We start from the raw sequence: 54,587 nt of genomic DNA on the forward strand, positions 1-54,587 counted from the left end.
GAGGGCGGAGCCGACCGATGCCGGGCGCCAATTCCTTGCGACCGGGGCGTATCCGGCCGGACATTGGTCAGCTAGCCGCGAGTCGCCGGCCCGGTTGATCCCGACTGCGGCGGCTAAGCCCGCGAAGCCGTCAACCCAACCGAAGGTCACCGGTCTACGGCCTGTTGACCAGATGATCGCGGACTTGATCAAGGCGGGCGGCGAAGTAACGGTCGAGGTCGACAACAACCGCCAGGGTTACTGGGAAGGTCTGGCGTCGTCGGCGACGCGGTACAACAAGGTCCCTAGCGGGAAGTTGCTCAAGGTCACGCGCGGCAAGGCCTGGAGCGAGCGGATTATCAGGCTCGAAGATCCACCCGAGTGGATGACCGCCGTGCTCGATCCGATCCACGTCTCGGAACAGCTACGCAACCCGCACCCAGTGGTGAAGGCGATCCGAGGGGATCGCGAACGATTGACGATAAGGCGTGACGTGCGTGTCCGTGCGCTGCGGATCCTGGATGCGCTCGCGAAATCAGCGCAGGCACGCGACTACGAGGTGACCGCACCCAAGGCCGAGTCTGGCTACCGCCATGCGAAGGGCTATCTCAACGTCACAATCAACGGACACCCAAACGTTGTCGACATCGAGGAACTGAAGGATCGCGTCCCCCATGAGCCAACCGCACATGAGTTGCGGGAGAAGGAGCGCTACTCGTGGACCCGCATCCCGGACTACGACCACGTGCCATCAGGTCGGCTGCAGATCCGCCTACTCCGGGAGTCGGCGGTTCGCCAGGATGCCTTTTCGGACACGAAGACGATCAACCTCGAGAACAGATTGCCCGTCGTAATGCAGGAGTTGGAACTGCGAGCGGCTGCTGCCGAAGAGCGGACACAGCGCCTCGAACGCGAACGGCAGGAGCGTCAACGACAGTGGGAACAGGTTCGCGACGAGGCTATCGTCCAAGCACGGCGGCTGCACCGTGCGAGGGTGCTGAGTCGACAGGTCGAACTGTGGAGGCAGGCCGAGGAGGTCGACTCCTACCTCGCCGTCGTGACTGAAAAGGTCGAGCGTCTGCCAGACGGAAGCGAGAAGCGGGCAGCGACCGAGTGGCTGGCCTGGATCCGGGACTACCGCTCCCAGCTTGATCCGACCGACCAGTCCCTGTCTATGCCGACCGATCCAGAGTTCACAGGGGAAGTTCTCAAGCCATTCATGCGCGGACTGTCGCCCTATGGGCCGGGCTGGTAGTCAGCCACTCGGTGGACGACCAGACGTAGATCGTCTCCGATTCGATGAGCCGCGAGCATCGCGCATGGACGGTCGGAGCGCTGTCGAGAGTCCAGCGTGATAGCGCCTTGAGAGCGGTGCCGGGGAGCCCCCGAACTACGTCAGGATCAAGGACGGTCGCCTCGCCTGGCGCGACGCCGAGGGTTACCTGATGCCGCTCCGCGACCCCATCGAGGTAACGGCGCATCCGGTTGGAGAGCAGTTGGACGCACCAGCGGTCGTCGAACTCGGGCGGCATGGTCGTCAGCCGGTAGAAGTCCTTCAACACCTCGCCAAGGTGCTGCGTCCACGCGGCATTGGTCTCGCGCGGCTCGCGCGGGAACTTGAACTCGATCGCTGTCCAGGTCGGCTCCGAAAGCACGAGGTCCACGGCATCCGGGACGCCAGGGCGACGCCACTCGGTCACGATGTGCGCCGGGCTTACGCCCGCGGTGACGAGCTCCTGAACCACTGCGAAGCGCAGCACGTCTTCGGTCAGTAGGTCCTGCAGGCCCACCGCTCGATGTTTGTCGAGGTGGGCAGCCGTGGAGGACCACAGAACGTCCCAATCGACGGCGGGAGACGTGGGCACGGCTGATTGTCGCGTGCCCACGTCCCCGCTGTTCACGAACTCGTCAGAGTGCGCCCGACTCCTGAAGCACCTTCATGGTCGCAAGCACCGCGTCATCTCGATACTGCGTCTCGGAAGCCACGGCCCGAACGATCTGAACGACATCGCGAGCTGCAACAAGGCCGATCGGCTTCCCCGCGACGCGCTGCTCTGAACACCATTCGCGCACGCGTTTCTCATGGCCGTTGGCGAACTTGCCTACGTACAACCGCATTTCGACCTGGCCCTCGTCGTAGCCGAAGCGCTCGGCTGCCTGCCGGACGACGCTGTCGCGGACACGCAGGTTGTTGAGGAGTGTGTAGCGCTTGGCGTACTGCGCCGATTCGCCGTTGAGGTGGTGATAAGCAACGCCGTACGAGCCGAAGTAGGACTTCACGCTCGCGAGCACGAGCCGGTCGACCCTGGCTCCGATCAGGTCGACTTCGAAGCCGTGGGTCTGGAACTCGGCGTGCATGGTCTTGCGCGTCTGCAACCGGACCGGGAACTTGTGTCCGCCGCTGACGATGAGGTTCTCGGTCTCCATGGCGAGCGAGACGAACTGCTCGAATGCTTCCATAGGCTCGCCACCTCGCTTCCCGTCGGCATGGTGAAGGTTCCTGCACGATAGTGAAGATCTCTTCACTGCGCTGAGGACTCGCCGCCGATGGGATGAACGGCGTGCCGAACCCGATCCGAGAGCCCAACTTTCAGGCGCTCCGGATCCAGTTCTCGCGGTTGCGGAACGAACACGGCTGGTCCTACGACGAGTTGGCTGATCGGACCGGCATCACCCGACGAACGCTCATCTCCATCGAGACCGGCCAGACAAACGGGTCGCTCGACACGTGGTTCCGACTGGCACAGGCGTTCGGCATGCCGTTGGGGGACCTGCTCGCGCCACTAGGCAGCGACTGAGAATCAGCGCTGAGCCGCGTACTTCTCGGGCGTTCGCGAGCATGCGTCTGGTGTCCTCGTTAGAGTCGCCGAATGTCGGGGAGGAGGGTCCTCGCTGGCGAGGAGGGTCTACGTGAGCAAGTCCCTGCTGGAGCAGTTGCCCAACATCGTCGCCGCTGGCAAGCGCCAGGCCGCGCAGATTCTTGAGCAACTCGACGGCGACCACCGCGTCTCGCTTCAGACTCGCGAACTTGTGATCCCCGGCCGCGACACCTCCGGTGCAGATCTGTTCGCCGAGGAGTCGAGGGCAGAAGCCGAAGGTGTAGTGGCGGGCGGCTTCGGGGCCATGAACCGGCTGATCTACGGCGACAATCTCCTTGCGATGGCGGCGCTCCTAGCTGGCAACGATGAGACTCCGAGTTTGCGAGGGAAGATCGATCTCATCTACATCGATCCGCCGTTCGACTCAAAGGCCGACTATCGATCGAAGATCGTCCTGCCCGGGGCAACACTCGACCAGAAGCCAAATATCTTGGAGCAGTTTGCCTACTCCGACACCTGGGCGGACGGAAGCGCCTCGTTCCTGGGCATGCTGACGCCGCGGCTCGCACTGATGCGCGAACTGCTCTCAGACAGCGGGAGCATCGTCGTTCACACGGACTGGCACGTTGGTCACTACGTGAAAATCCTCCTCGACGAAATCTTCGGCAAGGACAACTTTCGCAACGAGATTGTTTGGCACTACTACAACAAGCTTCAAGGAAACGTCGGTCGGTTTGCATCGAACCACGACGTCCTATTCGCATATAAGAAGCTGAACAATCCCGTTTACAACGTGATCCGCGAACTGCGCGACAAGCCGAAGCGTCAGCAAAAGCGGGCTTGGGACCCCGCGACGAAGACCCTGAAGCAGGCGCGCGACGAGCAGGGAAACTTGATCTACTACGAAGACACGCATCGCATGCTCGATGATGTCTGGCGCCTGCCCTACATCATGCCAGCCGACAAGATTCAGAAACTGAACTATCCGACCCAGAAGCCGGAGACCCTTCTTGCGCGAGTAATCGAGTCTGCCTCCAACGAGGGAGATCTCATCGCCGACTTCTTCGTCGGGTCTGGTACGACGGCGGCCGTGGCTGAACGCCTTGGGCGGCGGTGGGTCGCCACCGACCTTGGCAAGCCATCGGCGATGATGACACGCAAGCGTCTGGTAGATCTGAACGCGCAGCCGTTCTTGTACCAAGCCATCGGGGACTACCAGGTGGAGCAGGCACGGTCAACGCTCGGACGGTCCTTCCGCATTGGAGATCTGGCACGCGTTGTGCTGGACATCTTCGGAGCGCTGCCGCTCCCACCTGAGGAGAACGTCAACGGCAGCCTCGGACGGCTTCCGCACTCACGAACGCTTGTGTACGCCGATAGCCCATCCAAGCTCACGACGGTCTCGACACTCCGACGAGCACGGGGCTACCGCGACGCCAAGATGGGCGGGTTCGACAAGGTCATCGTCCTCGGCTGGAACTTCTCGGCTGGAATAGGTCACGACATCAGCGCACTATCGGACGACCGCCTGGAGGTGCTTGTCATCCCGCCGGATCTTCTCGACCGATTGAAGAAGAAGGGTGCGGACAAGATTGCGGGTGAGGTGCGCTTCTCAAGCCTGCAGTACCTTCGCGCCACCGTTGAGCAGAGGCTGGCCGCCCCGGACGGCGAAGTGCTCCGGGTTGTGTTGGACAACTACCTTCTGCTCTCGCCTGACGCGATCAATCTCGACGCGAAGAACCGTGAAGCGCTACAGAAGGTGATGAACAGTGAGCCGCTGGCGCTAATCGAATACTGGGCGGTCGATCCCGACTATGACGGTCAGGTGTTCCGCTCGGTTTGGCAGGACTACCGCGGCAACACCGAGAACGACAACGACCCGCTGCGCGTGGTCACTAGGGCGCAGATCGAGCTTCCACCGAAAGACGGGTCCCGTACGGTGTGTGTTCGGGCAGTCGACGTGTTCGGCTTCGAGTCCGAGGTCGTCATTGAGGACGTGGATCTGCCGTGAATGCGTTGTTCCCGCTTGCGGCTGGCCTTTCGGCGCAAGTCGATCCGCAGGTCGAGGACCTGATAGCCGGCCTAGAGCCTGAGCTCCTCGGCCAGGTCACCGCAACAACGGCCGAGTTGCTTCGCTTCTGGTTTCAGCAGGACTACTGCGACGTACGGGACCTCAACTTCCACGAAGGTCAGCGCAGAGCCATCCTGCATGTCATCTACGCCCATGAAGTTGTGGGCGCGAAGACTCTGGGCGAGCTGTACCAGGCAGTGGCGCCCAACGCCATGCTCGATGGCGGGGTCCTCGGCGAGGTGACCCGGGACCGTCACCAACACCCGAAGTACGCGGCGAAGATGGCCACCGGGACCGGCAAGACTTGGGTGCTCAACGCCCTCCTGGTCTGGCAGTACCTCAACAAGAAGGCGACGCCTGACGATGAGCGCTTCACTAGCAACTTCCTGCTCGTCGCGCCTGGTCTCATCGTGTACGACCGGTTGCTCGATTCCTTCCAGGGCAAGACCATCGACGGCATCCGTGACTTCACCACGAGTGACATTCATCGACAGCAGGCTCTATTCATCCCCGACAACTACCGTCAGTCGATATTTGGCTTCCTTCAGTCGTCAGTGGTCACCAAGACTGACATTGGTCGGAAGGTCACGGGCGGGGGCATGGTCGCCATCACCAACTGGCACTTGCTCGCTGGCGTCGAAGATCCAAACTTCCTTGACGAGGATGGCGTCGAGGCTCCGGGTAGCGACATCGACGGCAAGGCTGCCGTGGAGAGCCTCTTTCCGCTTACTCCAGGCACGTCCAAGGGCAACTCGCTCGACGTGCTAGATCGGCGGTTCGCACGTGGTGGGCCGTTGCAGTTCCTAGTCGATCTTCCCGACCTCATGGTCTTGAACGACGAGGCACACCACATACACGAGGTTCGCTCGGCGGGAGAGGTCACGGATGTCGAGTGGCAGAAGAGTCTTCTGGAGATCGCAGCGCCGAAGGGCCACAGGTTCATCCAGGTGGACTTCTCCGCAACCCCGTACAACGAGGTCGGCAGTGGCAAGAAGAAGGGGAGGCAGTACTTCCCTCACATTGTGGTGGACTTCGACCTAACCAGCGCGATGAAGGCTGGCCTGGTGAAGGCGCTCGCCCTCGACAAGCGCAAGGAGGTCGCGGCCCTGCCGCTCGACTTCCGTTCAGAGCGTGACGACGCGGGCAACGTGGTCGGGCTGTCGCAGGGACAGAGAGTGATGCTTCAAGCCGGGCTGACCAAGCTCCGCATCCTCGAAGAGCAGTTCGCTAAGACCGATCCAGACAAGCACCCAAAGCTCCTGGTGATCTGCGAGGACACTAACGTCACCCCGCTCGTTGAGGACTTCCTCGTTGAGACTGGGATGGGGGCCGACGACGTACTGCGGGTGGACTCTGGCAAGAAGGCCGAGCTGGCGGCTAAGGATTGGGAGCCGATTCGCGAGCGGCTGTTTGATGTCGACCGACACTCAACGCCGCGCGCGATCGTCTCGGTGCTCATGCTTCGCGAGGGCTTCGACGTGTCGAACATCTGCGTGATCGTCCCTCTCAGGAGCTCGCAGGCCTCGATCCTGCTGGAGCAGACCGTAGGCCGCGGTCTGCGGCTGATGTGGCGAGGCGACGAGACGATCGATGAGCTAAAGCAGGAGACTCGCGAGCGCATCGCGAACGGCCAGGAACCAAACAACTATTTTGACGTCTTGTTCGTTGTGGAGCATCCGGCGTTCGAGGAGTTCTATAAGGATCTGATCGCCGAGGGCCTGGCGGGAACGGTCGGCGACGACGCAGATGAGACGAACCCGCGCGGTGACCTGGAAAGTGTCGATCTCAAGCCGGGGTATCAGGCCTTCGACTTCGAGATTCCAGTGATCCTGCGGGACGCCGACGAGGAGTTGAAGGCCCCGAGCCTCGACCCGATGGTCTTGCCGCCTAGCAAGTACCCGATCGACTTTCTGATCCGGCAGATCGGCAAGGGCGATCAGTTCGCGTCACACGATCAGCAGAGCGGCACCCAGTACGGCGACTACCGGGTCGAGGGCGGCATCCTGACAGCAACCGGCTACAACGACTATCTGTCCCGCATGACCAACCGCATCACACACGCTCTCGGCGCCAATATCACCAAGAGCGCAGCCAAGTTCAAAGAAGTGAGTCAGTTCCCGATTCTCCAAGCGCACCGGCCCCTGCTGGTGGGCTGGCTGGATGCCTACATCCGCGGGCGCTTGTTCGGCAAGGAGTTCGACCCCCACCAGGACGAGAACTGGCGGGTGCTCATGGTCGACGATGTCGCGCAGCACGTCGCCGGGGTGTTTGCAACAAGGCTTACCGAGCTTCAGGAGAGTGTGAAGGCAAGCGAAGCCAAGGTGCGCCACATCTTGCTGTCCGAGGTCAAGACGATCCCCGTGCGATCGACCTCATTCCTAGAGGTCAGGAAATGCATCTATCCGAAGCTCCCGATCCCGACGTACAAGGGTGGCTTGGAGCGCCGGTTCGTTCAGTGGGTCGAGAAGGACACGAAGGTTGAGGCGTTCTGCAAGATCCATGAACACCGCCACCATGTGATGCGCCGCCCGTACTTGAAGGCGGACGGAATGCCGGCCCAGTACTCGCCGGACTTCATCGTGCGAACTGGGGACGCTATCTATGTGGTAGAGACGAAGGCCCAGTCGGCGCTCTCCGATGAGAATGTCCGGCGCAAGGAGCGCGCTGCGCTCACGTGGGTCGAGCAGATCAACACTTTAGAGCCGCACCACCGCATGGACGTTTCGTGGTCGTACGTGCTGCTGGGCGAGGAGTTCGTCAAGAGCTGGGAGTCGAAGGGCATGCGTGCCTCTGAAGCTTTGGAGATGGCGCGCCTTCGTCGTCCCGACGATCCTGGCCAGACCACAATCTTCTGACTCCGCAGGGGCCGACGCACCGGCCCGGGCGTGACGGATTAGAACAGGCCGCTCGACGGGTCATCCCGGCCCGGCTGGTCCTGGATGGCGTCGATGACTCCGGTGATCTGAGCGTGGTACAGCCACGAGAGGTTGCCCTCTTTCTCGAGGTCGCCAGCCACCTGAACGACGCTCCCCTGGTCGTGGGCATTGAGCGCGCGGTGGTAGTCGTCTTGGCCGAGGTGCACCCGGAGCTTGTTCGCTGGCTGCCCCGACAACGTCGTTATGCCGATGACTCCAGGACCACCAGCGTCGGACCGACTCAGCAGGTGGACCGTTCCGCTCGCGGTGACCCGGCGCGAAGGCTCAGGCCGCACTAGTTCGTTCGCGGCGCGTTCCAGCACCGGTACGACCGATGCCGCGAATGTGAACTCCTGTTCGTACGTCTGGAGTTCAGCTGGGTCTGGCTCCCACGTCACCGTGATGCTGGCGTAGTCGGAGTTCTGAGCAATGCGCTTGATCGCGGTCACTGACTCGTAGGAGAGAGCTAGTTCCGGGGACTTGAACGCTGACAGGCTGTTGCTTGTTCGGTAGTGGTCAATCGCTTCGGTTGCTGACGATAGCGATTCGACGATGGTTCGCGAGACCTCGCGACTTGCCACCGCATCCGTGTCGCCGAAGAGCGCGGCCTCGTCGGCATCTTTGCGTCCGCGCAACGGAATCGCACCGTTCACCGGAACGTAGGCTCGGACCACATAGCTGCCGACCTCTGTCTGACCCATCATCACCTCGTCAAGGAAGCGATTGGCAAAGCGGCCGTACTTGTTGCCGAAGTACGTGAGGCGCTCTCGCGCTCCCTTCGCCCCGGCGACCAGCAAGCCGCGTGCAGACGCGACTAACGTTTCTCCCTCCTCCCACTGGATCCATCCTTTCGGCGCCGCAGTCTCCTTAGCGAAGGCGAACTGATCCGTCGGAGACGTCGTGAGCCGACTGAGCAGTGTGAACGCCGCCGAGTCACTCGGCAGGTTCCGAAGCACATCGACGGCATCGCGCATCAACTCCGGAAAGTCAGGAGCCTCGGTTTCGAGCGGGACCAGCAGCGACCGCATGCGAGGACCGAGTTCGTCGCCGGGTGGACGGAAGCGGATGTACAGATCTCCCCGACTACTGACCTGCTGCCAGCCGGAATCGCGAAGGAGCTGGATGAGACGGCGGGGACTGGGGAGCGCGGACTCAGGCTGTTGGGAGGTCACGGAGCGAGTCCTCCCTCGATGCGATCCAGGATGCCGGTGAGCGCGGCGGCATCGAACACATTGGCAGCAGGTACCGACACCGTGGGCTTGTCCGCCTCGCTGGTCATGCCCTCCATGTTCAGCCAGTAGCAGCAGTGTCGCAGCAGCATCGCGCGGTGGTGTGTGTAGGTCCATCGGCTCTGGTCCTTGTGCACCACCATCAGGATCAAGATGTGCTTCTGAAGCCCTCGTGGCATCACCAGTGAGTCAAATGCCGCGCGGCTTTTGAACTGGTAGCTGAGGTGAGTGGCTCCGGTCGGCATGGAGATGCCTGTTGTGCTCTTGAGTTGAGCCTTGACCGAGATTTCTTCGGACGACGCGACGGGCTGACGGACTAACTCGACGTCGTACTTGTGGTTGTCGCGGCTGGTCCACTGCGCTGACACCCCGCAGGTCGCGGCGACAGCCGACACATATCCTTCCTGGAGTTGCTCCATGGCGTCGGTGAAGGTGCGCTCGACCACCTTGATCAGACCGGACAACTCTTTACCCTCCCGCGACTGCGGCGATGCTAGTTGCCAGAAGGCGCACGCGATGGGGTTTCGGTCATCACAGGGTGCTCCAGCAGGACGGCGCGGCGGCGATGGATGACGTGGAGATGGTCATCCGCAAGGACAACAAGATCAACTTCGGCAAGATCCAGCGTGAGATTCTTCGATTCACAACGGTGGAGTCATGTTTCCGCAGGTCAGCGCGCTAGCGGCCGTCGTTTGGTTGTCCGGCTACACACCTGAGTGCACATCGTATCCACAGACTCAACGCCACTTATCCACTGCTCATCCACGGGTTATCCACAGTGCCTGTGGACGGCGGGCTTCCACTCGTCGGCGACAGTGCGCACCATCGTGTTCAGATCGTGCCGAAGTACATCGGTGTAAGTACCGGTTAGACCTGTTCAAAGGAGTTGGTGGCATTGAGCCCGGAGTGGGTGAGCGCCGTTGGGCTCGTTGCCCTTGGCGGCATCAGATTGGGATGGGACATGTGGCGACACCGCAAGTCGAAGGCCGAAGCGGAGGACAAGCCTGGACATGACGAGGGCGAGCCACCCGCAGCCGCTGCCTGATCTGCTGTCGGTTGGCCCGCCCTATCAGAAAAGGTCAGGAGTCGGGGTCTACGCCCCGAACCAGAGCCTCCTTGGCCGTCTGCTCGGAGTGGCCGAACGAGTAGTTGGCCGAGTTGTTGCCACCCGGCGTCCCAGAAAGCTCGTCCCAGGCTGCGTTGAATTCGGCCTCGCTGACGTGCGGAGCGCGACCGATCCCGACCCCCTCGCGTTCGAGGATGCCGTACAGCCGCTTTTGCGCTTCGGCGGCGTTCCACCCATTCTCCCGCGACGCGACGAGGAACCTCGACGCGAGCGCCTGCTGCCTCCCATCGCCGTCAAGGAGCGGTCGAACCATGTAGATCAAGTCTGAGTCGACCCCCATCTGCAGGTAGTAGTGGTAGTCGATGTCGAAGTTCTCGTCGTCGCCGGTCACCTTGCGACCGTCCGCGGTCACGTACCGGATGTCCTTGCCGTTCTTCGTCATTACTTCTCCTGGTGTCTCGTAAGTGCTGGTGGTCCTGCCGGGGCCGAGCCCCGGGTGGCTGGCCCTGCGGTCGCGGGCGGTGCCCTCCCGCTTCGTCCGCGAGGCGGGGGAGGGCGGGCCATTCCTGGCTCTCTCATGCCGCCGTCTCCACGCGGAAGCGCAGGTCAAATGGGGTGCGACCTGGCGCCGGTGGCAGGGAGCTGGGGCGGTTGTTGCGCAACCTGTCTTCGTATCTCCGCGACGACCTGCGCACCCGGTCGGAGCTCGAGGCGCGTCAGTCGTGGACGATCAACGGGGCGAGGCTCGCGGTCGCTGCGCCGTGGGTGGTCCTGCTGCTGATGGCGTTCCAGACCGAGGTGATCACGCGCTACCGGTCGGCCACCGGCGCCCTCGTCCTCGTCGCCGGGGCCGCCGCGTGCGTGTTCGCCTACCGGCTGATGATGAGGATCGGTCGGCTCCCCACCGAGCGGCGGGTGTTTTCATGACGCCGGCAGCATGGGGTGCAGTGCTGGGCGGCGCCGTCGCGCTGGGCCTGCTGCTGGTCGCGGCGCGGGTGGCCGCCGTACTCCGGCCACAGCTCGAGGCGCGCGTCCTGCCCTACGTCCGCGACCTGACGACGACCTATCCGGTTCATGTGGGTCGCGACGGTGAGCCCCGGTCGGCACTCGTCGCCCTGGCGGCGCCGATGCTGCGGTCCGCGGCCGACCAGGTCGAGCGGGTGCTCGGCGGTGCCCCGTCCGTACGACGCCGGCTCGCCCGTGCCGGACTCGAGCGGACGGTGCACGACTTCCGCGTCGAACAGGTGCTGTGGGGACTCGCCGGCTTCGCCGTGACCGCGGCGTTCTGTGTCCTCAGCGCGCTCTCGCGCCCCGGCAACCCGCTGCCGCTCGTCCTTCTCTGCGCGGTGGGATTCGTCGCCGGCGTGCTCGCCCGTGACCAGCACCTGACCGCCCAGGTGCGCAGGCGGGAGCGGGCGATCGTCGAGGAGTTCCCGACCGTCGCGGAGCTGTTGGCGCTCGCGGTCGCAGCGGGGGAGGGGCCGGTGTCCGCCCTCGACCGGGTCGTCCGCCGGTCGCGGGGTGCATTGTCCGCCGATCTCGCGGCGGTGTTGGCTGCCATCCGCACGGGGGAACCGGTCGCCGATGCGTTCGACGGGCTGGCCGCGACGACGGGAGTGCCGATCGTCGCGCGGTTCGCGCATGGTGTCGCAGTCGCCGTCGAGCGCGGCACGCCGCTGACCGACGTGCTTCACGCGCAGGCCGGCGACGTCCGCGAGGCCGGCCGCCGTGAGCTCATCGAGCAAGCGTCGCGCCGGGAGATCGTGATGATGGTGCCCGTCGTCTTCATCGTGCTGCCCGTCACCGTCGTCTTCGCGTTCTGGCCCGGCCTGGTCGGCCTCTCGTTGACCGCACCCTGACCTCACCCCTTCGGATCCGTCTCGGGAAGGAACATTCATGGAACCAATGCTCACCATCTGGGTGTGGTGCTCAGTGCGCCTCCGGCCGCGTGACGATCGCGGTGACGTCCCGGGCTGGGTGCTCATCACCGTGATGTCGGTCGGGCTGGTGAGCGCTCTGCTCGCGTTCGCCCGCCCGGCCCTGGTCGGCATGCTCCGCACCGCCCTCAACTCCGTGCAATGACCCGACGGCCGCGGCCCGGCCAACGAGGCTCCGCGGTCGTCGACTTCGTTCTCGTGGTCGTCGTCCTGGCTCCGCTCGTGGTCGGGCTGATGCAGGTCGCGCTGGTGCTGCACGTGCGGGCCACCCTCGCTGCCGCAGCGTCGGACGGTGCTCGCTACGCGGCGACCGCTGATCGCGGACCCGCCGACGGCGTCGCCCGCACCCGGTCGCAGATCGACACCGCGATCGCCGGACGGTTCGCGCAGGACGTCGAGGTGCGGCAGGCCGCGGTCGACGGGCTTCCCGGTGTGATCATCACGGTCACCGCCGAGGTGCCGGCGCTCGGGATCGGCGGGCCGGCAGTGCGGTTCTCGGTATCCGGTCGCGCTGTCGAGGAGGCGCTGGCGTGAGGGACCGCAGAGACGAGGGCGGCAGCGCGCTCGTGGAGCTGGTCTGGCTCGGCATCCTGCTGCTCGTGCCGCTGCTGTGGATCGTGCTCTCCGTCTCGGAGGTGCAGCAGGGCGCATTCGGCGTCACCGCCGCCGCTCGCTCCGCTGGTCGCGCCTACGCCCTCGCCCCCGACGACGCGTCCGGCCAGCGGGCGGCCGAGGAAGTCGCCCGTCGCGCGCTCGCCGACCAGGGCCTCGAGGGCGCGCCGTTGACGGTGACCGTCACGTGTACACCGTACCCCGGCGACTGCCACAACGGCACCTCGGTGATCACCGTCCGGGTCCGGTCGAGCGTCGAGCTGCCGCTGCTGCCGGACGCGCTCGGTGGTGGCGCTCCGCGGTTCGCGCTCGACGCCACCCACTCGGTGCCGATCGGCCGCTACCAGGAGGTCGACGGTGGTTAGGCCCACCAGGCGGAGGGACGAGCGCGGACAGACCAGCGTGATCATCATCGGTTTCGCGCTGGTCGTCCTGCTGGTGGTCGTCGTCGTGGTCGACGCCGGCGCCGCCTACCTCAAGCGGCAGAGCCTCGACTCGCTCGCCGACGGCGCCGCGTTGTACGGCGCAGACGCCGCCGCCGAGGGGCGCGACGTCTACTCCGGCGGACTCGGCCACGACGACCTCGACCTCAGTGCCGGCGTCGCCCGCACGGCGGTGCATGACTACCTCCGCTCCACAGGGGCGTACGACGCACACCCCGGCCTCCGGGTCTCCGTCGCGGTTCGCGGCGACCGGGTCGTGGTCGAGATCGACGCGCCCGTCGACCTGCCGCTCAGCCTGCCCGGCGGTCCGGAGCGGCCGACCGTGGGCGCGACCGGCTCGGCCGTCGTACGCCCGGAGGCATGACGAGCAACGACCGGCGACGTCAGTATCGGAGTCGATACCGACGTCGGCTGTTCAGCCGCGGGTCAGCGGGGCGGGTCGTACGTTCGGAGCATGCGCTTCCGTCGCGCCGGCCTGGCAGCGATCGGTGGGGGGTTGCTGGGCCTGGCGGCCGCCACCACTACCACCGCGCCGCTCACCGATGCGTCGCCTCCCGCGGCAGCGGTCGTCACCACGACGACGTCGACGGCGATCGCCGATACCTACGTCGCAGAGTTCAACAAGGGGGCCAACTTCGGCGCTCGCGACATGCTTGCTGTCGATGCATCCGCCGTCCAGCGGACGTTCATCAAGTTCACCCTTTCCGGCATCACCGAACCGATCACCAGCGCCAAGCTGCGCCTGCACGTCAACGACATCTCCGGAGCCGGCAGCAACAGCGGAGGCACCTGGGCGTTGATGTCGGACACGACCTGGACCGAGACCGCGGTCACCTACAACAACCAGCCCGCGATCGACGGCGCCACGCTCGGCACCGTCGGCCCGGTCGCGCGCAACAGCTGGGTCGAGATCGACGTCACCGCCCACATCGCCGGCGACGGCACCTACAGCATCGGCGGTACGTCGAGCAGCGCGGACGGCGCCGAGTACGACTCGCGGGAGACCGGTGCCACCGCACCGCAGTTGGTGATCACGACCGGCACGCCTCCGCCGGCCGACCCCGTCATCGTGGGCGCCGGTGACATCGCTACCGCCGGATCGGGAGACACCAAGACAGCGGCTCTGATCAACGCTCTCCCCGACGCCGCCGTGTACACGACCGGCGACAACAGCCAGGGCAACGGAACGGCGGAGGAGTTCGCGGCGCACTACGAACCGAGCTGGGGTGTGTTCAAGGCCCGGACCCGTCCGGTCCCAGGGAACCACGACTACAAGACACCGGGCGCCACCGGCTACTACGACTACTTCGGCCCGCTGGCCGGCCCGTCGGGACTGGGTTACTACTCCTACGACATCGGTGAGTGGCACCTCGTCGCGCTGAACTCCGAGATCACGATGGCCAAGGGATCGGCCCAGGAGGTCTGGCTGCGCAACGACCTCGCCCTCAGCACGAAGCCGTGCACCCTCGCGTACTGGCACCGCCCGCTGTACACCTCGGGCGCCACGCACAAGCCGGCCATCGCCACCAGACCGCTGTTCCGGGCGCTCTACGACAACAACGCCGAAGTGGTCCTGAACGGACACAACCACCAGTACGAGCGCTTCGCCCCGATGGACCCGTTCGGTGTCCCGGACGCGACCCGCGGCATCCGCCAGTTCGTCGTCGGCACGGGCGGAGCGAGCCATTACGCATTCGGCACCGTCCAGCCGAACAGCGAGGTTCGCGACAACGTGGCGTACGGCGTCCTGAAGCTCACGCTGCGCGCCGCCAGCTATGACTGGGAGTTCATCCCGATCGCCGGCCAGACCTTCACCGACAGCGGCAGCGGCGCATGTCACTGAGTCAGTCGAGCTCGGTGACGGCGGCTCGCGCAGCCGAAATATCGTCATAGTCGGCAGGCTCCGGCGGACAAGATCAGGCGTACCTTCGAGGGAGGAGGGGCTGAGCAACTCGAAGGGAAAGCACGATGACATCAGCGAAGCAGAGCATTGACTCACCCCACGAGACGAGGCCGTTCAAGGCGCACGGTCACATGGACGTCGTCACGCTCGGCGACTTCACCCTGGGGCGGGGTGTCTTCGAACCGGGCTGGCGCTGGTCCGAGGACGTCAAGCCGATCGCCGGTACTGACTCCTGCCAGACCCACCACACCGGCTACTGCCTGTCCGGGCAGATGACGATCCGGTTCGACGACGGCACGGAGGTGACAGTCGGCCCCGGCGACGTGATGGTGGCAGAGCCCGGGCACGACGCCTGGGTCGTCGGCGACGAGCCGTGCATCCTCCTCGACACCGGCATCGCCGCGTACGCGAAGCCGGCGTGAGATCGTCGCCGGTCACTCGAACTCGGTGACCGTGGAGCCGATCTCGTAGACCGGGAAGGAGATCTCCCAGTCGGAGGTGAGCGGGTCGATCGCACCCTGCGGCGCGCCGTTGTAGGACCAGCTGCCGTCCCAGCGGGCGCTGGCCTCGACGGTCGCCGCGTCGGACGGGCTGGGGAAGGTCAGCGTGCAGTCGCTCTCACCAGCGGATCGCGTCCACTCGGTGCCGCCGTCCTCGCACACGACCGAGCCGGCGCCTTCGGAGAAGTACTCGACATTGGTGAGCGACAACTCGACGGTCGCCGACCACGGTCCAGCGCTCGCGGTGACCGAGCCCTCGGTCGGGAGAGCACCGTCGAGCCAGAACCAGGTGGGCCAGTTGACGACCGAGCCGTTGTCGCTCCGCTCCTGCGGGTTCCAGACGAACTCCGGATCGGGGACGGTGATCGCCTCCATCGCCGCCGCGAGCAGCACCTCGCCGGGGACGGGAGGGATCGGGGGCGACCCGCCCGCCTCGACGTAGACCGAGTCGTGGGTGCGGAACCACTCCTCGGCGAACTCGAAGAAGTCGTCGATGTCCTCGAAGGTCGCGCTGGAGCAGGTCGCGCCGTACCAGTGGCCCTCCGTGTCGTCCTTGTAGCGCTGGTAGCCCGGGTGCGGCTCGTAGTTGCCGATGCCGCCGGTGCGGTGCCAGAGCCTCGCGGCTTCGCCGGAGTCGACCCACTCGGCGTACTCCTTGCCGGTGTAGCCCGCGTCGTACCAGCACGGCGTCGGCAGGCTGACCGTGGTCGTGCCAGACGATCCGGCGGAGCCGGCGCCGACGAAGGACCCGCTCACGGTGATCGTGACGGTGCCGCCGCTGGACGACGTGTCGCCGCAGTTGTCGGTGCCGACGCCGCAGGCGCTGGCGGGTTCGACCGCCGCGCCGAGCGCGATGGCACTGCCGGCCATGGCCAGCACGGCCGTCGATCGGAGCACGGACTTCAGCATGTTCCCTCCTGGGTCGCGGCCTCGGTGACGGTCCACGAGCCGTCGATCTGGGTGACGATCACGCGGAACGGCACCCGGGCGGGGCCGTCGGGGGCGGACGCGGAACCGCCCTCGACGAATCGCAGCTCGGTGCCGTCGAGGCAGAGGTCGAGGCCGAGCAGGCCGCCGTTCGTCTCGACGTCGTCGAAGGTGGCGACCGACGTGCCGCGGTAGTAGGCGTCGTGATCCTGCAGGTAGGTCGCCGTGGACTGGAAGGTCGCCACCACCTGCTCGGCGGCGTTCTCGCTCACCAGCGGGTTCATCTTCGCCTCGCGCGCCAGCTGGAGCCGGCCGCGGTCGAACGCGACGAAGACCTCGAGCGCGACGCGGTAGCTGCCCTTCAGGTCCGGCAGGCCGTCGTACTCGAGGCCGACGTCGGGATAGCTGGTAGGAATCGGCTTCGGGCCCTTGGGCGCCGACGTCGTCGGCTCTGTCGACCCGGTCGCCTCCGAGCTCGGCTCGAGGTCGGGCGAGGTCGCGCTCGACGGGTCGCCGTCATCGCCGCCGCACGCGAGGAGCCCGGCTGCGAGCACGGCCAGGGTGGCTGCCGACGCGGCCGCCCGAGATGGCGTCATTGGAGCTCTCCGTGGATCCCGAGTCGCTCCGGTTGACCCGGAGCCGATGCTCAGGACTTTATCCCGCTGCGGACGACGTCAAACAAGCGAGGTACGACGAATGGGCTCAGTCCGTCTCGTCGTCATCCGCGTCGTCCTCGCAGCCGGGCCGGTCGTCGGTCGGCAGCTCGGTGGGGGCGTCGGTCGGGTCGGTCGCGTCGGTCGGGCTGTCGGTGGGGGCAGCCGTCGCAGTGTCCGTCGGCTCCGGCGTCGCCGTGTCCGTCAGCTCGGTGCTGGCCTCGTCCGTCGGCTCATCGGTGTCGGTGGGGCACGACGGGTCGGGGCGGTCCGTCGGGTCCCTCGGCGGGTGCGTCGAGGACGGCGGGTTGGGCGAGGGCGACCATGTGACCGGGTCGGTCGCGGTCGCCGAGGGGGGATCGGACGCGGTCGGGCCGTCGGACGGCACGGGGTTGCGCGCGTTGACCGGCACGTTGGTCGGCAGGTCGGTCGGTACGTCGACGGGCGTGTCGGCCGGGATGACGACCGGGTCCGAGTCGTAGGACTGGCTCATCTGGGTCCGGTACGCGCGGTCGGTCGCGAGCACGGTCTCGATGAAGGTCCGGTCGTCGTTGATCCGTCGTACGGCGTCGATGCGCCCGGCCCGGCGGCGCAGGTCGTCGTCGCCCGAGCAGAGCAGCACCGAGACCGCGAGCGCCGCGTCGTCGATGTCGTGGGGGTTGCGCCGGCCGTCGTCGTCGCTGTCGACGCCGACCACGGCCCAGGTTGCGGGTGAGAGCTGCAGCGGGCCCACAGGCCGGTCGAAGCGGCCGTCGCCGTCGAGGCGCCCGGCGTCGCTGTCGGGGATCCGCTTGCCGTCACGACCCACCAACGGCTTGCCGGCGTACTGGGGCCGCATCCGGCCGCTCTCGTCGAGCTCGCTGCCGGCGGTGGTGCCGTGGCCGCTGACCACGTGGCCGACCGCGGCCACCAGCGTCCACTCGAGGTGGCACCGCTTGTCGGCGCTGCCGAGGACTGCGGCGGCGCGTTGGTAGGCGGCCAGGGCCGTGCTGGGCACGGCGTCGAGCTGGACACCGTCGGCCACGACCACCGCGACGTCGGGGATGCCGACCGGGACGTCCTGGACCTCGACGGGCGGCGCCAGCGGCAGTTCGGCCTCGGTCGTCGCGGTCGTGGTGGCGTCCGCCGAGGACGGAGCTTCAGCGCGCGGAGTGGCGTTCGTGAGCGTCACCGCGGCGGCGGTGATGGTGACAGAGGTGAGGGCGAGCGCGGACAGCACGGACGTCAAGACCGCGCGCCTGACGGCGCTGCCGGACCGCACCGGCGCATTGCGGTGTCGCGCTGCCATCAATTCCACCTCTTGGTCGTATCCAAGGATGCAACGAGATCAACGTCCCGCATACAGCAAACGTCACAAAATCATCCGAATGGTCAGTTCTCGGACAGGTTCAGGCCCCGTCCTCGAGGAGTCCGAGCGCGATCAGGTCGGTCAGGGGGTCCGTGACGCTGCACGACCCGTAGGAGGTGAACCAGCGGCGGGCGCCGGCGACGTCGAGCTCCGTCGCCTGCGCGACGAGTGACGCCGGGTCGCGCTCCTCCAGCGCTGCGACGGCGTCGGCGACGGGGGTGCCGTCGAACAGGAGCCGGGTCGTGACCAGCACGTTGAGGAAGCCGTGGTGCTCGAACCCGGTGTCGCCGGCGGTGTGCCGGACGGCGTGGTGCAGACCGGCGGTGCACTTGAAGGGCGTCTCGCGGTCGAGCGCCGCGTCGATCCAGCGGGCGAGGGCGTGGGCGGGTGGGAACGCGTCGGGGCTGAGGCCGCCGGTCCGGAACTTCAGCCGGAAGCCGCTCCCGGCCACCACGTCGGCCGCAGCGAGCCACGACCCGGTCGCGGCGACGTGCGGCAGCTCGACGTACACGGGGACCTCGGGGTCGAGCACGCCCGCGGCGTGTGCGGCGTCGACGGCGGCCGCGACCCGGTGGGCGTTGCCCGGCAGGTCGTCGAGGTCGGCCAGGGCGACCTCCAGGCCGGCGAGGTCGGTGGGGGACCGGCCGCACAGGGTGGCGGCGCCGCCGACCGAGCCGGCGCCGCCGGTCAGCACCACGGAGACGGCCAGCCGGGCGTCGATCTGCGGGACGTCGACGTCCTTGACGACCAGGGGCCCGACCAGGGCGGCGTACCACTCCTCGCGCCGGGCGACGTGAGCCGCCACGGCTTCCGGGAGCGGGAGGTCGCCGGGCGGGAACATCGCGGCGTCGTCGACGAGCCCGACCCAGGGCTGCGGCACTGTGGACACACGCCCACCTTAGGAGCCCGCCGCCGACCGGCCACGAATGGCCGCGGGGTGTGCCCGGCCCGTAACCTTGACTCTTGTGGCAGGCCCCGAGTACGACACCGACATCAAGCAGCTCACCGCGACGATGCACACGATCGAGCAGGTGCTCGACATCCCCGCGATGAAGCGCGAGATCGACGACCTCGGTGTCCAGGTGGCCGCTCCGGACCTGTGGGACGACCAGGCCAACGCGACCCGGGTGACCGGTCGGCTGTCCATGCTCCAGGGCGAGGTCGACCGCTTCGAGGCGCTCAAGGGCCGGATCGCCGACCTCGAGCTGATGGTGGAGCTCGCCAACGAGGAGGGCGACCAGGAGTCGCTCGCCGAGTCCGAGGCCGAGCTCGCCAAGATCAAGAAGGCCGTCGAGGCCCTGGAGATCCGCACCCTGCTCTCCGGTGAGTACGACGAGCGCGAGGCGATCGTGTCCATCCGCGCCGGCGCCGGCGGGGTCGACGCCGCCGACTTCGCCGAGATGCTGATGCGGATGTACACCCGGTGGGCCGAGCGCAACAACTACACCGTGGAGGTCTACGACGTCTCCTACGCGGAGGAGGCGGGCATCAAGTCCGCCGAGTTCGCGATCCACGCGCCGTACGGCTACGGCACCCTCTCCGTCGAGGCCGGCACCCACCGTCTGGTGCGGATCAGCCCGTTCGACAACCAGGGCCGCCGCCAGACCTCCTTCGCCGCGGTCGAGGTGGTCCCGTTCCTCGAGCAGACCGACGAGATCGAGGTCGACGAGAACGAGATCCGGGTCGACGTCTTCCGTTCGGGCGGTCCCGGCGGCCAGTCCGTCAACACCACCGACTCCGCGGTCCGGCTGACCCACATCCCGACCGGCATCGTCGTCAGCTGCCAGAACGAGAAGTCACAGCTGCAGAACAAGGCCTCGGCCATGGTGGTCCTCAAGGCCAAGCTGCTCGCGGTCAAGAAGGCCGAGGAGGCCGCGCTCAAGAAGGACCTCAAGGGCGACGTGCAGGCCAGCTGGGGCGACCAGATGCGCAACTACGTGCTGAACCCCTACCAGATCGTCAAGGACCTGCGCACCGGCTACGAGAGCGGCAACCCGCAGGCCGTGTTCGACGGCGACCTCGACGACTTCCTCGAGGCCGGCATCCGCTGGCGCCGCGGCGCCGAGAAGGCCGACGCCTGACCTAGGGCAGGTCTCCGCACGCCCTAGCGGTCGGCGGCGTCGTAGACGACCTCCGCGACGGCGAACGCGACCAGGACAGAGATCGCGCCCACCAGGTCGCGGGCCGCAAGCAGGCCGAAGGCGATCAGCGCACCCGTCGCCCGCCACGCGCCACGGGGCGGGAACCGGTCGTGCCAGCGGTGCGCTGCGCGGTGGTGTTGCAGGACACTCATGACTGCCTCCAAGCCTGTTGACTACTAACTGTAGTCAATAAGTAGACAAAAGGCCAGGAAGTGTTCCTCCCAGTCACCGATAGGTGAGCAGCCGCCGGTCGTGCTCGACGTGGCTGTGGTCGTTGTACGACGACAGCGTGAGCCCGCTCCGGCCGTTGATCACCTTCGTGATCGCCGTGTTGACCGCCACCTTGTTGAGCGGCACCCAGAGCGACGCGTCCCCCGCGAGCAGGTGGGAGGCGGCCAGCCCGATCGGGCCGCCGGAGGTGACCACGATCGCCGTACCGCCTTCCGGCGTCCGGGCGGCGGCCGCGAGCAGCGCCGCCTGGATCCGGTCGGTGAACGCCGGGAACGACTCGCGGTAGTCGTCGTCGGACTCGCCCCCGGTCCAGCGCGCTGTCGCGTCCTCGAAGATCTCCTGGAACCTCTGCCGGGGTGTCCGGCTGCGAGCGAGGTCGGCCAGCATCACCGTCCGGGACCGGTAGAGGGGCTTGTGCACCTCGACCACGTGCTGGAAGTCGAACTCGTCCCACCCGGCATCGACCTCGACCGGCACCGACGCGGCCGCGTCGGCGTCGGCGTCGGCGTCGGCGTCGGTGAGGCCGGCGAGGATCCCGTCCGCGGTCTCGCGGTGCCGACGCAGCTCGCCGCGGATCACGACGTCCGGGACGATCTGACGGTCAGCGAGCGCGCGTCCGAGCACCCGCGACTGCTCGTGCCCGAGGTCGGACAGCGCGTCGTAGTCGCGCTTGCCGAACGACGCCTGGGCGTGCCGCACCAGGTAGAGCAGTCTCACTGGTCCACCTTCACTGGCCGACCTGTCGCATCAGCGCGCGCGCCCTGCGGTGCAACACGTGCGAGCCGAGCCAGTAGTTCTTGAACTTCGGGTTGGTCGTCTGCTTGTGGTGGTAGCGGTAGTAGATCTGCTGCAGGATCACCGCCAGTCGGAACAGGCCGAAGACCTCGTAGAACGCCCACTGCTCGTCGGTGAGCTCGAGTCCGGTCCGCGAGCAGTAGTAGTCGACGACCTCCTTGCGCGTGAGCATCCCGGGCGCGTTGGACGGCTGCATCCGGAACCGCTGGTAGAGCGCGGCATCGCCGGCCTCCACCCAGTAGGAGACGACGGAGCCGAGGTCCATCAGCGGGTCGCCGAGGGTGGCCATCTCCCAGTCGAGGAGCGCGACCGGCTTGGTCGGGTCATCGGGGTCGAAGACCACGTTGTCGAGCCGGAAGTCGTTGTGGATCAGGCAGGTGCCCACGTCCGCCGGCTGGGTCTCGTCGAGCCACCGCATCACCCGCCCCCACGACGGCACGTTCCAGGTCTTCACCTTCCCGAACCGGGCGATCCAGCCGCCCACCTGGCGGGCGACGTACCCCTCGCCCTTGCCGAGGGACTCGAGGCCCGCCTCCGCAGGGTCGACGGAGTGCAGGGCGACCAGCAGGTCGAGCACGTTGGTGCAGAGCTCGCGGACCTGCTCGGGCGGCAGGTCCAGCCCCAGCTCACGGCGCGGGATGTGCCCCGCGACCCGGTCCATCACATAGAACTCGGACCCGATCACCGACGGGTCGCCGCAGTAGCCGACCATCGTCGGGACGTACGGGAAGACCGGCGCCAGCGACTCCTGGATCCGGTGCTCACGCCCCATGTCGTGCGCGCCCTTGGCCTTCGTGCCACCCGGCGGGCGCCGCAGGATCAGGTCCCTCTTGGCGCCCTTGGTCCCTGAGCCTGTCGAAGGGGTCGAGACCTCCTGCTCGACCCGCAGCAGGTAGGTCAGGTTCGACGCCCCGCCGCTGAACTGCCGAACCTCCGCGATCCGCCCGGGCACCTTTTCCTGCAGCCACGCCTCGACGGCGGGGACGTCGAACGCATCCTCCTCGCGGACCTCCTGCGCGCCTGCGACGCCGGATCCGCTCACGTGAGCCTCCGGACGACAGGCATCGGGAGGTTCCTGAGGGCGAAGCCGAGCGGGACCCACGGCCAGGCCGGGACGAGCGCCTTCTCCTTGCGCTTCTCGATCGCGTTGACCATCGCCCGCACCCCGGTCTCGGTGTCGACCATGAACTTGGTCCGCTGGGCGACCTTCTCGTTCATCTCCGAGCGGATGTAGCCCGGGTAGATGATCGAGACGTCGATGCCCTTGGCCTTCACGTTCTCGTTGAGCAGTCCCTCGGCGAGGGCGGCGACCCCCGCCTTGGTGGCGGCGTACGTCGTGATCGTCTTGCGCATGCCGCGCATCGCGGAGGCCGAGGAGATCATGACGAGATGGCCCCTCGTCCCGGCGGCGGCCTGGGCGCGGAAGATCTCCATGGCGGCCTCGGTCTGGGCCAGCGCCGCGACGAAGTTCGTCATCGCCGTCGCCTTGTTGGCGTCGTAGCGGCCGGTGCCGAGGGGCGCGCCCTTGCCGAGCCCGGCGTTGATGATGACGCGGTCGATGGTGCCGAGCTCCGAGGCGAACTCCTTGAACACCGCGAACACCGCGTCGTCATCGTTGACGTCGAGCGGCTTGACCGCAACCGTCACGTCGGGGTGCGCGGCGACGATCTCGGCCCGCAGTGCCTCGAGTCGCTCGGTGCGCCGCGCGCAGAGCGCGAGGTCGTAGCCCAGCGCCGCGAACTGCCGCGACATCTCCTCGCCCAGCCCCGAGCTCGCTCCGGTGATCAGGATCGTTCCCTTGCTCATGCTTTCTCCTCTGTCATCGCGAAGATCCGGGCGGCGAAGCTGCGCTGCTGGCGGTCGTAGAGCGGACGCATCGTCCGCTTCGTGAGGACGGCGATCCGGGCGGGGCGGTCGGGCACGATCACCATCTGCTTCTTGTCGATGCCGGCCATCACCGCGGTCGCGATCTGGTCGGCGGTGTAGGGCGACTTCTCGATCAGCCGCGTCGCGATCCTGTTGGCGACCGGGTCGCTGCCGGTGATCGACGACGCGAGGGGCGTGCGCACGAACCCGGGACACACCGCCGAGACGAAGATGCCGAACGGGTCGAGCTCGTAGGAAAGGGTCTCGCTGAGTGCGACGACGCCCGCCTTCACCGCGGTGTACGACGCCATTGCTGGCGGGTGCACCAGCCCGGCGAGCGAGGCGGTGTTGACGATGTGCCCGCTGCCCTGCGCCTTCATCATCGGCACGAAGGTGCGGCAGCCGCGCACCACGCCGAGCAGGTTGATGTCGATCACCCGCTGCCACTCGTCGATCCCGACGACGTCGATCCGGCCGCCGGCCGCGATACCGGCGTTGTTGACGAGGACGTCGAGGCCGCCCCAGTGCTCCTCGACCCAGGCGAGCGCCGCGGCCCAGTCGTCGTCCGAGGTCACGTCGAGCTCGATCAGCTCGGCTCCGTCGACGAGGTCCCGGTCGACCGGAGGCTGGACGTCGGCGATGACGACCTGGTCGCCGCGCCGGAGGAACTCGGCGACGAACGCCGCACCGAGCCCGGACGCGCCGCCCGTCACGAGCACGCGGCGACCGCCTTTGGGGTGCGTCATCGCGAGACGCCGTACTTCATCAGCTCGAGCCGGGCGATGAGTCCGAGGTGCACCTCGTCCGGACCGTCGGCGAAGCGCAGCGAGCGGGCACCGGTCCAGGCCGCCGCCAGCGGGAAGTCGTCGGTGAGGCCGCCGCCACCGTGGATCTGCATGGCGAAGTCGATGATGTCGAGGGCCATCCGCGGCGCGGCCACCTTGATCTGCGAGACCTCGCTGATCGCGTTCATCGAGCCGCCGACATCGAGCTTCCAGGCGGCGTTGAGCACGAGCAGCCGGGTCGACTCGATCGCGATCCGGGCCTGCGCGATCCGCTCCCTGTTGCCTCCGAGGTTGACCAGCGGCTTGCCGAACGCGACCCGGTCGGTGCCGCGCTGGCAGGCGAGCTCGAGGGCCTTCTCCGCCAGGCCGATCAGCCGCATGCAGTGGTGGACGCGGCCCGGACCGAGCCGGCCCTGGGCGATTGCGAACGCCTCGCCGGGACCCGCCACGAAGTTCCCGATCGGCACCCGGACGTCGGTCAGTGACACCTCCCCGTGGCCGTGCGGCTCGTCGAAGAACCCCATCGTCGAGAGCATCCGCTCGACCTTCACCCCGGGGGTGTCGCGCGGCACCAGCACCATCGAGTGGCGGTGGTGGCGGTCGGCCTCGGGATCGGTCAGTCCCATCACGATGAAGATCTCGCAGTCGGGATGGCCGACCCCGGTGGAGAACCACTTGCGGCCGTTGAGCACGATCTCGTCGCCGTCGACGACGGCGCTGAGCTCCATGTTGGTGGCGTCGGAGGACGCGACCCCGGGCTCGGTCATGAGGAACGCGCTGCGGATCCGGCCGTCGAGCAGCGGGTCGAGCCACTCGTCCTTCTGGGCCTGGCTGCCGTACTTGAGCAGCACCTCCATGTTGCCGGTGTCGGGCGCGTTGCAGTTGAAGACGTACGGCGCGATGAACGACCGGCCCATGAGCTCGGCGATCGGTGCGTAGTCGACGTTGCTGAGGCCGGTCCCTCCGAGAGTCCCGTACTTCTCGGCGTAGGGGCCCTCGTGGCCGGCGGGGAGGAAGAGGTTCCACAGGCCCCGCTTCCGGGCCCTTGCCTGGAGCTCGGCCATCACCGGCAGCTCCTGCCACTGCTCGCCCGCGCCAGCGTCCCGCCGGCGCTTGATCTCGTGGTGGTAGTCGGCCTCGACCGGCTCGATCTCGCTCTCGATGAATTCCTTGACGAGGTCGCTGAGCTCGGCCGCCCGAGGGGAGGGTGCGAAGTCCATGGGTTGACCCTCGCACACTATTGAGCAATGCTCAATAACGTGTCCCGCACTCGGCTCAGCCAGGACGAGCGGCGTCGCCAGCTGCTCGGGATCGGCCTGCGGATGCTGGTCGAGAAGCCGATCCAGGACCTCTCCCTGGACGCCGTCGCGGCCGAGGCGGGGATCTCCCGCGGACTGCTCTTCCACTACTTCCCGACCAAGACCGACTACTACGACGCGGTGGTCGGTGCGGCTCTGCGGCGCGTGCTGCGCAACGTCTCCCCGGACCCGGGCGTCGACCCCGCGACCGCGTTGCGGCACTTCGTGGAGCGCTTCTACGCGCAGATCGAGCGCCGCCGTGAGTTCTACCTGGCACTGGTCTTCGGCAGCGGCGCGATCTCGGTCGGGGGAGAGGGCATCGAGTCGCACCGGATGACCGTCGCCCGGCGCGTCGTCGACGCGATGGGTCTGGACCCCACTGCTACTCCGGTCGTGCACGGCTGGACGGCGTACGTCGAGGACCGCGCGCTGCTGTGGTCCGGCGCCCCTGCGGCCGAGCGGGCACCGCTCGAGGACGAGGTCGGGCACTGCTGCCGGGCGCTCGGCACGCTGCTGGTCGCGTAGCGCACACCTCTCGAGACCCGTGACGCTAGTCGGAGACCGACGCTGCCTCGGCGACGGCCACGCACCAGCGGCCGGCGCGGTCGAGCAGCTCGTTGTCGTCGAGATCGGCAGGCGCCGCCAGGCTGCAGGCGAGCCAGGCGTCGCCGAACAGGCCGCGGAAGGACGCCCATCGGCGGTCGCGGGCCGGACAGATCAGCGCCAGGCTCGGCGCGCCGTACGCCGGTGCCGTGGTCGCCCGGCTGCACGAGGGCCGCGTCGCCTCGTCGACCAGCTCGGTCGCGCGCGACCGGGTCACGGGCGGCGCGAACAGCCAGGCTCGGGCCTCGGTGCCGCGCCTCCCCTCGATCCGGCAGCCATACTCGTGCGCGACGTCCTCGAGACCGGGCGCCATCTCCGCGGACTCCCCGTTGGCGTAGGCCGTGGTCGGGCCGGGCCTGCCGTCGAGCGCCTCGGTCAGCGCCTCCTCCGGCAGCCGGTCGCAGAACGGCGCGCGGCTCAGCGCGACCGCCGACGTGTCGTAGTCTGCCAGGGCGGTCGATCTGTACGGCGGCGCCTCCGACGACGTCGCGGGCGGGTCCTCGTCGAGCAGGACCACGCCTGCCGCCACCGGGAGCGCGGTCACCACGGCGGCGAGCAGCATCCATCGCAGGGGCCCCGGCACGCGGCCACTTTAGGGTGCGGCTCCTCGACCCGCGCCTGCTGCGCGACCTTTCCGGCTCGATCTGGCTGCGTTGGCGTCGATCGATGGGCTGCCAAGCACGTCTTCACTCCGCCGCCTTGCCAGATCGGCCGGAAACGCCGCTCGCGACGGCGCCGGTCGAGGAGCCCCCCTCGGTCACGCCCGACGCTCCGAGACGGCCGGCGTTGTGCCTTTGGTTGCCGTCCTGGCGTACCGTCTGGTCAGTGATTCGCTTCGAGAAGGTCACCAAGAACTACCCCGGTCCCGGCAAGCCGGCGCTCGACCAGGTGACGGTCGACATCGACAAGGGCGAGTTCGTCTACCTCGTCGGACAGTCCGGTTCGGGGAAGTCGACCGCCCTCCGGCTCGTGCTCCGTGAGCTCCGCCCGACCACCGGTCGGGTGTACGTCGCCGGCAAGGAGATCAACCGGATGGCCGGGTGGAAGGTGCCCCGGTTGCGCCGCCAGGTCGGCACCGTGTTCCAGGACTTCCGGCTGCTCCCCAACAAGACCGTCGCGGAGAACGTCGCGTTCGCCCTCCAGGTGATCGGCAAGTCGCGCCGCGAGATCAACCGGGTGGTGCCGGAGACGCTCGAGGTCGTCGGTCTCAAGGACAAGGCAGGTCGGATGCCCGACGAGCTGTCCGGCGGCGAGCAGCAGCGGGTCGCGATCGCCCGCGCCTTCGTCAACCGGCCGATGATCATCATCGCCGACGAGCCGACCGGCAACCTCGACCCGCAGACGTCGGTCGGGATCATGGGCCTGCTCGAGGACATCAACGAGCGCGGCACGACCGTGGTGATGGCGACCCACGACCACGGCATCGTCGATCAGTTCCGCAAGCGCGTGGTCGAGCTCGAGCAGGGCAAGGTCGTGCGCGACGAGGCGGCCGGGAGCTACGGCTTCCAGCACTAGCCAGGCCAGCCCGGGTCAGCACCGCCGTACGCGCCGCCATCGACGACCGCACCATCAGGAGACACCACCCACATGCAGCTCCGCTACGTCTTCACCGAGCTTCGCTCCGGCCTCCGTCGGAACCTCTCGATGCACATCGCCGTGATCCTCACCCTGTTCGTCTCACTCACGCTCGCCGGATGCGGGATGCTCCTGCAACGCCAGGCGGACAAGACGGCGGAGACACTCGGCAACGAGCTCCAGATCCTGGTGAACCTCTGCGTCGTCGACGATCCGTCGGACAGCCCGAACTGCAGTGGCGGCGCCGTGACCGACCAGCAGCTCCGGGAGGTCGAGCGGGCGCTCGAGGCGAGTCCCGAGGTCGAGTCGATCGAGTTCCAGAGCCAGGAGGAGGGCTACGAGAGGGCCCAGGACATCCCGGAGCTGCAGGACTTCTTCGAGGGCCAGGACCCCGTCATCACCCTCGAGGACTGGCCGCCCCAGTACTGGGTGACGCTCGCGGACCCGCAAGAGGCGGAGGGCGTGAAGAGCGCGGTCACCGGCCTCGACGGCGTGGCCGGCATCAAGGACCAGCGCGAGCAGCTGGAGCCGGTGTTCGGGATCATCGATGCCCTCAAGTACGGCTCGTGGATCGGCTCCGGGCTGCTGCTGCTCGCCTCGTTGCTCCTCGTCGCCAACACCATCCGGATCGCGGCGATGGCGCGCCGGCGCGAGATCGGCATCATGCGGCTGGTCGGCGCGTCGACCCTCTACATCGCGCTCCCGTTCCTCCTCGAGTCCCTGGTGACAGCGATCATCGGCGTGGCTCTCACGGCCGGCGCGCTGGCGGCGTTCGTGAAGTTCGCGATCATGGACGGGCTCGAGGGAGCGATCCAGTTCGTGCCGTGGATCGGGTGGGACGACTACGTCGAGGCCCTCATCGGCACCGTGCCCGTCCCCGGCATCGTGATCCTGGGCCCGGCCCTGACCCTGATCCCGACACTCCTGCTGACCCGCAAATACATCAAAGTCTGATCCCGCGCGGATACGGTCGAGGCGTTCACTTCCCCGAACAAGATTGGTTGATCCGTGCGCTCCTTCCCCGGCGCCCCGTCCGACTGTCCTGCCCGATCACCTCTCCGTCCGTCCCGTAGTCAGCGCGTCGCCGCGCTGGTCGTGGGCGCCGTCGCGATCGGCAGCTTCGCGGTCCCCCAGGCGTTCGCCGACGACGAGGACGACCTGCGCGAGCAGAGGGAGCAGGTCCAGGACCAGATCCACCAGGCGAACGACGACCTCCAGGAGGCCAGCCGCGCCGTCTCGCGCTCCACGCGCCGCCTCGAGCGGGCGACGACCCGGCTGGGCGATGCCCGGGTCCGGTTGCAGCGCGTCCGGAGGGACCTCTGGGACGCCCGGGCCGAGCGGGAGCGCCTGGCCCGCGCGCTGGTGCGCGCCGAGGCCAGGCTCGACCGGGTCGCCGCCTCGCTGCGCGCGGCCCGCGCCGACGTCGCCGACCAGCGGGACCTGCTGCGCACCACGGTGCTCGGGATGGAGACCCAGGACGACGCCGAGCTGGCCGTCCTCGACGCGATCACGTCGTCGGGCTCGATCGAGGAGCTCCTCACCGCCCGCACCGCCGGCACGATGATCCTGGGCCGCGAGGACCAGGCGCTCACCGCCTACGAGGCGGCCGAGGCGGCGCTCGCGGACTGGAAGGACGAGGTCCGCGACGCCCGCGACTCCGTCGCGGAGCAGAAGGAAGCGGCCCGGCAGAACCTGCTCAGCATCCGCGGCCTCTTCGGCGACGCGCGCGACACCCGCGCCGAGATCGCCCGGCTGGTCGACCGGTCGCGGGAGGCCCGGCGCGCGGCAATCAAGGCCCGGCAGCGGGACCGGGCGGCGATCCAGCGACTGAAGAGCCGTGAGGCGCGGATCAAGCGCGAGATCCTCCGCCTTGCCGCGCAGGCCGCCCAGCAGAACGACGCGCCGACGTACAGCGGCTCCACCGACGGCCTCCTGCAGACACCTGTCAGCGGGCCGGTGACCTCACCGTTCGGTTGGCGGACGCACCCGATCTACGGCTACTGGGGCCTCCACGACGGCACCGACTTCGGCGCCGGGTGCGGCGCCCAGCTGTGGGCGGGGGAGTCCGGCACCGTCATCAACACCTACTACGACGAGGTCTACGGCAACCGGCTCTACCTCTCTGTCGGCACGGTCAACGGTGCCAACCTGACGCTGGTCTACAACCACCTGTCCAGCTACCAGGTCTCCGAGGGCGCACACGTCGGCCGCGGCGACGTCGTCGGGTACGTCGGCTCCACCGGCTGGTCCACCGGCTGCCACCTGCACTTCACGGTGCTGCGCAACGGCGAGCCGGTCGACCCCATGAACTACCTGTAGGTCTCGACGAGCTCGACCAGCAAGGGCCGGCGTCGGGCGCAACGGTTTGGTGGTCGAGCCTGTCGAGACCCCTGTAACCCGGTTGCGGCCTCCTGGGAGAATGGTGGGATGGCCAAGCAGGGGAAGGGCGCTCCGAAGGACGCGGGCGAGTCGCGCAAGATCGTCGCGTCCAACCGGAAGGCGCGCCACGACTACCACGTCGAGGACGTCTTCGAGGCCGGCCTGGTCCTGCAGGGCACCGAGGTGAAGTCGCTGCGGCTCGGCCGGGCCAACCTCACCGACGGGTTCGTCGACATCGACGGCGGCGAGGCCTGGCTGCACGGGGTCCACATCCCCGAGTACTCCCAGGGTTCCTGGACCAACCACGCCGCCCGCCGCAAGCGCAAGCTGCTGCTCCACCGCACCGAGATCGAGAAGATCGAGCGCAAGGTGAGCGAGAAGGGCCACACCGTCATCCCGCTCTCGCTCTACTTCGTCAAGGGCAAGGCGAAGATCGAGATCGGCCTGGCGAAGGGCAAGAAGTCCTGGGACAAGCGGCAGTCGATCGCCTCCCGCGAGTTCGACCGCGAGAAGGAGCAGGAGCTCGGCCGCCGTCTGAAGGGCCTGAGCGACTGACCACCGCCCCGCTGCGGGGAATCCAATGCGCGTTCTGACGGTTGCATCCGTAAGATGGACTCACAACTCAAGAGGGGCTGATCGGTTTCGACTTGGGACGTTAGTTCCAGGGGAAGCGGGTCGAGGAGCCAGCGTCATCTCGTAAACGATCGCTGGAAACTAATAACTGCCGACAACAAGCAGTCCTTCGCTCTCGCCGCCTGAGCGGTGATCGAAGCGTCAGACAGGGCATCCGTCTCCGTCCCTGATCCTGGCGTCGACTAGGAGACTCGCTGGCCAGACCTCCGTCGGGAGGGTCGGCCGGGACTCAATCCCGACTAGGCCTGTCGGCGACGTGTCAGTGCGAGCGCCGGGGCCGATAAGACGTCATCACTGACTGCACCCGGAGAAGACCTGGTTCGACGCTCGAGGACGCGGGTTCGATTCCCGCCAGCTCCACGTTGAATTGCGCGAGCGTGTCGCAGACGGTGCGCCACCGCACGGACCATCGCTTCGCTCGGCCCGCGGGCGGCGCACCGTGCGGGCTTCGCCCGCGGTGCGACACGCTGCCGCGCCGCGGTTGACGCCCCGCGGACTTGCGGCTGCTTGGCGGCTTGCGGTCCGCGGTGCCCGGTGGCGCTCGGGTTCAGGCCCCGGCGGCCACTCAAGTCCGCTGCGCACGCGTGCCAATATTCACCCCATGGAGTCCGACCTCGATCTCGTGCCCAGGCTGAGGGGCAGTCTCGCGATGGGTGCGTCGGCGTACGGCGCGAGCGCCATCGGTGCCGCTGCCGTCGGCGCTCTCGCCATCGGAGCGGTCGCCGTTGGCGCGGTCGCCATCGGTCGGCTGGCCCTCGGCGAGGGGCGGATCAAGAAGCTCGTCATCGACGAGCTCGAGGTCAAGGTGCTCCGGGTCGGCTCGGTCGAGAGCCTCGACTCGCCCTAGGAGCCCGCTGAACAGTCCGCCCTGCTGCGCGACGCCCCGCGGGCGCGCCGCGGCGTTGCCGCCGCTCGGAGATGGGCCGACAGCGCCGTCGCGACCGCGCCTTGCGGAGCACCCCGCGGATGCGACGCTCGCGACGGCCGGATTGTTCAGCGCACTCCTAGCGACTGGCAGCCCGGTTGATCGCCTCGGCGACCGGGGTCTCTCCGGACACGAGGTTCCACTGGTGGCCGATCGTCGCCGAGCGGTCGAGCACGGCGGCCAGGACCGCCGCGACGTCCGCGCGCGGGATGGATGCCCGCGAGACCTCGGGCCCGAGGGCCACCAGGCCGGTCGGCGCCTCGTCGGTGAGCCGGCCCGGCCGGATGATCGTCCAGTCGAGGTCGGATGACCGCAGCGCGGCATCGGCGTCGCGCTTGGCCTCGACGTACGCGCGCCACACGTCACTGGTGTCGTCCGCGACCGGGCGGTCGACGTCGATCGCCGAGACCTGCACGAACCGCCGGATCCCGGCCAGGCCCGCGCCCTCGATGGACTTCAGCGACCCTTCGAGATCGACCGTCCGCTTGCGCTCCTTGTTGCCGTCCGGGCCACCACCAGCGGCGAACACCACCGCCTCGCACCCGTCGAACGCACGGCCGAACGCGTCGGCGTCCTCCCGCTCGATGTCGAGCAGCCGGACTTCGGCGCTCGCGGCCTCGAGCTCGGCGCGGTGGCTCTCGCTGCGCACCAGCGCCACTGGTCGGTCACCCGCCGCCACGAGAAGTGGATGCAGGTGACGGGCTATCTGGCCGTGGCCTCCGACGATCGCGACTCGCATGTCACCAACGTAGTCGCGCTCGCCGATGACCGTTCATCGTCCGCTCAGCGGACCGCCACCTCGGGCTGGTCGGCTGCGCCCATGACATCTCGGTTCCACCCCCTGCCCAAGCGCGCCCTCCTGGTCGCCTCCGCCCTCACCGCTCTCGCGCTCGCTCCGGTCGTGAGCACCGCTGACGCGGCTCCCGTCGACAAGCTCGGGGCGCGGTCCGCTCCCACGGCCCGTACGGTCGCCCAGTACGACGAGCCGCTGGTCTTCGCCCACCGCGGCGCATCCGGGTACCGGCCCGAGCACACCCTCGCTGCCTACCAGTTGGCCGTCGAGCAGGGCGCGGACTACATCGAGCCCGACCTGGTCTCGACCAAGGACGGCGTGCTCGTCGCGCGCCACGAGAACGAGATCAGCGGCACCACCGACGTCGCCGACCACCCCGAGTTCGCCGACCGCAAGACGACCAAGACCATCGACGGCAACCAGGTCACCGGTTGGTTCACAGAGGACTTCACGCTGGCCGAGCTCAAGACCCTCCGCGCCAAGGAGCGGCTGCCGCAGGTCCGGCCGGGCAACACGACGTACGACGGCCTCTACGAGGTCCCGACCCTGAAGCAGGTGCTCCGCCTCGTCGACCGTCTCGAGGACCGCACCGGCCGCACCATCGGCGTCGCGCCCGAGCTCAAGCACTCGACCTACTTCGACTCCATCGGGCTCTCGATGGAGGTGCCGCTGGTCGAGACCCTCGAGGACTTCGGGCTCGACGAGGACGACTCGGCTGTCGCGATCCAGTCCTTCGAGGTCACCAACCTCAAGGAGCTCAACCGCATGACCGACGCGCCCCTGGTGCAGCTGCTGGACGCGGCCGGGGGTCCGTTCGACCTCAAGCCGCAGGGCGTCACCTACGCGAGCATGCTGACGAAGAAGGGCATCAAGCGGATCGCGACGTACGCCGACTGGCTCTCGCCCAACAAGAACTGGGTCCTGCCGCGCGACGCTGCCACCGGCGCGACCGGCGAGCCGAGCAACGTCGTCGCTCTGGCACACAAGGCCGGCCTGCCGGTCGTGATCTGGACGCTCCGCGCGGAGAACCAGTTCATGGCGACGAACTTCCGCATCGGCACGGACCCGAACGCGTACGGCGACCTGGCCGCCGAGATCACGGCGTTCCTCGATGCCGGGGTGGACGCGTTGTTCACCGACCACCCCGACCTCGGGGTCGCAGCGCGCGACGTCTGGGTGGGGTGACCCCTGCTCTAAGGTGCGACGCATGGCCGGGTGTGTCTTCTGCGAGATCGTCGCGGGGGACACCCCGGCCGACGTCGTGATGGACGAGCCGGAGCTGATGGCGTTCCTCGACCGGCGTCCGGTGTTCAAGGGCCACGTGCTGCTCGTGCCTCGGGTGCACGTGGTGACGCTGCCGGATCTGCCGACCGGCCTCCGCGACGGCTTCCTGGCCGCCCTCCAGCGGCTGGCGACGGCCATGGTCGACGGGCTCGGTGCGCAGGGCAGCTTCGTTGCGATGAACAATGTGGTCAGCCAGTCCGTGCCGCACCTGCACTGCCACGTCGTACCCCGGACCAAGGGCGACGGTCTCCGAGGCTTCTTCTGGCCGCGCACCAAGTACGCCGCCGACGAGGCCGCGTCGTACGCCGACCGGCTCCGCCGGACCCTCGCGGCCGGGTGAACCGGCCGGGCCGTAAGGTGTCGAGTCGCCAACGCGAGAAGACGAACAGCGAGGAACAGCCATGGGTCGTTTCGACGGGCGGGTCGCCGTCATCACCGGAGCAGCGCGGGGGATCGGGTTCGGCACTGCCACCCGGTTCGCCGAAGAAGGCGCTTCGGTCGCGATCGTCGACCTGGACGGAGGCGCAGCGAGCGAGGCGGCCGCCAAGCTGTCCGTGGCCGACGGCGCCAAGGCGATCGGCGTCGGCGCCGACGTCTCCGACGCTGCCTCGGTCGACGCCGCGATCGAGCGGGTCGTCTCCGAGCTGGGTGGGATCCACATCCTCGTGAACAACGCCGGCATCACCCGCGACAACCTGCTCTTCAAGATGACAGAGGACGACTGGGACCTGGTCATGGGCGTGCACCTCAAGGGCGCGTTCCTGATGTCCAAGGCCGCTCAGAAGCACTTCGTCGAGCAGAAGTACGGCAAGATCGTGAACATCTCGAGCATCTCCGCGCTCGGCAACCGCGGGCAGGCCAACTACTCGGCCGCCAAGATGGGCGTGCAGGGCCTCACCCGCACGCTCGGCATCGAGCTCGGCCCGTTCGGCATCAACACCAACGCGGTCGCACCGGGCTTCATCGCGACGGAGATGACCGACGCGACCGCCGCCCGGCTCAAGCTCGACGTCGACGAATTCCGCCGGCTCAACGCGGAGGCCAACCCGGTCCGCCGCGTCGGCTTCCCGGAGGACATCGCCGCTGCCGTGTGCTTTCTCGCCAGCGACGAGGCGTCGTACATCACCGGTCAGACGCTGTACGTCGACGGCGGCATCAGCCTCGGCACCTGATCAATGACACGCCGGGCGGCCGGCCACCGCGGCTGGTCAGCAAGGCGCACACTGGGGGACGGTCGCAAAGTCGACCATTTCACTGCAAGTTCAGAAGACAACCACAACGACGATCGGAGTACGTCGTGCGTGACGCGCGCCAGCTCATCCGCATCACCGCCCTCCTGACCGCCCTCAGCCTCGGGCTCGCCGCCTGCGGCGGCGACGACGGCGAGGGGGACAGCGGCGGCGACGAGCCGAAGTCGTCCGCCAGCAAGAAGGCCGACCCCGCCACCTGGCCGCTGACCGGACTCCCGGTCAACGGCGGCGGCTCGGCGGAGCAGGACCACCCCGTCCTCGTCCTCAAGCTGGACAACACCGAGGCGAGCGCGCCCCAGCTGGGGCTCTCGCACGCCGACCTCGTCGTCGAGGAGCTGGTCGAGGGAGGCATCACCCGGCTCGCGGCGATGTACTACTCCGACATCCCCGGCGACGTCGGCCCGGTCCGGTCCATGCGCGCCAGTGACATCGGCATCGTCGCGCCGGTCGACGGCGCGATGGTCACCAGCGGCGGCGCGGCGCAGACGGTCGAGCGGATCGTCGACGCCGGCATCCGGATCTTCAACGAGGGCAGCCCGGGCTTCTACCGCGAGAGCAGCCGGAGCGCGCCGTACAACCTCTTCACCGACATGGGCAAGGTCGCCAAGGCGGCCGAGGACGGCAAGGACGCCACGCCGGCCGACTACCTGCCGTGGGGCACCGAGGGCGACCTCCCCGCCGGCAAGCCTGCCAACACCCTGACGGCCGACTTCGGGTCGCACGCCACCAACTGGACGTTCGAGAACGGCAGCTACGTCAACCAGAACTCGTACGCCGCCGACGGTGACGAGTTCCCCGCGGACAGCGTGCTCGTGCTCCGCGTCGACGTCGGTGACGCCGGCTACACGGATCCAGCGGGCAACCCGGTGCCGGAGACGATCTTCGAGGGCTCGGGCAACGCGTTCCTCTTCCACGCCGGCAAGGTCGTCGAGGGCACCTGGTCGAAGGACGAGCTCAGCTCGGCCCTGTCGCTCGAGACCAAGGACGGCAAGCTGAAGGTGCCCGCCGGCCGGGTGTGGATCGAGCTGGTCCCGATCGATGCCAAGGGCGGCTCACTCACCTACGGGAAGTAGGCCGTGACGGCCTCCTCGACCAGCGGGTCGTGACGTCAGTCCCCGGCGATGGAGCCGGGGGCCGGCGTGAGGGTGGTGGGCATGTCGACGCCTGCCTCGACCATCATCTGCACGCCGGCGAGCAGGAAGGCGATCGCGCCCTCCACGCGCTCGGCGGCCTCCTCGGGGTCGGCGGCGGTGGCGACGGACTCGCCGGCCGACGACATCGCGCCGAAGAAGATCCGGGCGTAGGTCTGCAGCATCGGCTCGTCGAGATCCCACTTCCCGGCCTCGAGCACCGAACGGACGATGTCGAGCACGTTGGCGAAGGTCGAGCGCTCCTCCTGCTCGCGGAACCGCTCGTAGCCGAGCACGGCGGGACCTTCCTGGATGACGATCCGCCGGTAGCCGGGCTCCTGCACCACCTCGAGGAAGGCGCGGAGTCCCTCCAGCGCCTTCACCCACGGGTCCTTCTGACCCTTCAACGCCTTCTGGATCCGCTTCGCGGCGTCGTTCTCGACCCGTTCGAAGACCGCCTCGAAGAGCGCTTGCTTGCCCGAGAAGTGGTGGTAGAGGGCACCCTTCGTCACCCGGGCTCCGGCGACGATGGCGTCGAGCGAGGCGGCGGCATAGCCGTGCTCGGTGAAAAGCACCTCAGCCACGTCGATCAGCGCGCGCTTGGTCGAGGCGGAGTACGCCGCCCTGCGCGTGGCCCCCGGGACGTTCGGCACCTTCGGCACCTTGGGGACCAGTCTCGAGACTGAAGCCTTGGTCACCGCGCCAGCATATGTCGTACGTCACGTCTGACTGTCGCGGCTGTGACGTGCGTCCGTGGCGCCCGCCACACCGCGCGGCGAAACAGCGAAACCGCAGGTCACACCGTGTTTGGGATCACGCGCGCCGGTCTTTGGCGTACCCGGATTCGGACGCATACTGTCAGTACGTACCAACGGTATGTCGTCTGGCTCTCTCATGGGGACTGGCTGCCGTTCACACCAGTAAGGAGCTGACCATGACCTGGAAGGCCTTTCACAACCGCGGCGAGACCCTTCGCGCCGTTATCGCCGAGTCGGCGGTCCGTCGGGACGGAATCCTCCCGATGGACGTCCCCGGCGTCGCCGAGCACTTCAGAGACGAGCTGGACCTCCTCGGTGCCCTGCAGATCAAGTGGCACACCCGCCTGGCAGGCCACATCGAGAGCGAGCTCTCCGTGCAGCCGATGGACCTCCGCGCCGCCGTGGTGGCCGGATGGGCCCGCACTGCGGAGGAGCTGCCCGGTGTCCGCATGATCGTCGACCACTACCGCTCGCACCCGGTCGACGACGCGATGGCGCAGGCCGTCGTCCGGATGACCGCGAAGGAGCACCACTTCCTCGCTGCGATGGCCGGCCGTGCCAGCGTGACGCGCGAGGAGGGCCACGCCGTCGGCGCCGAGATCGAGAAGGTCGCCCGGAACACCCGGGCCCGCGTCCCCGCGGTCGACGTCGTCGACGAGGAGCCGCGCCGCCCGTTCATGGAACGACTGCGCGCCGCCATCGCCGCCTGATCCACCCCAGAGCAACCCGGCTCGGCCGGGACCCCAGCAACAGCCCCGGGACCGACACCTCCCTCCCTCCCTCGTCGTCCCCGGGGCTGTTGCCCATTTCCGGGAGCATCAGGACGCGCGGATCGGGAATGATGGAACACGTGAACAACACGGTCGGCGGCCTCGAAGCCGGGATGCTGCTCCTGGCCAGCCCGGCCCTGCTCGACCCGAACTTCGTCGACGCCGTCGTGCTGCTGCTCGACGTCAACGACGAAGGTGCCCTCGGCGTGGTGCTCAACCGCCCGAGCGCGCTGCCCGTCTCCGAGGTCCTCGCGGACTGGGGTGACGTCGTCGAGGAGCCGGAGGTGCTCTTCCAGGGCGGCCCGGTGTCGACCGACGGCGCCCTGGCCGTCGCGCTGGCCAGCCCCGGCGGGGAGGACGCCGTCGGCTTCCGGTCGGTCACGGAGCGGTTGGGGCTGCTCGACCTGGACACGCCGACCGAGCTCGTCACCGGCACCGTGGAGCGGCTGCGGATCTTCGCGGGCTATGCCGGCTGGGGCGCCGGACAGCTCGAGGAGGAGATCGCGGAGGGCAGCTGGTACGTCGTACCCGGCCGACCCGAGGACGTCTTCCGGCTCGACACCCGGGATCTGTGGCGCGACGTCATGCGCCGTCAGCCGGGCGACCTGGCGTTCCACGCCACCCGCCCGGCCGACCCTGATTTGAACTGACCCCTGAACTAGAGTGGATCCGTGACTCAGATCGGCTTCTCGACAGAAACGGACGTCCGCGAGGACCGCCGTACCGTCCCGACCGACGAGGGTGACCACGAGCGCTTCTCGCACTACGTCGAGAAGGACAAGCTCACCGAGGCGATGGTGATGGGCACGCCGGTGCGTGCCCTCTGCGGCAAGGTCTGGGTGCCGAGCCGGGCCCCGGAGAAGTTCCCGGTCTGCCCGGAGTGCAAGGACATCTGGGAAGGCCTCAAGGACGGCCCGTCCGACCCAGGCTCCGACGAGTGACGGGCGGCGACCCTCAGTCGCCAGTCGCCCCACGCAACGCTCTCCCTCCGGCCTGGCCGGAGCGAGCGGCTTGGGGCACGGCGCCCTCGCTCCGCGCGTGGCAGGAGGCGGCGCTGGGTGACTACCTCGAACGGTCCCCGCGCGACTTCCTGGCCGTCGCGACGCCCGGCGCCGGCAAGACGACCTTCGCGCTCTCCGTCGCCGCCGAGCTGCTCGGGCGGCGCCAGGTCGACCGGCTGATCATCGTCGCGCCCACCGAGCACCTGAAGCTGCAGTGGGCGGAGGCCGCGGCCAAGGCGGGGCTCCCGATCGATCCGACGTACTCGGCCGGCAAGGGCAAGATCAGCAGCGACTACGTCGGCGTCGCCGTCACGTACGCCGGCGTGGGCGTCAACCCGCTCGCGCTGCGGATCCGGACCGAGCGGTTCCGGACCCTGGTGATCCTCGACGAGATCCACCACGCCGGCGACGCGCTGAGCTGGGGCGAGGGCGTGCGGGAGGCGTTCGAGCCCGCGACCCGTCGGCTGGCACTCACCGGCACGCCGTTCCGCTCCGACGTCAACCCGATCCCGTTCGTCACCTACGCGCCCGCCGCTGACAAGGGAGCCGGCGTCCTCGTATCTGTCCCCGACTACACCTACGGCTATGCGCAGGCGCTGGCCGACCACGTGGTTCGGCCGGTGCTGTTCCTGGCCTACTCGGGCGAGATGCAGTGGCGCACCCGCGCCGGCGACGAGGTCGCGGCCACCCTGGGCGAACCGCTGACCAAAGACATGACGGCCCACGCGCTGCGGACCGCGCTGGACCCCGAAGGCTCATGGATGCCGGCGGTCCTCCAGGCCGCCGACAAACGGCTCTCCGAGGTACGCCGGCACGTGCCCGACGCCGGCGGCCTCGTGATCGCCACCGACCAGGACTCGGCCCGGGCCTACGCGAAGCTGCTGAAGGCGATCACGGGCGCATCCGCCACCATCGTGCTGTCGGACGAGAAGGCTGCGTCCAAGCGGATCGCGGAGTTCGGCGCGAACGACAGTCGCTGGATGGTCGCCGTACGCATGGTGTCGGAGGGGGTCGACGTGCCCCGGCTGGCGGTGGGCGTCTACGCGACGACCACGTCGACGCCGCTGTTCTTCGCCCAGGCCGTCGGCCGCTTCGTCCGGGCTCGCAACCGCGGCGAGATCGCCTCGGTGTTCCTGCCCTCGGTGCCCCGGCTGCTCGAGTTCGCCTCCGAGCTCGAGGTCGAGCGCGACCACGTGCTCGGCCGGAAGGTCGCCAGCGACGACGACATCTTCGCCGCCGAGGACGACCTGCTCGCCAGGGCTCAGGCGGGGGAGTCGGCGTCCGCCGAGGAGCAGGCGCTGCCGTTCGAGGCGCTCGGGTCGCACGCCCGCTTCGACCACGCGTTGTACGACGGAGCGGCGTTCGGCCACGAGGGCGAGGTGCACGTCGGCTCGGACGAGGAGATGGACTTCCTCGGCATCCCGGGTCTCCTCGAGCCCGACCAGATGAAGGACCTGCTGCGGCAGCGCCAGTCCGACCGGGCGAAGACCCGGAAACCGGCGGTGGCCCCTGACAGCGTCGAGCGGGTGGCGACCCATGAGCAGCTCGCCCTCATGCGCAGGGAGCTCAACGGGCTGGTCTCCGCCTGGAACCACCGCACCGGCCAGCCGCACGCGATCACCCATGCCGCCCTCCGCAAGGAGTGCGGAGGGCCGGCCGCCGCGATCGCCAACGCCGAGCAGCTGCGCGCCCGGATCGACCGGATCAGGGAGTGGGCGATGCGGCGGACCTCCTAGGGCCGAGCGCGTCTACGGCGCCGCCGGTTTTGGCCAGCCGTCGTCGGCTCACTGGCGGCGACGGCCGGCACCGCCTCCCGCCGCGCTGCCGGCCGCGTCCTGAGTGGGCGAGTGAGTGATCCACCCCACAGGCAAGGCTTACCTAACTTAGGTTAGGCTCACTCGCTGTGACGACTGCGACGACGGACATCGGTGCCCTGGCGGGGCACGAGCTCGTGCTGGGCTACCAGCGCACCACGGTCGTGCACGGCGTCTCGGTCCGGCTCCAGGCCGGCGCGGTGACGGCGCTGATCGGTCCGAACGGCAGCGGCAAGTCGACCGTGCTCCGGTCGCTGGCCCGGCTGCAGCCGGTCGCGGGCGGCCGGGTGACGGTCGGCGAGGTCGACGCCTCGCCGCTGAGCGCGAAGGAGTTCGCGCGCCGGGTCACCCTGCTCTCGCAGTCGCGGCCGCATCCGTCCGGCCTGTCCGTGCGCGACGTCGTCGCCTTCGGCCGGCACCCGCACCGGCGTCGGTTCGCCGGACTTTCCGACGACGACCGGCAGGCGATCGACCACGCGATGAGCGTGACCGGCGTGACGTCGATGGCGGGCCGTTCGGTCGACCAGCTCTCCGGCGGCGAGCTGCAGCGCGTCTGGCTGGCGACCTGCCTCGCCCAGGACACCGACGTGCTCCTGCTCGACGAGCCGACCAACCATCTCGACCTCCGCTACCAGGTGGAGACCCTCGATCTGGTCCGCGACCTCGCGGACCACCACGGGACGGCGCTCGGCGTCGTCCTCCATGACCTGAACCATGCTGCCGCCGTGGCGGACCAGGTCGTGCTGCTGGACCGGGGCAAGGTCCGCGCCGCCGGCACGCCCGTCGAGGTACTGACGCCTGCGCACCTCTCCGAGGTCTACGGCCTGCCCATCCGCTGCCTGGTCGACCCCGAGACGGGCGCCGTGCGGGTCGAGGCCCAGAGCAGCCACCACCAGCGGCGCCGCTGACCGACAGGTCAGGGCGCCCGCACCCAACAGTGAGGAACCGATGAAGACACGATCGATCGCGGCCGCCCTGACGGCGCCGCTCGCGCTGCTGATGGTCGCCTGTGGCACCACCGACTCCGAGGGCGGCAACGCCGAGGCGCCGGAGGCGAACGACTCGGCGGACTGCGCGGACGACACCACCGAGACCGCGGACGGTCCGGTGAGCATCACCGACTCCTACGGCCGCACGGTCGAGCTCGACAAGCCCGCCGAGCGGGTCGCTGTGCTCGAGTGGCAGCAGACCGAGGACCTGCTGACGCTGTGCCTCACCCCGGTCGCGGTGGCCGATGCCGAGGGCTATGCGACCTGGGACACCGCCGAGGAGCTGCCCGCGGGCGTCACCGATGTGGGCACCCGCGGCGAGCCCAACCTCGAGACCCTCTTCGGGACGAACCCCGACCTGGTGATCGTCGAGGCCTACACGGCCGAGGACGAGATCATCAAGCAGCTGGAGCAGTACGACGTCCCGGTGCTCGCCACCAAGGGCGCGGACGCGGCGGACCCGGTCCAGAACATGCTCGACACCTTCGAGCTGATTGCCGCGGCGACCGGCCGTGAGGAGCGCGCCGACGTCGTGGTCGACGACTTCAACGCCTCGCTCGAGGAGGCGAAGGAGGAGCTGGCCGACGCGGACGTGCCCACCGACTCGTTCGTCTACTTCGACGGCTGGATCCAGGGCGGCAACGTCGCGATCCGTCCCTTCGGCCAGGGGTCGCTGATGGGTGAGCTCGGCGAGGAGCTCGGGCTGACCAACGCCTGGGAGGGCGAGGTCGACCCGGCGTACGGGCTCGGCCAGACCGACATCGAGGGCATGAGCGAGGTCGGCGACGCCACCTTCTTCTACACCGGCACGACCGACCCGGCGGGTGACATCAACGCCGAGCTGGCCAAGAACCGGGTCTGGAACCAGATCCCGGCGGTCGAGGACGGCCGGTCCTACGCGTTCCCCGAGGGCATCTGGACCTTCGGCGGCCCGCACTCCGCCCAGCAGGTGATCGACGCGTACGTCGACCTGCTGACGCAGTAACGGGCCCTGCGGTAGACGGGACGAGGAATGGTGGTCGAGCAGCAGCTGCCGGAGAGCCGGGTGGCACGGTCTCCTGCGGCCGAGCGACCGGGGCTGGGACGCGTCGGCGTCCTCAAGGGGACCAGTGCCCTGGTCGTGCTCGCCACCTTCCTCGTCCTGGTCTCCGGCTGGCACCTGACCCAGGGCACCTCCGCGGTCGGGGCGGGCGACCTGCTCCGCTGGGCGACCGGGCAGGGCACGACCGAGTCGGGCGACATCCTGCTCGGCTCCCGCGTCCCGCGGCTGGCGGCAGGTATCGCGGTCGGCTTCGCCCTGGGCGTGGCGGGTGCCCTCCTCCAGTCGTTGGCGCGCAACGCGCTGGCGTCGCCCGACACCCTCGCCGTCACCGGTGGTGCTTACCTGGCCGTCACCGTGGTGGCCGCCTTCGGCCTGTCGGTGCCGCTGTGGGCGTCCGGCCTGACTGCCTTCGTCGGCGGGATCACCGCTGCGGCGGTGGTGCTCGGCCTCGCGGGCGGTGCCGGCACGTCGACGACCCGGCTGGTGCTGGCCGGCTCCGCGGTGGCGCTGGCGCTGCAGGCGGGAACCTCCACCCTGCTCATCCTCTTCGACGAGGAGACCACGAGCCTCTTCGCCTGGGGGAGCGGCTCGCTCAGCCAGCTCGGGCTCGACGCGTTCCAGCAGGCCGCGCCCGTCGTGCTCCTCGCCACGGGGTCCGCCCTCCTGCTGGCCCGCCGGCTCGACCTGCTCGGGCTGGGCGACGACGGCGCCGCTGCGCTCGGCGTACCCGTCCGGAGCACCCGCGCCCTCGGGACCGTCCTGGCGGTGCTGCTGACCGCCGCCAGTGTCACCCTCGCCGGTCCGATCGGGTTCGTCGGCCTGTTCGCCCCGGTGATCGTGCGGCTCGTCGGCGGCGTTATCCCGGCGCTCAACCGCCACGTCGTCCTGATCCCGGCGGCGGGCCTGATGGGCGCGTTCGTCGTCGTGCTCGCGGACGCGCTGCTGCGGGCGTTCCTCGGCGCGGACGAGGCGATCTCGATCCCCACCGGCATCACCACCACGATCGCCGGCGCACTGGTGATGATCGTCCTTGCCCGGCGCAGTCGTGACTCGGGTCCGGCCAAGCAGCCACCCGCGGCGCGGGTCGGTGTGCGCAGCCGGCCGCGGTTCGTCGTCGTGCTCGTGCTCGTTGCGTGCGCCGCGCTCGCGGTGACCCTCCTCGGGCTGCTCGGCGGTGACACCTGGCTCCGCACCGGCGACATCGCCCTCTGGCTCGACGGCGATGGCCCGCCGTTGGTCCGGTTCGCCCTCGACGAGCGCGCACCGCGGGTCGCGGCCGCGGTGCTCGGCGGTGCCGCCCTGGCCCTGGCCGGGTCGCTCGTGCAGTCGACCTGCCGCAACCCGCTCGCCGAGCCGGGCATCCTCGGCATCACCGGTGGTGCCGGCGTCGGCGCGGTCGTCGTCGTGACCGGCAGCGTGACAGCGGCGCCGTCGAACAACGCGGTGCTCGTCGGCGCCGTGGTCGGGGCGCTGGTCTCGTTCGTGCTCGTCTACGGGCTGGCGTGGCGGCACGGCCTCGACGCCGACCGCCTGCTGCTGATCGGCATCGGAACCTGGTACGGCGCCGTCGCCCTGACGACATTCCTCCTGGTGCGCTCCAACCCGTGGGACACGCCGCGCATCTACACCTGGCTGTCCGGGACGACGTACGGCCGCACGTTCGACCAGGTCGTCCCTGTCGCGGTCGTGCTCGCCGTGGCGCTCCCGCTCGCGTGGGTCGTACGACGCGAGCTCGACCTGCTCGCGCTCGACGAGGACACGCCGCGCCTGGTCGGTGTCGGCCTCGAGCGGGTGCGGCTGCTGGTGCTCCTCGTCGCAGCGCTGCTGGCCGCGACCAGCGTCGCCGCGGTCGGCGTGGTCGGGTTCGTCGGCCTGGTGGCGCCGCACATGGCACGCGCGCTGGTGGGTGGCCGGCACTCCCGGTCGGTGCCTGTCGCCGTGCTCGTCGGAGCGGTGCTGCTGGGTGCCGCGGACCTGGTCGGCCGGACCGTCATCGCGCCCGCCCAGGTGCCCGCCGGCCTGGTGGTGGCGATCATCGGGGCGCCGTACTTTGTCTACCTCCTGGCCCGTTCCCGCGCCTGAGGCTCGGTGAAGGGCCTCACGCCCGGGCCCGGCCGTGTCGCCACCTCGCTCGGGTCGTCGAGCCGGTGGCCGGCCGCGCAGCGGATCTCCACATGCACCGGTTCCTCGCAGTCGCGGTGCGCGAACGCGGTCGGCGGGCCCTGAGGGTCGGCGAGGTGGCGGTCGCCCCACTGGCTGATCGCCAGCAGGATGGGCTGCAGCTCGATGCCCTTGTCGGTGAGGCGGTACTCGTGGCGGGTGCGGGACCCTTCGTCACGGTAGGGGACCCTGTGCAGCAGTCCCTGGTTGACGAGGGTGGCCAGCCGGTTGGTTAGCACCTGGCGGGGCATCCCGGCGTGCCGCCGGATGTCGTCGAAGCGCCGTACGCCGAGGAAGACCTCGCGCAGGACGACGACCGTCCAGCGCTCGCCGAGGATCGCCATCGCGCGGCCGAGGGTGCAATTGTCGACCGACCACTCGAGGGCGGGCGGGCTGGAGGTTGTCGTCGGCACATCCCCAGCATAGGGCGATCTAAGTCTCATTGACAGACCCAGCGTTCGGCTGGTGTCATGGGCCTCATGACTGAGTCCGCGATCCAGACCCAGGCGGATCCCGCCACCCTCGACGGCCTCGAGCAGCTGCAGGCCATGCTGCGGGGCGAGCTGCCGGTGGCACCGATCGCGGAGACCCTCGGCTTCGTCGGGTTCGAGGTGCCCGAGCGGGGACGCGCGATCTTCGAGCTCGACCCGGAGCTTCGGCACTACAACCCGATCGGCAGCGTCCACGGCGGTGTCTTCGCGACGCTCCTCGACTCGGCGTGCGGCTGTGCCGTGCACTCGACCCTCGGTGTCGGGGAGGCCTACACGTCGCTGGACCTCACGGTGAAGTTCCTGAAGCCGGTCACCGTCGACTCCGGTCGCTTGCGCGCGGTCGGTACGGTGCTGCAGCGTGGCCGGCGCACTGCCCTCGCCGAGGCGAAGCTGTACGACGGGCGCGACCGGCTCGTGGCCTACGCCTCGTCCTCCTGCATGATCCTCGGCTGAGCGGACCGCTGTCCGCGGCCACTGACACACTGGCCGCCATGCCGACCTACGTCGCGTTCCTGCGCGCGATCAACCTCGGGCCGACGCGGAAGTTCCCGAAGGCCGACATCGTGACGGCGACCGGAGCGGCGGGCTGCTCGGACGTCGAGACCTACATCAACACCGGCAACGTGCGGTTGACCAGCGGGCTGCGGTCGCGAGCCAAGGTAGAGGCCTCGCTCGAGAAGGCCTACGCGGCGCAGACCGGTTTCGCCGTACCGACCCTGGTGTTCACCCCTGCGGAGCTGGCGGAGATCGCTGCCGACGCGGAGGAGCTGACCCGGCCGGACCTGGAGCGCCACTACCTCTACCTGCTCAAGGACGAGCCGGCGAAGGACCGCGTCGACGCACTGCTCGCCAAGGAGGGAGCGGCCGACCAGGTCGTGGTGCGCGGCCGGGCCGTCCACCTTCTCTTCGGGTCCGGCTACCAACCGGGCAGCGTCGACCCGTGGGGCGTGGAGAAGGCACTCGGTGTTGTCGCCACCAACCGCAACTTCAACGTCGTCACGACACTGGCGAAGAAGTGGTGCTCTCCGTCGGGCTGACCGGGGCTCTGCTCATCGTGCGCACGGACCGCGACGCCAGGGTCAGCAGCGAGATCACGCCGTAGGCGATGCCGGCCGCCAGGATCATGTTTTGCAGCCCGAACGCGGCGCCGAGCGGACCGAACGCCAGCTGGCCGATGGGGATGGCGATGAACGAGCCGAGCATGTCGTAGGAGTAGACGCGCGACAGCATGTCGGGCGGCACGTGCTCCTGCATCGCGAGCTCCCAGCCGAGACCGAAGATCTCGATGCCGGCACCGCCGACGAACGCCGCGAGGAGGAGCACCCAGAGCTCGGTCGTGGTGCCGAGCGCGATCATCTGCAGGGAGTAGACGGCGCAACCGAGCATGCCCCACAGCAGAGGTCGGTGGAGCGGCACCCGCAGGAAGATGATCGACGTCACCACGAGGCCGGCGGCGCCGGCGGACAGGATCAGCGCCCACCCGTGGACGCCGATCTCGGAGCTCTTGGCGTGGGCCGGGCCCAGGGTGCTGAAACCACCGCTGGAGAGCGCGTTGAGCACGCCGAAGGCGAGCACGATGATCCACAGCCACGTCGTACGGCGGAAGAACCCCCATCCCGTGCGCAGGTCCTTGATGATGCTGTCGCCGTCGTCGCGGGGAGGTGGCGCGGGCAGCTTGATGGGCAGCAGCAACGCGGCGGAGAGCAGGTAGGTCGCGCCGTTGATCGCGATCGCCCATCCCGCTCCCACGCCGACGACCAGGGCACCGGCGGCGGCGGGCGCGACGACGAGCGAGCCGTTGCGGAGCAGGCCGTTGAGCGCATTGGCCTGCTGTAGCGCACCCTTGGGTGCGAGCTGGGGGAGCAACCCGGCGAGCGCCGGCTGGTTCGCCGCAGCGGCGACGCCGTTGACCGCGGTCAGCGCGGCGAGCTGCCAGATCTCCGCAGTGCCGCTCAGCACGAGCGCGGCGATCGCCAGGGCGGTGAAACCGGCCGTGACGTTGCTGAGCTGGATGATCAGGGTCCGGCCGAACCGGTCGGCGAGCACGCCGCCGACCAGCAGGAACGCGACCATCGGGATGCTGTGGGCGGCGAGCACGATGCCCACCGCACTGGGGGAGTCGCTGACCTCGAGCACGGCGAAGACCAGCGCGACGCCCCCCATGATGTCGCCCAGCAGGTCGACGGCCCGGGATGCGAAGTACCAGCGGAACCGCCGGTCCCGCAGCGGCGCGAGTGCCGGGCCTCTCATCGTTTCTCCATTCGGAAACCGGCGACCGTCAGGTTGACCGGGACGGTGCCGGCGGTGCGTGGACGCTTCGCCTCGTGGTGCACCAGCAGGGACGCCTCGACCAGGAGATCCACCGCACGCTCCCAGACCTCCGGCGTGACCCAGACCTCGGCGTCGGTGAACGTGCCCTTCCCCTTCTGGCGGAGCGGGAAGCGGCGGAGCAGCTCGGCGCACATCGCCTGCACCTGACCCGCGATGTCCTCGTCGGTCAACTTCGACTCAGCCCGGTCGACCAGGTGCCGGTAGCGCTTCGCCATCCCGCCCCGGATCCGCTCCTCGCCCTCGACCACGACCAGGTCGGCGTCGTGGAGCTGGCGCAGGTGGTACGACGCGTTCGCGTGGGTGATGCCCAGCTCGCGCGCGACCTCCGCGGCGCTCATCGCGGTGCTCGTGAGCAGCGACAGCATCTGCAGGCGCAACGGGTGCGCGGTCGCGCGGAGCGAGGAGATCTGTGCATCGGCCATGACCACTACCAAAGGCTCGTTGGGGAGTCTGTTGGAAAGAAGTGGACCACGCCGACGGCGTACTGTCAAACGTTTATTGGGGGGTCGGTCGATCTGCGGGGCCCCCGATGCCACCGCATCCTCGACACGATGACGCCTGTGCCACCATGGGCGATGTGACGACCGCGAGCCCTGTCGAGGTGGATCCGGGAGTCGAAGAGGACCTGACCCCGGACGAAATCACGCTCACCGACACGCCCTGGGTGACCGTGGTCTGGAACGACCCGGTCAACCTGATGTCCTACGTCAGCTACGTCTTCCAGAAGTACTTCGGCTACTCGAAGAAGAAGGCGGAGAAGCTGATGCTCGAGGTGCACCAGGACGGCAAGTCGGCCGTGAGCAGCGGGACCCGCGAGGAGATGGAGCGCGACGTCCAGGCGATGCACGAGTACGGCCTGTGGGCCACGCTCTCGAAGAGCGAGTGACGGGCGCGGAGATGGCGGGATTCGTCCGGCACCGCCGGAGCAAGCGCATCATCGCGACCCTCTCCGGGTTCGAGGCCGACCTGCTGCGATCGCTCGCCGCCCAGCTGGTCGAGCTGTTGCGCAACGAGGCGGCGGTGCCGAGCGAGACCGCCGACCCGCTGGAGGCGATGTTCACCGGCGGCGAGTTCTCCGGGCCGACCACCGAGCCCGACGACCCGGTGCTCGCCCGGCTGTTCCCCAACGCCTACCGCGAGGACGGTGAGGCTGCCGCCGAGTTCCGTCGCTACACCGAGAGCTCGCTCAGGGACGGGAAGGCCAAGGCCGCCGGGACGATCATCGACACCCTCGACGAGGCCGGCCTGCCGGCCCAGCCGGGGTCCGAGGACCTGACCATCGACATCGAGCTCGACCTGCCGACCGCCGAGATCTGGATGCGCGCCCTCACCGACCTCCGGCTCGCGCTCGGCACCCGCCTCGAGGTCGAGGAGGGTGACGAGGACTACTGGTACTCGCTGCCCGACGACGATCCCCGCGGTCAGGCCCACCACATCTACGAGTGGCTCGGCTACCTGCAGGAGACCCTGGTCCACGCCGTCGCGGGCTGAGGCGACGAGGTCACTGGTCCGGCTTGACCGCCAGCACCGGGCACGGCGCGTCGAGGATCACCCGCTGCGCGACGCTCCCGAGGAGAAGCTTCCCGACCGGGGTGCGGTGCCGCACACCGACGACGATCAGCGTGGCCTGCTCCTCCTCGGCCGCGGCGAGCACCGCGTCGGCGATGTCGGGCACCACGTCGTGCCGCACCGCGACGTCGAGGCCCTCGCCGGTCAGCCGTTCGGCAACCGCTGTGACCTCGTCGTCACCCGCGAACCTCGTGTCGACGTAGCTGTCGCCGCGGGTGGCGTTGACGATGACCAGGCGGGTGCCCGCGGTGCGGGCGGCGTCAGCCGCGTGGTCGAGCGCGGCCCGTCCGTACTTGTCGGGTGTGTAGGCGGCGATGACGCTCATCGGTTGACCAGCTCCTCGGTGTCCTTGGTGGTGCCTTCGGATGCGGCAGGGGGCCGGCGCAGCGCGTTGACGACGATCGCCACCAGCAGCAGCGCCATCACGACGTAGACCACGACCGCGATCGGCTCGCCCCACAGGGTGCTCACCTCGCCCTGCGAGAGCGCGAGCGCCTGCGTGAGCTGGTACTCCAGCTTCGGGCCGAGGATGACGGCCACGATGAGGGGCAGCACCGGCAGGCCGAACCGTCGCATCGCCAGGCCGAGCGCGCCGAACACGAGCAGCAGGGCGACGTCGAACGCCTGGAAGTTGACCGTGTAGGCGCCGAGCGTGGCGAAGAACAGGATGCCCGCGTAGAGGTAGGGCCGGGGGATCTGCAGGACCTTCGCCCACAGCGGCGCCATCGGCAGGTTGATGACCAGCAGCAGGAGGTTGGCGACGACGAGGCTGGCGAGCAGGGCCCAGACCAGGTCGGGCTCGTTCTCCAGCAGCAGCGGCCCGGGCTGGATGCCGAAGCTCGTGATCGCGACCAGGATGATCGCGGCCGTCGCGGTGGTGGGCAGCCCGAGGGTGAGGAGCGGGAGGAGCGTGCCAGCGGCGGACGCGTTGTTGGCGGCCTCCGGCCCCGCGACGCCCTCGATGGCCCCCTTGCCGAACTCCTCCGGGTGCTTGGTCAGCTTCTTCTCCGCGGCGTACGAGAGGAACGTCGGGACCTCGGCGCCGCCGGCCGGCAGCGCGCCGAACGGGAATCCGAGCGCCGTCCCGCGCAGCCACGGCTTCCAGGAGCGACCCCAGTCGGCCTTACTCATCCACGGCTGTCCGACCGGGATGATCTCGAGCGGCTTGCGGCGCAGGTGCGCCGCCACCCAGAGCGCCTCGCCGATGGCGAAGATCGCGACGGCGACCACGACGATGTCGATGCCGTCGGCGAGCAGCGGTTGCCCGAACGTGAGCCGTGCCTGGCCGGTCTCCGTGCCGATCAGCCCGATGGCGAGGCCCAGGAACAGGGAGATGAAGCCGCGCAGCTTCGACGTACCGAGCACGGTGCTCACCGCGAACAGCGCGAGCAGCATGATGGCGAAGTACGACGGAGCGCCGAGCTTGACGACGACGTCGGCGATCGTGGGGACGAGCACCCACAGCAGCACGGTGCCGATGGTGCCGGCCACGAACGACCCGATGGCTGCGGTGGCCAGCGCCTGGGCGGCGCGCCCCTTCTTCGCCATCTTGTTGCCCTCGATGGCGGTGACCACCGACGAGGACTCACCGGGAGTGTTGAGCAGGATCGACGTGGTCGACCCGCCGTACATCCCGCCGTAGTAGATACCGGCGAACATGATGATCGCGCTGTCCGGGCCCATGGTGAGGGCGACCGGGAGCAGCAGGGCGAGGGTCATGGCAGGCCCGATGCCGGGCAGCACGCCGACGGCGGTGCCGAGCAGCACGCCGATCGTGGCGAACAGCAGGTTCTCGGGGGTCAGGGCGGTCTGGAAGCCCTCCAGCAGCAGGTCCATCAGAGCACTCCGTCCAGGACGCCGGCGGGGATCGGGATCCCGAGGACCACGTAGAAGAAGTACCAGCTGCCGACCGAGAGCGCGGTCCCGATGGCGGCGTCGCGCACGTGGGACCGGCTGCCGAGGACGCCGGCGCACCCCACGAAGAGCAGCGCACCGGTGATCGCCCAGCCGAGCCAGTCGATCAGCACGACGTTGACGACGAGGACCGCCACCAGCAGGCCGACGGTGCGGAGGTCGGTGCCCTGGGTGAGGTCGATGTCCTCGCCCTCCTCGGCCTCGGGGAGGTCGCCACGTGCGGTGGCGACCGCGAGCAGCGCACCGAGCGCGACGAGGACGGCCCCGACGACGTAGGGGATCGCGTACGGCTGGACGGGCTGGTCGGCGAAGCCGTCCTCGAGCCCGACGGCGTCGTAGAGGACGTAGCCGCCGACCAGGACGAGGAACGCCGCGAGGCCGTACTGCGCCTTGTCGACGACCGGGCGGCTGCCCGGTTCTCTGCGTTGTGCGGTGGTGGTGCTCATGCCAGTCCCAGCTCCTCGAGGGTGTCTGCCACACGGGTGTCCTGCTCGACGAGGAAGTCCTCGAACTCCTCGCCGGTCGCGAAGTTGTCGGTCCAGCCGTTGCTCTCGAGCGCGTCCTGCCACTCGTCCGTCTCGTGCATCTCGGTGAACAGGTCGACGAGGTACTCGCGCTGCTCGTCGGAGATCCCCGGGGGCGCGAGCACGCCGCGCCAGTTGGTGAAGACCAGGTCGACCCCTTCCTCGGTCAGGGTCGGAGCCTCGACGTCGTCGAGCCGCTCGTCACCGGAGACCGCGAGCACCCGGAGCGTGCCGTCCTCGATCTGGCCCTCGAACTCCCCGAGCCCGGACATGCCGACGTCGACCTTCTCGCCGAGCAGGGCGGTCGTCAGCGGACCGCCGCCGTCGTACGAGATGTAGTTGACGTCCCTGGGGTCGATGTCGATCTCGGCGGCCAGCTGCATGGGGAACAGGTGATCCGGGCCGCCGGGGCTCGAACCGCCGCCGATCGAAACCGAACCGGGATCCTTCTGCCACGCCTCGATCAGGTCGTCGACGGTCTCGAACGGCGAGTCGGCGGGCACCAGGATGCCCTCCTGCTCCTCGACCAGCCGGGCGATCGGGGTCATCTCCCGGGGTGTCGCCTCGGACTTGTTGGTGTAGACGGCGCCCACGACTCCGAGCCCCATCACCATCACCAGGTCGTCGGCGCCCTCCTCGTTCAGGAGACGCTGCATCGCCACTGTGCCGCTGGCGCCGAGGACGTTCGTGATCTCGAACCGGCCGGTGAGCTCGTTGTCCTCCAGGGCCTTGGCAGCGGCGCGACCGGTGAGGTCGTAGCCGCCGCCCGGGCTGTTGGGGATCATCATTCGCAGCCGGCGGTTGTTCGGGTCGTCCGAGCCGCGGGTGACCCCGCAACCACTGGCGACGACGACGAGGGCCAGCGCGGTGACGAGCACGACCAGGACGCGGCGGGCGCGACTCGGGTGCATGGAGAACCTCCAGGGGACTTTCGAGAACGTGGTCGTGACAGGCGTCACGCTCGATCCGTGCCAGCATGTCTGCAGCCTGTGGCGGCCGTCACTCTTGCGAACGCAAAGGAGGTTGTGGACGTTGTGGTCGCAGCGATGAGCAGTCTCCGGAGCCGGATCGGCTGGCGGCGGGGCGAGCTCACCCTGGCCGCGAAGGTGCTGCTGCTGCAGCTGGCGGTGATCGCCTTCCTGCTGATCGCGGTCGGAGTGCTCAGCATCCGGCAGTCCAACGCCGACTTCGCCGACGACCAGGGCGCCCAGATGCGCTCGGTGGCCGAGTACGTCGCCACCCTGCCCGGCGTCCGCGGTCAGCTGCAGAGCGTGGCGGACGGCGAGGCCCCGGCCAGCACCAACCCGCAGCTGCTGGCGCCGTACGTCGAACAAGGCGTCAGCCTCTCCAGCGCGACCGACGTCATGGTGGTGTCCCTGGACGGGGTCGTGCTGGCGGCGACCGACCCGAGCCGGGTCGGTGACCAGGCGGACCTCGGCGACAGCGACGGGCTCGAGGGCCGGGGCTGGACCGGTGACGTCGAGCCCGACGGCGAGCGGGCCGTGGCTCACCACGCGCCGATCCTCTCCGAGGTGGACGGCTCGTTGCTCGGCATCGTCGCGGCCGAGCAGACCTATCCGTCGGTGGCCGACCAGGTCGCCACAGCGGCTCCGGACCTCGCGCTCTTCCTCGGCCTCGGCGCGCTCCTGGGCCTTGCCGGGACCTGGGTGGTGTCGCGGATGGTGCGCCGTTCGACGCGCGGGCTGGGCACCACCGAGCTGGCCAACCTCGCCGACCACCGCGAGGCGCTGCTGCACGCGATCCGGGAGGGCGTCGTGGGCGTCGGCACCGACGGCCGGGTGACGGTCATGAACGACGCTGCCCGCGCGACCCTCGGTCTCGAGCACGACCCCGACCCGGTGGGCCGCCCGGTCGCGGACCTCGGCCTGGACCCGCACGTGGTCGCATTGCTGACCGGTCAGGGCGACGACATCCACGACGCGTTGGCGCTGGTGGGCACGCGTGCGGTCGTCTTCAACCGCGGGAGCGCGTCGACCGGCGGACGCGGGATCGGCACCGTCACCACCCTGCGCGACCGCACCGAGCTGGTGTCGCTGCAGAACCAGCTGAGCTCCAACCTCTCCATCACCGACACCCTGCGGGCGCAGACCCACGAGTTCGACAACCGGCTGCACACGATCTCCGGACTGGTCCAGCTGGAGGAGTACGACGAGGTCGCCGCGCTCGTCGGCACCCTGACCCGCCACCGCGCCGACGTGAGCGAGCGCGTCTCGAAGCGACTGCTCGACCCGGCCGTGGCCGCCCTCGTCATCGCCAAGGACGCCGTGGCCGACGAGCGCGGCGTCACGCTCGAGCTCGACCCCGGCTCGCGGCTCCCCGCGCTCCCGCCCGACGAGGTCGCCGACCTGACGACGGTGCTGGGCAACCTGGTCGACAACGCGGTCGACGCCGCTGCCGGGTCGGAGGATCCGCTCGTCGAGCTGTGGATCCTGGCCGACGGCGACACGGTGCACGTCCGGGTGCGCGACAACGGGCCCGGCGTGCCGGAGGACCTGCGGGACGCGATCTTCGTCCGAGGGTTCTCGACCAAGCCCGAGGTGCTCGGCGGCCGCGGGATCGGACTGCCGCTGGTGCGCCTGATCTGCGCCCAGCGAGGCGGCTCCGTGACCGTCGACGCGGCCGACACGGGTGGCGCGGAGTTCCTGGTGACGATGCCGATCAACCGCCAGGATGGCGAGCCATGATCCGGGTGCTGGTCGTCGACGACGACTTCATGGTCGCGCGGATCCACACCGCGTTCGTCGAGCGCACCGAGGGGTTCGAGGTCGTCGGCACCGCCCGCACCGGCGCGGAGGCGCTCGACCTGGCGGCCTCGCTCGCGCCCGACCTGGTGCTGCTCGACGTCCACCTCCCCGACACGTCCGGTCTCGACGTGCTCGAGCAGCTCCGCGCCCAAGGGCGCGGCGTCGCGGTGGTGATGGTGACCGCCGAGCGGGGCGCGGCGGCGGTCCGGGCCGCGCTGCACGGCGGGGCCATGCAGTACCTGGTCAAGCCGTTCGAGTACGACGACCTGGCCGACCGGCTGCGCCGCGTCGCCGCCGCGCTGGCCAGCCTCCCCGAGGGGGCGGAGGGGCACGTCGACCAGGCCGCGATCGACCAGGCGTTCGGCGCCG

General features: G+C 69.0%; 62 protein-coding genes and 1 other RNA gene (2 of these 63 running past the window's edge). 38 read left to right on the top strand and 25 right to left on the bottom strand.

All coding sequences use genetic code 11. The annotated features are described in order from the left end of the window. A protein-coding gene (locus SHK19_RS05320; protein WP_322938034.1) for a hypothetical protein crosses the window boundary here: on the top strand, positions 1 to 1,234 show its 3' portion. 158 nt of this gene lie to the left of the window's left edge; the window shows 1,234 of its 1,392 coding nt (coding positions 159-1,392); its start codon lies beyond the left edge, outside the window; the stop codon is at positions 1,232 to 1,234. Here the strand turns inward: SHK19_RS05320 and SHK19_RS05325 are convergent. Together SHK19_RS05325 and SHK19_RS05330 are read right to left on the bottom strand one after the other, a co-directional pair. Next, entirely contained in the window at positions 1,197 to 1,769 is a 573-nt protein-coding gene (locus SHK19_RS05325; RefSeq protein ID WP_322938035.1) for a hypothetical protein, read from the bottom strand. The two genes, SHK19_RS05320 and SHK19_RS05325, sit on opposite strands and share 38 nt — an antisense overlap. A gap of 118 nt (positions 1,770 to 1,887) precedes the next feature. Then, entirely contained in the window at positions 1,888 to 2,439 is a 552-nt protein-coding gene (locus SHK19_RS05330) for a hypothetical protein (protein ID WP_322938036.1), read from the bottom strand. Between the two features lie 101 nt (positions 2,440 to 2,540). Here SHK19_RS05330 and SHK19_RS05335 point away from each other — a divergent pair, with 101 nt between their 5' ends. The 3 genes from SHK19_RS05335 (at position 2,541) to SHK19_RS05345 (ending at position 7,724) form a co-directional block, all read left to right on the top strand. Next, the gene (locus SHK19_RS05335; protein WP_322938037.1) at positions 2,541 to 2,777 is read left to right on the top strand and encodes a helix-turn-helix transcriptional regulator; all 237 of its coding nucleotides are present in this window, start codon (positions 2,541 to 2,543) and stop codon (positions 2,775 to 2,777) included. Between the two features lie 112 nt (positions 2,778 to 2,889). Continuing rightward, positions 2,890 to 4,809 carry a DNA methyltransferase gene (locus tag SHK19_RS05340; RefSeq protein WP_322938038.1) on the top strand — a complete coding sequence of 640 codons (1,920 nt, stop codon included), beginning with the start codon at positions 2,890 to 2,892 and terminating at the stop codon, positions 4,807 to 4,809. Then, positions 4,806 to 7,724, top strand: a complete 2,919-nt coding sequence (locus tag SHK19_RS05345) for a DEAD/DEAH box helicase family protein (protein ID WP_322938039.1) — start codon at positions 4,806 to 4,808, stop codon at positions 7,722 to 7,724. Before SHK19_RS05340 ends, SHK19_RS05345 begins: the two co-directional genes overlap by 4 nt. A 38-nt stretch (positions 7,725 to 7,762) precedes the next feature. Here SHK19_RS05345 and SHK19_RS05350 read toward each other — a convergent pair whose 3' ends face one another. Together SHK19_RS05350 and SHK19_RS05355 are read right to left on the bottom strand one after the other, a co-directional pair. Then, complete coding sequence (locus SHK19_RS05350; RefSeq protein ID WP_322938040.1) at positions 7,763 to 8,956, bottom strand: hypothetical protein; 1,194 nt, start codon at positions 8,954 to 8,956, stop codon at positions 7,763 to 7,765. Next, positions 8,953 to 9,477: a DUF4365 domain-containing protein gene (locus SHK19_RS05355; RefSeq protein ID WP_322938041.1), complete on the bottom strand. Its 525-nt coding sequence runs from the start codon at positions 9,475 to 9,477 to the stop codon at positions 8,953 to 8,955. The genes SHK19_RS05350 and SHK19_RS05355 overlap by 4 nt, the downstream gene beginning before the upstream one ends. A gap of 74 nt (positions 9,478 to 9,551) precedes the next feature. Between SHK19_RS05355 and SHK19_RS05360 the strand changes: the two genes are divergently transcribed. Further along, on the top strand, positions 9,552 to 9,695 hold the full coding sequence (locus SHK19_RS05360) for a hypothetical protein (RefSeq protein ID WP_322938042.1): 144 nt from the start codon (positions 9,552 to 9,554) through the stop codon (positions 9,693 to 9,695). Positions 9,696 to 10,092: 397 nt separating this feature from the next. On the opposite strand, the gene SHK19_RS05365 is transcribed toward SHK19_RS05360, so the two are convergent. Next, a complete protein-coding gene (locus SHK19_RS05365; RefSeq protein ID WP_322938043.1) occupies positions 10,093 to 10,521 on the bottom strand; it encodes a hypothetical protein in 429 nt (142 codons plus the stop codon). Positions 10,522 to 10,730: 209 nt separating this feature from the next. Here SHK19_RS05365 and SHK19_RS05370 point away from each other — a divergent pair, with 209 nt between their 5' ends. From SHK19_RS05370 to SHK19_RS05405, 8 genes are all read left to right on the top strand, one after another. Then, entirely contained in the window at positions 10,731 to 11,006 is a 276-nt protein-coding gene (locus SHK19_RS05370; protein ID WP_322938044.1) for a hypothetical protein, read from the top strand. Further along, the gene (locus tag SHK19_RS05375; protein WP_322938045.1) at positions 11,003 to 11,938 is read left to right on the top strand and encodes a type II secretion system F family protein; all 936 of its coding nucleotides are present in this window, start codon (positions 11,003 to 11,005) and stop codon (positions 11,936 to 11,938) included. Before SHK19_RS05370 ends, SHK19_RS05375 begins: the two co-directional genes overlap by 4 nt. A gap of 37 nt (positions 11,939 to 11,975) precedes the next feature. After that, complete coding sequence (locus SHK19_RS05380; RefSeq protein ID WP_322458201.1) at positions 11,976 to 12,161, top strand: hypothetical protein; 186 nt, start codon at positions 11,976 to 11,978, stop codon at positions 12,159 to 12,161. After that, positions 12,158 to 12,550, top strand: a complete 393-nt coding sequence (locus SHK19_RS05385; protein WP_322938046.1) for a TadE/TadG family type IV pilus assembly protein — start codon at positions 12,158 to 12,160, stop codon at positions 12,548 to 12,550. The genes SHK19_RS05380 and SHK19_RS05385 overlap by 4 nt, the downstream gene beginning before the upstream one ends. Next, positions 12,547 to 12,993 (top strand): hypothetical protein, encoded by a 447-nt coding sequence (locus SHK19_RS05390; protein ID WP_322458203.1) that lies wholly within the window; start codon positions 12,547 to 12,549, stop codon positions 12,991 to 12,993. Before SHK19_RS05385 ends, SHK19_RS05390 begins: the two co-directional genes overlap by 4 nt. A gap of 37 nt (positions 12,994 to 13,030) precedes the next feature. Then, positions 13,031 to 13,435, top strand: a complete 405-nt coding sequence (locus tag SHK19_RS05395; protein ID WP_322458204.1) for a pilus assembly protein TadG-related protein — start codon at positions 13,031 to 13,033, stop codon at positions 13,433 to 13,435. A gap of 90 nt (positions 13,436 to 13,525) precedes the next feature. Continuing rightward, entirely contained in the window at positions 13,526 to 14,914 is a 1,389-nt protein-coding gene (locus SHK19_RS05400; protein WP_322938047.1) for a CBM96 family carbohydrate-binding protein, read from the top strand. A 191-nt stretch (positions 14,915 to 15,105) separates the two neighbouring features. Then, entirely contained in the window at positions 15,106 to 15,396 is a 291-nt protein-coding gene (locus SHK19_RS05405; protein ID WP_322938048.1) for a cupin domain-containing protein, read from the top strand. 12 nt (positions 15,397 to 15,408) lie between these two features. Here SHK19_RS05405 and SHK19_RS05410 read toward each other — a convergent pair whose 3' ends face one another. The 4 genes from SHK19_RS05410 to SHK19_RS05425 all read right to left on the bottom strand — a co-directional run bounded on the left by SHK19_RS05410 (position 15,409) and on the right by SHK19_RS05425 (position 19,291). Then, entirely contained in the window at positions 15,409 to 16,383 is a 975-nt protein-coding gene (locus SHK19_RS05410) for a hypothetical protein (RefSeq protein ID WP_322938049.1), read from the bottom strand. Beyond that, positions 16,377 to 16,997, bottom strand: coding sequence for a hypothetical protein (locus SHK19_RS05415; RefSeq protein WP_322938050.1), 621 nt, complete (start codon positions 16,995 to 16,997; stop codon positions 16,377 to 16,379). Before SHK19_RS05415 ends, SHK19_RS05410 begins: the two co-directional genes overlap by 7 nt. Positions 16,998 to 17,103: 106 nt before the next feature. Next, positions 17,104 to 18,342, bottom strand: a complete 1,239-nt coding sequence (locus SHK19_RS05420; RefSeq protein ID WP_322938051.1) for a lysozyme family protein — start codon at positions 18,340 to 18,342, stop codon at positions 17,104 to 17,106. A 100-nt stretch (positions 18,343 to 18,442) separates the two neighbouring features. Then, positions 18,443 to 19,291 (bottom strand): hypothetical protein, encoded by an 849-nt coding sequence (locus SHK19_RS05425; RefSeq protein ID WP_322938052.1) that lies wholly within the window; start codon positions 19,289 to 19,291, stop codon positions 18,443 to 18,445. Positions 19,292 to 19,367: 76 nt separating this feature from the next. Between SHK19_RS05425 and prfB the strand changes: the two genes are divergently transcribed. Beyond that, entirely contained in the window at positions 19,368 to 20,483 is a 1,116-nt protein-coding gene (prfB, locus tag SHK19_RS05430; protein WP_322938053.1) for a peptide chain release factor 2, read from the top strand. A gap of 23 nt (positions 20,484 to 20,506) precedes the next feature. Here the strand turns inward: prfB and SHK19_RS05435 are convergent, their stop codons facing one another. The 6 genes from SHK19_RS05435 to SHK19_RS05460 form a co-directional block, all read right to left on the bottom strand. After that, positions 20,507 to 20,695 (bottom strand): hypothetical protein, encoded by a 189-nt coding sequence (locus SHK19_RS05435; protein ID WP_322458213.1) that lies wholly within the window; start codon positions 20,693 to 20,695, stop codon positions 20,507 to 20,509. A 73-nt stretch (positions 20,696 to 20,768) separates the two neighbouring features. Then, positions 20,769 to 21,491, bottom strand: a complete 723-nt coding sequence (locus SHK19_RS05440) for a histidine phosphatase family protein (protein WP_322938054.1) — start codon at positions 21,489 to 21,491, stop codon at positions 20,769 to 20,771. 10 nt (positions 21,492 to 21,501) lie between these two features. Further along, complete coding sequence (locus SHK19_RS05445) at positions 21,502 to 22,611, bottom strand: phosphotransferase family protein (RefSeq protein ID WP_322458215.1); 1,110 nt, start codon at positions 22,609 to 22,611, stop codon at positions 21,502 to 21,504. After that, the gene (locus SHK19_RS05450) at positions 22,608 to 23,375 is read right to left on the bottom strand and encodes an SDR family oxidoreductase (protein ID WP_322458216.1); all 768 of its coding nucleotides are present in this window, start codon (positions 23,373 to 23,375) and stop codon (positions 22,608 to 22,610) included. Before SHK19_RS05450 ends, SHK19_RS05445 begins: the two co-directional genes overlap by 4 nt. After that, positions 23,372 to 24,181, bottom strand: a complete 810-nt coding sequence (locus tag SHK19_RS05455; RefSeq protein WP_322938055.1) for an SDR family NAD(P)-dependent oxidoreductase — start codon at positions 24,179 to 24,181, stop codon at positions 23,372 to 23,374. The genes SHK19_RS05450 and SHK19_RS05455 overlap by 4 nt, the downstream gene beginning before the upstream one ends. Beyond that, positions 24,178 to 25,440: an acyl-CoA dehydrogenase family protein gene (locus SHK19_RS05460; protein ID WP_322938056.1), complete on the bottom strand. Its 1,263-nt coding sequence runs from the start codon at positions 25,438 to 25,440 to the stop codon at positions 24,178 to 24,180. The genes SHK19_RS05455 and SHK19_RS05460 overlap by 4 nt, the downstream gene beginning before the upstream one ends. 39 nt (positions 25,441 to 25,479) lie before the next feature. On the opposite strand from SHK19_RS05460, the gene SHK19_RS05465 reads away from it, so the two are divergent. Further along, positions 25,480 to 26,043, top strand: coding sequence for a TetR/AcrR family transcriptional regulator (locus SHK19_RS05465; RefSeq protein ID WP_322938057.1), 564 nt, complete (start codon positions 25,480 to 25,482; stop codon positions 26,041 to 26,043). 25 nt (positions 26,044 to 26,068) lie between these two features. Here SHK19_RS05465 and SHK19_RS05470 read toward each other — a convergent pair whose 3' ends face one another. Further along, positions 26,069 to 26,704 (bottom strand): hypothetical protein, encoded by a 636-nt coding sequence (locus SHK19_RS05470; RefSeq protein ID WP_322938058.1) that lies wholly within the window; start codon positions 26,702 to 26,704, stop codon positions 26,069 to 26,071. Positions 26,705 to 26,946: 242 nt separating this feature from the next. Here SHK19_RS05470 and ftsE point away from each other — a divergent pair, with 242 nt between their 5' ends. The 6 genes from ftsE (at position 26,947) to SHK19_RS05500 (ending at position 31,555) form a co-directional block, all read left to right on the top strand. Continuing rightward, positions 26,947 to 27,636 (top strand): cell division ATP-binding protein FtsE, encoded by a 690-nt coding sequence (gene ftsE, locus SHK19_RS05475; protein WP_322458221.1) that lies wholly within the window; start codon positions 26,947 to 26,949, stop codon positions 27,634 to 27,636. A 72-nt stretch (positions 27,637 to 27,708) separates the two neighbouring features. Beyond that, a complete protein-coding gene (gene ftsX / locus SHK19_RS05480; RefSeq protein ID WP_322458222.1) occupies positions 27,709 to 28,650 on the top strand; it encodes a permease-like cell division protein FtsX in 942 nt (313 codons plus the stop codon). 141 nt (positions 28,651 to 28,791) lie between these two features. After that, entirely contained in the window at positions 28,792 to 30,015 is a 1,224-nt protein-coding gene (locus SHK19_RS05485) for a peptidoglycan DD-metalloendopeptidase family protein (RefSeq protein WP_322938059.1), read from the top strand. Positions 30,016 to 30,123: 108 nt separating this feature from the next. Then, on the top strand, positions 30,124 to 30,630 hold the full coding sequence (smpB, locus tag SHK19_RS05490) for an SsrA-binding protein SmpB (RefSeq protein WP_322458224.1): 507 nt from the start codon (positions 30,124 to 30,126) through the stop codon (positions 30,628 to 30,630). A gap of 73 nt (positions 30,631 to 30,703) precedes the next feature. Beyond that, positions 30,704 to 31,071: a transfer-messenger RNA gene (gene ssrA, locus SHK19_RS05495) on the top strand. A gap of 238 nt (positions 31,072 to 31,309) precedes the next feature. After that, positions 31,310 to 31,555 (top strand): hypothetical protein, encoded by a 246-nt coding sequence (locus SHK19_RS05500; protein ID WP_322458225.1) that lies wholly within the window; start codon positions 31,310 to 31,312, stop codon positions 31,553 to 31,555. A 157-nt stretch (positions 31,556 to 31,712) separates the two neighbouring features. Here the strand turns inward: SHK19_RS05500 and SHK19_RS05505 are convergent, their stop codons facing one another. Continuing rightward, entirely contained in the window at positions 31,713 to 32,372 is a 660-nt protein-coding gene (locus SHK19_RS05505; protein ID WP_322458226.1) for an SDR family oxidoreductase, read from the bottom strand. Between the two features lie 81 nt (positions 32,373 to 32,453). On the opposite strand from SHK19_RS05505, the gene SHK19_RS05510 reads away from it, so the two are divergent. The 4 genes from SHK19_RS05510 (at position 32,454) to SHK19_RS05525 (ending at position 36,033) form a co-directional block, all read left to right on the top strand. Continuing rightward, on the top strand, positions 32,454 to 33,611 hold the full coding sequence (locus SHK19_RS05510; RefSeq protein WP_322458227.1) for a glycerophosphodiester phosphodiesterase: 1,158 nt from the start codon (positions 32,454 to 32,456) through the stop codon (positions 33,609 to 33,611). Positions 33,612 to 33,633: 22 nt separating this feature from the next. Further along, positions 33,634 to 34,050 (top strand): HIT family protein, encoded by a 417-nt coding sequence (locus SHK19_RS05515; RefSeq protein WP_322938060.1) that lies wholly within the window; start codon positions 33,634 to 33,636, stop codon positions 34,048 to 34,050. Positions 34,051 to 34,111: 61 nt separating this feature from the next. Further along, positions 34,112 to 34,882 (top strand): SDR family NAD(P)-dependent oxidoreductase, encoded by a 771-nt coding sequence (locus SHK19_RS05520; protein WP_322458229.1) that lies wholly within the window; start codon positions 34,112 to 34,114, stop codon positions 34,880 to 34,882. A 125-nt stretch (positions 34,883 to 35,007) separates the two neighbouring features. After that, entirely contained in the window at positions 35,008 to 36,033 is a 1,026-nt protein-coding gene (locus tag SHK19_RS05525) for a DUF3048 domain-containing protein (RefSeq protein ID WP_322938061.1), read from the top strand. Positions 36,034 to 36,068: 35 nt separating this feature from the next. Here the strand turns inward: SHK19_RS05525 and SHK19_RS05530 are convergent, their stop codons facing one another. Beyond that, positions 36,069 to 36,788, bottom strand: a complete 720-nt coding sequence (locus SHK19_RS05530; RefSeq protein WP_322938062.1) for a TetR/AcrR family transcriptional regulator — start codon at positions 36,786 to 36,788, stop codon at positions 36,069 to 36,071. Between the two features lie 236 nt (positions 36,789 to 37,024). Here SHK19_RS05530 and SHK19_RS05535 point away from each other — a divergent pair, with 236 nt between their 5' ends. The 7 genes from SHK19_RS05535 (at position 37,025) to SHK19_RS05565 (ending at position 44,546) form a co-directional block, all read left to right on the top strand. Further along, a complete protein-coding gene (locus tag SHK19_RS05535) occupies positions 37,025 to 37,558 on the top strand; it encodes a hypothetical protein (protein ID WP_322938063.1) in 534 nt (177 codons plus the stop codon). A 140-nt stretch (positions 37,559 to 37,698) separates the two neighbouring features. Next, positions 37,699 to 38,268 carry a YqgE/AlgH family protein gene (locus SHK19_RS05540; RefSeq protein ID WP_322458233.1) on the top strand — a complete coding sequence of 190 codons (570 nt, stop codon included), beginning with the start codon at positions 37,699 to 37,701 and terminating at the stop codon, positions 38,266 to 38,268. A 30-nt stretch (positions 38,269 to 38,298) separates the two neighbouring features. Beyond that, a complete protein-coding gene (locus SHK19_RS05545) occupies positions 38,299 to 38,559 on the top strand; it encodes a DUF3039 domain-containing protein (protein WP_322458288.1) in 261 nt (86 codons plus the stop codon). Next, on the top strand, positions 38,556 to 40,355 hold the full coding sequence (locus SHK19_RS05550) for a DEAD/DEAH box helicase (protein ID WP_322458234.1): 1,800 nt from the start codon (positions 38,556 to 38,558) through the stop codon (positions 40,353 to 40,355). The genes SHK19_RS05545 and SHK19_RS05550 overlap by 4 nt, the downstream gene beginning before the upstream one ends. Before the next feature lie 167 nt (positions 40,356 to 40,522). Beyond that, complete coding sequence (locus SHK19_RS05555; RefSeq protein ID WP_322938064.1) at positions 40,523 to 41,341, top strand: ABC transporter ATP-binding protein; 819 nt, start codon at positions 40,523 to 40,525, stop codon at positions 41,339 to 41,341. Positions 41,342 to 41,381: 40 nt separating this feature from the next. Further along, positions 41,382 to 42,407, top strand: coding sequence for an iron-siderophore ABC transporter substrate-binding protein (locus SHK19_RS05560; protein ID WP_322938065.1), 1,026 nt, complete (start codon positions 41,382 to 41,384; stop codon positions 42,405 to 42,407). Positions 42,408 to 42,434: 27 nt separating this feature from the next. Beyond that, entirely contained in the window at positions 42,435 to 44,546 is a 2,112-nt protein-coding gene (locus SHK19_RS05565) for an iron ABC transporter permease (RefSeq protein WP_322938066.1), read from the top strand. On the opposite strand, the gene SHK19_RS05570 is transcribed toward SHK19_RS05565, so the two are convergent. Beyond that, positions 44,519 to 45,037: a winged helix-turn-helix transcriptional regulator gene (locus SHK19_RS05570; RefSeq protein WP_322938067.1), complete on the bottom strand. Its 519-nt coding sequence runs from the start codon at positions 45,035 to 45,037 to the stop codon at positions 44,519 to 44,521. The two genes, SHK19_RS05565 and SHK19_RS05570, sit on opposite strands and share 28 nt — an antisense overlap. Before the next feature lie 66 nt (positions 45,038 to 45,103). Between SHK19_RS05570 and SHK19_RS05575 the strand changes: the two genes are divergently transcribed. Together SHK19_RS05575 and SHK19_RS05580 are read left to right on the top strand one after the other, a co-directional pair. Then, on the top strand, positions 45,104 to 45,568 hold the full coding sequence (locus SHK19_RS05575; protein WP_322938068.1) for a PaaI family thioesterase: 465 nt from the start codon (positions 45,104 to 45,106) through the stop codon (positions 45,566 to 45,568). A gap of 38 nt (positions 45,569 to 45,606) precedes the next feature. Next, positions 45,607 to 46,152, top strand: a complete 546-nt coding sequence (locus SHK19_RS05580) for a DUF1697 domain-containing protein (protein WP_322458240.1) — start codon at positions 45,607 to 45,609, stop codon at positions 46,150 to 46,152. Here the strand turns inward: SHK19_RS05580 and SHK19_RS05585 are convergent. Further along, complete coding sequence (locus tag SHK19_RS05585; protein WP_322458241.1) at positions 46,112 to 47,365, bottom strand: MFS transporter; 1,254 nt, start codon at positions 47,363 to 47,365, stop codon at positions 46,112 to 46,114. The genes SHK19_RS05580 and SHK19_RS05585 overlap by 41 nt on opposite strands. After that, a complete protein-coding gene (locus SHK19_RS05590; protein WP_322938069.1) occupies positions 47,362 to 47,868 on the bottom strand; it encodes an ArsR/SmtB family transcription factor in 507 nt (168 codons plus the stop codon). The genes SHK19_RS05585 and SHK19_RS05590 overlap by 4 nt, the downstream gene beginning before the upstream one ends. 155 nt (positions 47,869 to 48,023) lie before the next feature. Between SHK19_RS05590 and clpS the strand changes: the two genes are divergently transcribed. Both clpS and SHK19_RS05600 read left to right on the top strand, forming a co-directional pair. Beyond that, positions 48,024 to 48,332 (top strand): ATP-dependent Clp protease adapter ClpS, encoded by a 309-nt coding sequence (gene clpS, locus SHK19_RS05595; RefSeq protein WP_405030459.1) that lies wholly within the window; start codon positions 48,024 to 48,026, stop codon positions 48,330 to 48,332. An 11-nt stretch (positions 48,333 to 48,343) separates the two neighbouring features. Continuing rightward, positions 48,344 to 48,937: a DUF2017 domain-containing protein gene (locus SHK19_RS05600; RefSeq protein ID WP_322458244.1), complete on the top strand. Its 594-nt coding sequence runs from the start codon at positions 48,344 to 48,346 to the stop codon at positions 48,935 to 48,937. A gap of 10 nt (positions 48,938 to 48,947) precedes the next feature. Here SHK19_RS05600 and SHK19_RS05605 read toward each other — a convergent pair whose 3' ends face one another. From SHK19_RS05605 to SHK19_RS05620, 4 genes are read right to left on the bottom strand one after another with little or no spacing between them, the layout of a single operon-like run. Beyond that, positions 48,948 to 49,340, bottom strand: coding sequence for a universal stress protein (locus SHK19_RS05605; RefSeq protein ID WP_322458245.1), 393 nt, complete (start codon positions 49,338 to 49,340; stop codon positions 48,948 to 48,950). Next, entirely contained in the window at positions 49,337 to 50,851 is a 1,515-nt protein-coding gene (locus tag SHK19_RS05610; RefSeq protein WP_322938070.1) for a tripartite tricarboxylate transporter permease, read from the bottom strand. The genes SHK19_RS05605 and SHK19_RS05610 overlap by 4 nt, the downstream gene beginning before the upstream one ends. Next, complete coding sequence (locus SHK19_RS05615) at positions 50,851 to 51,375, bottom strand: tripartite tricarboxylate transporter TctB family protein (protein WP_322458247.1); 525 nt, start codon at positions 51,373 to 51,375, stop codon at positions 50,851 to 50,853. Before SHK19_RS05615 ends, SHK19_RS05610 begins: the two co-directional genes overlap by 1 nt. Further along, positions 51,372 to 52,364, bottom strand: a complete 993-nt coding sequence (locus SHK19_RS05620) for a Bug family tripartite tricarboxylate transporter substrate binding protein (RefSeq protein WP_322458248.1) — start codon at positions 52,362 to 52,364, stop codon at positions 51,372 to 51,374. The genes SHK19_RS05615 and SHK19_RS05620 overlap by 4 nt, the downstream gene beginning before the upstream one ends. Positions 52,365 to 52,499: 135 nt before the next feature. Here SHK19_RS05620 and SHK19_RS05625 point away from each other — a divergent pair, with 135 nt between their 5' ends. Next, positions 52,500 to 54,158 (top strand): sensor histidine kinase, encoded by a 1,659-nt coding sequence (locus SHK19_RS05625; RefSeq protein ID WP_322938071.1) that lies wholly within the window; start codon positions 52,500 to 52,502, stop codon positions 54,156 to 54,158. Continuing rightward, positions 54,155 to 54,587: the 5' portion of a response regulator gene (locus tag SHK19_RS05630; RefSeq protein WP_322458250.1), read on the top strand. Its footprint extends 257 nt past the window's final position; 433 of the gene's 690 nt are visible here — the first part of the coding sequence; it begins with the start codon at positions 54,155 to 54,157; its stop codon lies beyond the right edge, outside the window. The genes SHK19_RS05625 and SHK19_RS05630 overlap by 4 nt, the downstream gene beginning before the upstream one ends.

It is taken from the genome of Nocardioides bizhenqiangii (assembly GCF_034661235.1).
Taxonomy (GTDB): domain Bacteria; phylum Actinomycetota; class Actinomycetes; order Propionibacteriales; family Nocardioidaceae; genus Nocardioides; species Nocardioides bizhenqiangii.

Coding starts and splice junctions, on each gene's coding strand:
- SHK19_RS05415 (WP_322938050.1), bottom strand. CDS start 16,997: ATGACGCCATCTCGGGCGGCCGCGTCGGCAGCCACCCTGGCCGTGCTC.
- SHK19_RS05410 (WP_322938049.1), bottom strand. CDS start 16,383: ATGCTGAAGTCCGTGCTCCGATCGACGGCCGTGCTGGCCATGGCCGGC.
- SHK19_RS05615 (WP_322458247.1), bottom strand. CDS start 51,375: ATGAGCACCACCACCGCACAACGCAGAGAACCGGGCAGCCGCCCGGTC.
- SHK19_RS05520 (WP_322458229.1), top strand. CDS start 34,112: ATGGGTCGTTTCGACGGGCGGGTCGCCGTCATCACCGGAGCAGCGCGG.
- SHK19_RS05535 (WP_322938063.1), top strand. CDS start 37,025: ATGACCTGGAAGGCCTTTCACAACCGCGGCGAGACCCTTCGCGCCGTT.
- SHK19_RS05585 (WP_322458241.1), bottom strand. CDS start 47,365: ATGAGAGGCCCGGCACTCGCGCCGCTGCGGGACCGGCGGTTCCGCTGG.
- SHK19_RS05515 (WP_322938060.1), top strand. CDS start 33,634: ATGGCCGGGTGTGTCTTCTGCGAGATCGTCGCGGGGGACACCCCGGCC.
- SHK19_RS05380 (WP_322458201.1), top strand. CDS start 11,976: ATGGAACCAATGCTCACCATCTGGGTGTGGTGCTCAGTGCGCCTCCGG.
- SHK19_RS05450 (WP_322458216.1), bottom strand. CDS start 23,375: ATGAGCAAGGGAACGATCCTGATCACCGGAGCGAGCTCGGGGCTGGGC.
- SHK19_RS05405 (WP_322938048.1), top strand. CDS start 15,106: ATGGACGTCGTCACGCTCGGCGACTTCACCCTGGGGCGGGGTGTCTTC.
- SHK19_RS05365 (WP_322938043.1), bottom strand. CDS start 10,521: ATGACGAAGAACGGCAAGGACATCCGGTACGTGACCGCGGACGGTCGC.
- SHK19_RS05610 (WP_322938070.1), bottom strand. CDS start 50,851: ATGGACCTGCTGCTGGAGGGCTTCCAGACCGCCCTGACCCCCGAGAAC.
- SHK19_RS05620 (WP_322458248.1), bottom strand. CDS start 52,364: ATGCACCCGAGTCGCGCCCGCCGCGTCCTGGTCGTGCTCGTCACCGCG.
- SHK19_RS05510 (WP_322458227.1), top strand. CDS start 32,454: ATGACATCTCGGTTCCACCCCCTGCCCAAGCGCGCCCTCCTGGTCGCC.
- SHK19_RS05455 (WP_322938055.1), bottom strand. CDS start 24,181: ATGACGCACCCCAAAGGCGGTCGCCGCGTGCTCGTGACGGGCGGCGCG.
- SHK19_RS05605 (WP_322458245.1), bottom strand. CDS start 49,340: ATGAGCGTCATCGCCGCCTACACACCCGACAAGTACGGACGGGCCGCG.
- SHK19_RS05600 (WP_322458244.1), top strand. CDS start 48,344: ATGGCGGGATTCGTCCGGCACCGCCGGAGCAAGCGCATCATCGCGACC.
- ftsX (WP_322458222.1), top strand. CDS start 27,709: ATGCAGCTCCGCTACGTCTTCACCGAGCTTCGCTCCGGCCTCCGTCGG.
- SHK19_RS05580 (WP_322458240.1), top strand. CDS start 45,607: ATGCCGACCTACGTCGCGTTCCTGCGCGCGATCAACCTCGGGCCGACG.
- SHK19_RS05420 (WP_322938051.1), bottom strand. CDS start 18,342: ATGGCAGCGCGACACCGCAATGCGCCGGTGCGGTCCGGCAGCGCCGTC.
- SHK19_RS05565 (WP_322938066.1), top strand. CDS start 42,435: ATGGTGGTCGAGCAGCAGCTGCCGGAGAGCCGGGTGGCACGGTCTCCT.
- SHK19_RS05590 (WP_322938069.1), bottom strand. CDS start 47,868: ATGGCCGATGCACAGATCTCCTCGCTCCGCGCGACCGCGCACCCGTTG.
- SHK19_RS05435 (WP_322458213.1), bottom strand. CDS start 20,695: ATGAGTGTCCTGCAACACCACCGCGCAGCGCACCGCTGGCACGACCGG.
- SHK19_RS05375 (WP_322938045.1), top strand. CDS start 11,003: ATGACGCCGGCAGCATGGGGTGCAGTGCTGGGCGGCGCCGTCGCGCTG.
- smpB (WP_322458224.1), top strand. CDS start 30,124: ATGGCCAAGCAGGGGAAGGGCGCTCCGAAGGACGCGGGCGAGTCGCGC.
- SHK19_RS05385 (WP_322938046.1), top strand. CDS start 12,158: ATGACCCGACGGCCGCGGCCCGGCCAACGAGGCTCCGCGGTCGTCGAC.
- SHK19_RS05560 (WP_322938065.1), top strand. CDS start 41,382: ATGAAGACACGATCGATCGCGGCCGCCCTGACGGCGCCGCTCGCGCTG.
- SHK19_RS05575 (WP_322938068.1), top strand. CDS start 45,104: ATGACTGAGTCCGCGATCCAGACCCAGGCGGATCCCGCCACCCTCGAC.
- SHK19_RS05500 (WP_322458225.1), top strand. CDS start 31,310: ATGGAGTCCGACCTCGATCTCGTGCCCAGGCTGAGGGGCAGTCTCGCG.
- SHK19_RS05505 (WP_322458226.1), bottom strand. CDS start 32,372: ATGCGAGTCGCGATCGTCGGAGGCCACGGCCAGATAGCCCGTCACCTG.
- SHK19_RS05460 (WP_322938056.1), bottom strand. CDS start 25,440: ATGGACTTCGCACCCTCCCCTCGGGCGGCCGAGCTCAGCGACCTCGTC.
- SHK19_RS05330 (WP_322938036.1), bottom strand. CDS start 2,439: ATGGAAGCATTCGAGCAGTTCGTCTCGCTCGCCATGGAGACCGAGAAC.
- SHK19_RS05400 (WP_322938047.1), top strand. CDS start 13,526: ATGCGCTTCCGTCGCGCCGGCCTGGCAGCGATCGGTGGGGGGTTGCTG.
- SHK19_RS05625 (WP_322938071.1), top strand. CDS start 52,500: ATGAGCAGTCTCCGGAGCCGGATCGGCTGGCGGCGGGGCGAGCTCACC.